At 59.6% G+C, this 57455-nt stretch carries 49 protein-coding genes, 1 tRNA gene and 1 pseudogene (1 of these 51 running past the window's edge); 28 read left to right on the top strand and 23 right to left on the bottom strand.

Going from position 1 to position 57455, the window contains the following annotated elements:
• The 3 genes in view from ACRZ95_RS20690 to comE are tightly spaced (at most 51 nt apart) and all read left to right on the top strand, a layout consistent with a single transcriptional unit that may run on beyond the window.
• On the top strand, positions 1-334 hold the 3' portion of the coding sequence (locus ACRZ95_RS20690) for a universal stress protein (RefSeq protein ID WP_170662747.1). It extends 74 nt beyond the left edge of the window; the window shows 334 of its 408 coding nt (coding positions 75-408); its start codon lies off the left edge, out of view; the stop codon is at positions 332-334.
• Positions 335-385: 51 nt separating this feature from the next.
• Positions 386-892: a sulfopyruvate decarboxylase subunit alpha gene (locus ACRZ95_RS20685; protein ID WP_170468582.1), complete on the top strand. Its 507-nt coding sequence runs from the start codon at positions 386-388 to the stop codon at positions 890-892.
• Positions 889-1443 carry a sulfopyruvate decarboxylase subunit beta gene (gene comE / locus ACRZ95_RS20680; protein ID WP_170494501.1) on the top strand — a complete coding sequence of 185 codons (555 nt, stop codon included), beginning with the start codon at positions 889-891 and terminating at the stop codon, positions 1441-1443. Before ACRZ95_RS20685 ends, comE begins: the two co-directional genes overlap by 4 nt.
• Before the next feature lie 69 nt (positions 1444-1512).
• On the opposite strand, the gene ACRZ95_RS20675 is transcribed toward comE, so the two are convergent.
• The gene (locus tag ACRZ95_RS20675) at positions 1513-2286 is read right to left on the bottom strand and encodes a FadR/GntR family transcriptional regulator (protein ID WP_170468578.1); all 774 of its coding nucleotides are present in this window, start codon (positions 2284-2286) and stop codon (positions 1513-1515) included.
• A gap of 313 nt (positions 2287-2599) precedes the next feature.
• On the opposite strand from ACRZ95_RS20675, the gene ACRZ95_RS20670 reads away from it, so the two are divergent.
• From ACRZ95_RS20670 to dld, 4 genes are all read left to right on the top strand, one after another.
• On the top strand, positions 2600-3649 hold the full coding sequence (locus tag ACRZ95_RS20670) for a TRAP transporter substrate-binding protein (RefSeq protein ID WP_170681393.1): 1050 nt from the start codon (positions 2600-2602) through the stop codon (positions 3647-3649).
• 115 nt (positions 3650-3764) lie between these two features.
• Positions 3765-5828 carry a TRAP transporter large permease subunit gene (locus tag ACRZ95_RS20665; RefSeq protein ID WP_170681395.1) on the top strand — a complete coding sequence of 688 codons (2064 nt, stop codon included), beginning with the start codon at positions 3765-3767 and terminating at the stop codon, positions 5826-5828.
• Positions 5829-5840: 12 nt separating this feature from the next.
• Entirely contained in the window at positions 5841-6992 is a 1152-nt protein-coding gene (locus ACRZ95_RS20660) for an alpha-hydroxy acid oxidase (protein WP_170681397.1), read from the top strand.
• A 16-nt stretch (positions 6993-7008) separates the two neighbouring features.
• On the top strand, positions 7009-8697 hold the full coding sequence (gene dld / locus ACRZ95_RS20655) for a D-lactate dehydrogenase (RefSeq protein WP_170681399.1): 1689 nt from the start codon (positions 7009-7011) through the stop codon (positions 8695-8697).
• 251 nt (positions 8698-8948) lie between these two features.
• On the opposite strand, the gene gph is transcribed toward dld, so the two are convergent.
• Positions 8949-9632: a phosphoglycolate phosphatase gene (gene gph / locus ACRZ95_RS20650; RefSeq protein ID WP_170681401.1), complete on the bottom strand. Its 684-nt coding sequence runs from the start codon at positions 9630-9632 to the stop codon at positions 8949-8951.
• Positions 9633-9851: 219 nt separating this feature from the next.
• On the opposite strand from gph, the gene hemP reads away from it, so the two are divergent.
• Both hemP and ACRZ95_RS20640 read left to right on the top strand, forming a co-directional pair.
• Entirely contained in the window at positions 9852-10019 is a 168-nt protein-coding gene (gene hemP / locus ACRZ95_RS20645) for a hemin uptake protein HemP (protein ID WP_170681403.1), read from the top strand.
• Positions 10016-10492 carry a hypothetical protein gene (locus ACRZ95_RS20640; RefSeq protein ID WP_170681405.1) on the top strand — a complete coding sequence of 159 codons (477 nt, stop codon included), beginning with the start codon at positions 10016-10018 and terminating at the stop codon, positions 10490-10492. Before hemP ends, ACRZ95_RS20640 begins: the two co-directional genes overlap by 4 nt.
• Before the next feature lie 40 nt (positions 10493-10532).
• On the opposite strand, the gene ACRZ95_RS20635 is transcribed toward ACRZ95_RS20640, so the two are convergent.
• From ACRZ95_RS20635 to ACRZ95_RS20615, 5 genes and pseudogenes are all read right to left on the bottom strand, one after another.
• Positions 10533-13598: an aminotransferase class III-fold pyridoxal phosphate-dependent enzyme gene (locus ACRZ95_RS20635; protein ID WP_170681407.1), complete on the bottom strand. Its 3066-nt coding sequence runs from the start codon at positions 13596-13598 to the stop codon at positions 10533-10535.
• A gap of 101 nt (positions 13599-13699) precedes the next feature.
• Positions 13700-14638: pseudogene (locus tag ACRZ95_RS20630) on the bottom strand (NAD(P)-dependent oxidoreductase); the annotation flags it as partial.
• 24 nt (positions 14639-14662) lie between these two features.
• Positions 14663-15052 carry a Cu(I)-responsive transcriptional regulator gene (cueR, locus tag ACRZ95_RS20625; RefSeq protein WP_170484511.1) on the bottom strand — a complete coding sequence of 130 codons (390 nt, stop codon included), beginning with the start codon at positions 15050-15052 and terminating at the stop codon, positions 14663-14665.
• Complete coding sequence (locus ACRZ95_RS20620; protein ID WP_480555511.1) at positions 15049-17529, bottom strand: heavy metal translocating P-type ATPase; 2481 nt, start codon at positions 17527-17529, stop codon at positions 15049-15051. Before ACRZ95_RS20620 ends, cueR begins: the two co-directional genes overlap by 4 nt.
• Before the next feature lie 69 nt (positions 17530-17598).
• A complete protein-coding gene (locus ACRZ95_RS20615) occupies positions 17599-17769 on the bottom strand; it encodes a hypothetical protein (protein WP_170681414.1) in 171 nt (56 codons plus the stop codon).
• A gap of 289 nt (positions 17770-18058) precedes the next feature.
• Between ACRZ95_RS20615 and ACRZ95_RS20610 the strand changes: the two genes are divergently transcribed.
• Both ACRZ95_RS20610 and ACRZ95_RS20605 read left to right on the top strand, forming a co-directional pair.
• Complete coding sequence (locus ACRZ95_RS20610) at positions 18059-18643, top strand: TetR/AcrR family transcriptional regulator (RefSeq protein WP_170681416.1); 585 nt, start codon at positions 18059-18061, stop codon at positions 18641-18643.
• A gap of 80 nt (positions 18644-18723) precedes the next feature.
• A complete protein-coding gene (locus tag ACRZ95_RS20605; protein ID WP_170681418.1) occupies positions 18724-19881 on the top strand; it encodes an acyl-CoA dehydrogenase family protein in 1158 nt (385 codons plus the stop codon).
• Positions 19882-20024: 143 nt separating this feature from the next.
• Here the strand turns inward: ACRZ95_RS20605 and ACRZ95_RS20600 are convergent, their stop codons facing one another.
• Complete coding sequence (locus ACRZ95_RS20600; RefSeq protein WP_170681420.1) at positions 20025-20921, bottom strand: LysR substrate-binding domain-containing protein; 897 nt, start codon at positions 20919-20921, stop codon at positions 20025-20027.
• A 144-nt stretch (positions 20922-21065) separates the two neighbouring features.
• Between ACRZ95_RS20600 and ACRZ95_RS20595 the strand changes: the two genes are divergently transcribed.
• Positions 21066-23258 carry a thiamine pyrophosphate-dependent enzyme gene (locus tag ACRZ95_RS20595; protein WP_170681422.1) on the top strand — a complete coding sequence of 731 codons (2193 nt, stop codon included), beginning with the start codon at positions 21066-21068 and terminating at the stop codon, positions 23256-23258.
• Positions 23255-24289: an ACP S-malonyltransferase gene (locus ACRZ95_RS20590; RefSeq protein ID WP_170681424.1), complete on the top strand. Its 1035-nt coding sequence runs from the start codon at positions 23255-23257 to the stop codon at positions 24287-24289. The genes ACRZ95_RS20595 and ACRZ95_RS20590 overlap by 4 nt, the downstream gene beginning before the upstream one ends.
• An 8-nt stretch (positions 24290-24297) precedes the next feature.
• On the opposite strand, the gene ACRZ95_RS20585 is transcribed toward ACRZ95_RS20590, so the two are convergent.
• Positions 24298-25206, bottom strand: a complete 909-nt coding sequence (locus tag ACRZ95_RS20585; protein ID WP_170681426.1) for a LysR family transcriptional regulator — start codon at positions 25204-25206, stop codon at positions 24298-24300.
• Between the two features lie 74 nt (positions 25207-25280).
• Between ACRZ95_RS20585 and ACRZ95_RS20580 the strand changes: the two genes are divergently transcribed.
• The 5 genes from ACRZ95_RS20580 (at position 25281) to ACRZ95_RS20560 (ending at position 32457) form a co-directional block, all read left to right on the top strand.
• Positions 25281-28493, top strand: a complete 3213-nt coding sequence (locus tag ACRZ95_RS20580; RefSeq protein WP_170681428.1) for a reductive dehalogenase — start codon at positions 25281-25283, stop codon at positions 28491-28493.
• Positions 28494-28621: 128 nt separating this feature from the next.
• Positions 28622-29488: an FAD binding domain-containing protein gene (locus tag ACRZ95_RS20575; RefSeq protein WP_170681430.1), complete on the top strand. Its 867-nt coding sequence runs from the start codon at positions 28622-28624 to the stop codon at positions 29486-29488.
• Complete coding sequence (locus tag ACRZ95_RS20570; RefSeq protein ID WP_170380550.1) at positions 29485-29964, top strand: (2Fe-2S)-binding protein; 480 nt, start codon at positions 29485-29487, stop codon at positions 29962-29964. The genes ACRZ95_RS20575 and ACRZ95_RS20570 overlap by 4 nt, the downstream gene beginning before the upstream one ends.
• Positions 29964-32219, top strand: coding sequence for a xanthine dehydrogenase family protein molybdopterin-binding subunit (locus ACRZ95_RS20565; protein WP_170681432.1), 2256 nt, complete (start codon positions 29964-29966; stop codon positions 32217-32219). The genes ACRZ95_RS20570 and ACRZ95_RS20565 overlap by 1 nt, the downstream gene beginning before the upstream one ends.
• A complete protein-coding gene (locus ACRZ95_RS20560; RefSeq protein ID WP_170681434.1) occupies positions 32212-32457 on the top strand; it encodes a MoaD/ThiS family protein in 246 nt (81 codons plus the stop codon). Before ACRZ95_RS20565 ends, ACRZ95_RS20560 begins: the two co-directional genes overlap by 8 nt.
• Positions 32458-32553: 96 nt before the next feature.
• On the opposite strand, the gene ACRZ95_RS20555 is transcribed toward ACRZ95_RS20560, so the two are convergent.
• Positions 32554-33261, bottom strand: a complete 708-nt coding sequence (locus ACRZ95_RS20555; RefSeq protein ID WP_170681436.1) for a DUF374 domain-containing protein — start codon at positions 33259-33261, stop codon at positions 32554-32556.
• A gap of 142 nt (positions 33262-33403) precedes the next feature.
• On the opposite strand from ACRZ95_RS20555, the gene ACRZ95_RS20550 reads away from it, so the two are divergent.
• The 3 genes from ACRZ95_RS20550 to lptF all read left to right on the top strand — a co-directional run bounded on the left by ACRZ95_RS20550 (position 33404) and on the right by lptF (position 36293).
• Positions 33404-33479: transfer RNA gene (locus ACRZ95_RS20550), tRNA-Trp, on the top strand.
• 744 nt (positions 33480-34223) lie between these two features.
• A complete protein-coding gene (locus ACRZ95_RS20545) occupies positions 34224-35069 on the top strand; it encodes an FkbM family methyltransferase (RefSeq protein WP_170681438.1) in 846 nt (281 codons plus the stop codon).
• Positions 35070-35168: 99 nt separating this feature from the next.
• Positions 35169-36293, top strand: coding sequence for an LPS export ABC transporter permease LptF (lptF, locus tag ACRZ95_RS20540; RefSeq protein ID WP_480555508.1), 1125 nt, complete (start codon positions 35169-35171; stop codon positions 36291-36293).
• Here lptF and ACRZ95_RS20535 read toward each other — a convergent pair.
• Positions 36290-37123 carry a LysR family transcriptional regulator gene (locus ACRZ95_RS20535; protein WP_170681442.1) on the bottom strand — a complete coding sequence of 278 codons (834 nt, stop codon included), beginning with the start codon at positions 37121-37123 and terminating at the stop codon, positions 36290-36292. The two genes, lptF and ACRZ95_RS20535, sit on opposite strands and share 4 nt — an antisense overlap.
• 97 nt (positions 37124-37220) lie before the next feature.
• Between ACRZ95_RS20535 and ACRZ95_RS20530 the strand changes: the two genes are divergently transcribed.
• Positions 37221-37811 (top strand): HD domain-containing protein, encoded by a 591-nt coding sequence (locus tag ACRZ95_RS20530; RefSeq protein WP_170668102.1) that lies wholly within the window; start codon positions 37221-37223, stop codon positions 37809-37811.
• On the opposite strand, the gene speB is transcribed toward ACRZ95_RS20530, so the two are convergent.
• From speB to ACRZ95_RS20480, 10 genes are all read right to left on the bottom strand, one after another.
• Positions 37808-38650, bottom strand: coding sequence for an agmatinase (speB, locus tag ACRZ95_RS20525; RefSeq protein ID WP_170681444.1), 843 nt, complete (start codon positions 38648-38650; stop codon positions 37808-37810). The two genes, ACRZ95_RS20530 and speB, sit on opposite strands and share 4 nt — an antisense overlap.
• Entirely contained in the window at positions 38647-39816 is a 1170-nt protein-coding gene (gene nspC / locus ACRZ95_RS20520; RefSeq protein WP_170681446.1) for a carboxynorspermidine decarboxylase, read from the bottom strand. The genes speB and nspC overlap by 4 nt, the downstream gene beginning before the upstream one ends.
• An 83-nt stretch (positions 39817-39899) precedes the next feature.
• On the bottom strand, positions 39900-41111 hold the full coding sequence (locus tag ACRZ95_RS20515) for a saccharopine dehydrogenase family protein (RefSeq protein ID WP_170681448.1): 1212 nt from the start codon (positions 41109-41111) through the stop codon (positions 39900-39902).
• A 14-nt stretch (positions 41112-41125) separates the two neighbouring features.
• Positions 41126-43015: a biosynthetic arginine decarboxylase gene (gene speA, locus ACRZ95_RS20510; protein ID WP_170681450.1), complete on the bottom strand. Its 1890-nt coding sequence runs from the start codon at positions 43013-43015 to the stop codon at positions 41126-41128.
• A gap of 101 nt (positions 43016-43116) precedes the next feature.
• Positions 43117-44202: a DUF1513 domain-containing protein gene (locus ACRZ95_RS20505; RefSeq protein WP_480555506.1), complete on the bottom strand. Its 1086-nt coding sequence runs from the start codon at positions 44200-44202 to the stop codon at positions 43117-43119.
• 3 nt (positions 44203-44205) lie between these two features.
• Positions 44206-45216, bottom strand: coding sequence for an imelysin family protein (locus tag ACRZ95_RS20500; protein WP_170681454.1), 1011 nt, complete (start codon positions 45214-45216; stop codon positions 44206-44208).
• 3 nt (positions 45217-45219) lie between these two features.
• On the bottom strand, positions 45220-46767 hold the full coding sequence (locus ACRZ95_RS20495) for a di-heme oxidoredictase family protein (RefSeq protein WP_170681456.1): 1548 nt from the start codon (positions 46765-46767) through the stop codon (positions 45220-45222).
• Positions 46727-47212: a bacterioferritin gene (gene bfr / locus ACRZ95_RS20490; protein ID WP_170556457.1), complete on the bottom strand. Its 486-nt coding sequence runs from the start codon at positions 47210-47212 to the stop codon at positions 46727-46729. The genes ACRZ95_RS20495 and bfr overlap by 41 nt, the downstream gene beginning before the upstream one ends.
• A complete protein-coding gene (locus ACRZ95_RS20485; RefSeq protein WP_170681458.1) occupies positions 47160-47453 on the bottom strand; it encodes a (2Fe-2S)-binding protein in 294 nt (97 codons plus the stop codon). The genes bfr and ACRZ95_RS20485 overlap by 53 nt, the downstream gene beginning before the upstream one ends.
• Positions 47454-47578: 125 nt before the next feature.
• Positions 47579-48850 (bottom strand): imelysin family protein, encoded by a 1272-nt coding sequence (locus tag ACRZ95_RS20480; protein ID WP_170681472.1) that lies wholly within the window; start codon positions 48848-48850, stop codon positions 47579-47581.
• A 237-nt stretch (positions 48851-49087) separates the two neighbouring features.
• Here ACRZ95_RS20480 and ACRZ95_RS20475 point away from each other — a divergent pair, with 237 nt between their 5' ends.
• Entirely contained in the window at positions 49088-49627 is a 540-nt protein-coding gene (locus ACRZ95_RS20475; RefSeq protein WP_170681459.1) for a ZrgA family zinc uptake protein, read from the top strand.
• A 378-nt stretch (positions 49628-50005) separates the two neighbouring features.
• Here the strand turns inward: ACRZ95_RS20475 and ACRZ95_RS20470 are convergent, their stop codons facing one another.
• On the bottom strand, positions 50006-50956 hold the full coding sequence (locus ACRZ95_RS20470; RefSeq protein ID WP_170681461.1) for a GlxA family transcriptional regulator: 951 nt from the start codon (positions 50954-50956) through the stop codon (positions 50006-50008).
• A gap of 163 nt (positions 50957-51119) precedes the next feature.
• Here ACRZ95_RS20470 and ACRZ95_RS20465 point away from each other — a divergent pair, with 163 nt between their 5' ends.
• Genes ACRZ95_RS20465 through ACRZ95_RS20450 form a run of 4 tightly spaced genes read left to right on the top strand, consistent with a single transcriptional unit; the run spans position 51120 to position 55604 of the window.
• Positions 51120-51830: a GntR family transcriptional regulator gene (locus ACRZ95_RS20465; protein WP_170681463.1), complete on the top strand. Its 711-nt coding sequence runs from the start codon at positions 51120-51122 to the stop codon at positions 51828-51830.
• A gap of 7 nt (positions 51831-51837) precedes the next feature.
• Complete coding sequence (locus ACRZ95_RS20460) at positions 51838-52767, top strand: dihydrodipicolinate synthase family protein (protein ID WP_170681465.1); 930 nt, start codon at positions 51838-51840, stop codon at positions 52765-52767.
• 3 nt (positions 52768-52770) lie between these two features.
• Positions 52771-54267 (top strand): aldehyde dehydrogenase, encoded by a 1497-nt coding sequence (locus ACRZ95_RS20455; RefSeq protein ID WP_170681467.1) that lies wholly within the window; start codon positions 52771-52773, stop codon positions 54265-54267.
• The gene (locus ACRZ95_RS20450) at positions 54264-55604 is read left to right on the top strand and encodes an NAD(P)/FAD-dependent oxidoreductase (RefSeq protein WP_170681470.1); all 1341 of its coding nucleotides are present in this window, start codon (positions 54264-54266) and stop codon (positions 55602-55604) included. Before ACRZ95_RS20455 ends, ACRZ95_RS20450 begins: the two co-directional genes overlap by 4 nt.
• 121 nt (positions 55605-55725) lie before the next feature.
• Here the strand turns inward: ACRZ95_RS20450 and ACRZ95_RS20445 are convergent, their stop codons facing one another.
• On the bottom strand, positions 55726-57273 hold the full coding sequence (locus ACRZ95_RS20445; RefSeq protein WP_425085706.1) for a trimethylamine methyltransferase family protein: 1548 nt from the start codon (positions 57271-57273) through the stop codon (positions 55726-55728).
• On the opposite strand from ACRZ95_RS20445, the gene ACRZ95_RS20440 reads away from it, so the two are divergent.
• Positions 57256-57455: hypothetical protein (locus tag ACRZ95_RS20440; RefSeq protein ID WP_480555503.1), on the top strand; the 200-nt coding region annotated here is incomplete at its 3' end. The two genes, ACRZ95_RS20445 and ACRZ95_RS20440, sit on opposite strands and share 18 nt — an antisense overlap.

Below are 57455 nucleotides of genomic sequence, written 5' to 3'. Positions count from 1 at the left end.
CTTGTCTCAGGGCGGCGGAGAGATCATTGCTCTGCATGTTTACGAAATGCCGCAGGGCTCGGTCAGTGCGTTTCTGGACAAGGATCTGGTGGCAGAAGGATATCGCCGCGCCCGACTGGAGCTGTCGCGCAAAGTCGAAGGGCTGGATGGGGTAAGTTCCGAACTCGTAAAGGGCCACACGGCGCGCACGATCATAGACTATGCGGCAGAGAACGGTGTCGATTGCATCGTCATCGGGTCTCACAAGCCCGACCTCAGCGACTATTTCCTGGGCTCCACAGCGTCGCGCGTTGTGCGTCATGCCCCTTGCGCGGTGCATGTGTACCGCAGGTGATAACCGTCAATCACGCCCTTGGGCGACAACAATAGGACTGACAGCCGGAAGATGAATATAGACAAGAAGATCACTGACGACCTGGTGGCGAACGACATTTCGTTCGTGACCACCGTCCCCTGCAAGCAATTGGCCGGTGTCATTGATGAGATCGACCAGCGCGAAGGCATCTATCACATCCCTTCGAACAAAGAGGACGAGGGGATGGGCCTGTGCGCGGGGGCATGGATGGGTGGTAAGCGCCCGGCCATTATCATGCAGAACACAGCGATCGGGGTGACGATCAACACATTGGCGACCCTGATCCAGTATTATCGGATGCCACTGCCGATGCTGATCTCGTACCGGGGTGAGCTGCGCGAGCCGATTGCCTGCCAGGTCGAGATGGCTGTTCACACCAAGGCGTTGTTGGCGCAGCTCAATATCCCGACTTACCATTTTCACCATCAGGCGGATGTGGCCGAGTTGGATGCGATCCTGAAATACACGTTCATGTGCAACAAGCCGGTTGCCATTCTGACCGACGCCAACTTCTGGGGAGGCTATGGCGACCAATGATCCGTTCTGAAATCCTGAAAGAAATCGCTCCGATCCTGCGGGATCAACTGGTGGTTTGCAACATCGGCATTCCCAGCCAAGAGCTGCACGCGATTGATGACCAGCCAACGAATTTCTACATGCTGGGCACGATGGGGTTGGCTTCATCCATAGGTCTGGGGTTGGCCCTGTCCCAGCCCAAGCCGGTGATCGTGATCGATGGGGACGGCTCCGTTCTGACCAATCTTGGAACGCTGCCGACCATCGCGAACAACGTGGCTGACAACTACATCCTCCTGATCGTCGACAATGGCTCATACGGGTCCACCGGGGATCAGCCGACCTATGCGGGGTTGAAGACGTCATTGGCGAAAATGGCGGCTGCGGCAGGATGTGAGCGTGTGATTGAATGTGCCGCCGAAGATACCGGTCGCGTGTTGCAAGAGGCACTGGACGCCCGGCAGATGACCATCATCGTTAGCAAATGCGAAAGCGGCAATGCCAAGATGCCGCCGATCACGATGGACCCTGTCGTGATCCGAGATCGGTTTATGAAGGCCGTACAGGCCTGAACACCTCTCCCGTTTTGCTGAATGCACTGATCAAAGCCGTCCGTTGCGGGCGGCTTTGGTACTAAATGTCTAGCGCGACAGAAGTCGCCGTTTCTCGGCCATGACCTCGCGGCGCTGCTGTTCGATCCCCGTCCGGAAGGAGCGCTCGACAAAGTCGATATGGTCCAGTGCGGCCTGCTCGGCGCGTTTTTCGTCTCCGTCAATCACGGCTTGGCCCAGGGCAAGGTGCTGATCCAGCAGCTGTTTGCCCGAACCGTCAATCGATTTCAGAAAACTGCGGTTGTAGAAAACACCTCGCTTGGTCAGTTCGTAGATCGAAGCCATCATATGGATCAAAGTGGCGTTCTGGCTGGCGTCGACGATTGCAGCATGCAGGGCGAAATCTGCTTCGCGTGAAGCTTGCGCATCGTTCGCCTCCCACGCCCGAACATTCTCGTCGAGGATTTCGGCGATCCTCTCCTTGTCGGCCTTGGTGGACCTGCGGGCGGCAAGGCGGGCGGCGAAGCCTTCTTGTTCTCGGCGGTACTCCAGGTGGTCGAAAAAGGCAGGCTCGTGCCGTTCGTAGAGCGCCAGAAGGGCCGGCAACATTGCTTGCCCGGTCAGGGCGGCGACAAAAGTCCCCTCACCATGCTGAGTGGTGACCAGCCCGCGTTCCTCCAACACGGCCAGTGCTTCGCGCAGCTTTGGCCGTGAGACCCGAAGCATTTCCGCCAGATCCCGCTCGGACGGTAGCTTGCGCCCCTGTTTCAGAATGCCCGACGCGATGAGGTCTTCGATCTGCGCCACCACGGCATCGGCCAGCGATTCGTGTCCGACCGGTTCAAAAATCGCCTTGGTGTTCATGGGATATACCTAAGTAAGATGCCGAGGTGAGATATATTGGTAAATAAATGTAACCATATTGGTGCGTTTTTCAAGCATTCAGTTCCAGCATGAAATTGCAACTTAACGCGTTCAATCAAATAAGAATTCCAGAAAATGTTTAGCAATCTATCGAAACTGAGTGTGCCCAGTCAGGGACATTCCTGCAGATCCAATGGTAAACAAAATTGTTGACTGAATAACATTGGTAAAGTTAATGAACCACTAATGCAAACCCGCAAGGGTCTGCGTTTGTGTTTGAGGCAGATGCCCGACCCACCCAGGAGGAGACATTATGAAAAAGACCCTGACGAGCCTTGCCGTAGCCGCCAGCCTGATGGCCGCACCTGCGGTTGCTAAAGATAAGCTGCTGTTGAAAACCCCGATTGCATTCTCGACCGAACTGCCTGGTCTTGGTTCGCCAATCCCGCGCGTTGCAGAGCAATTGGACCTGATGTCGGGCGGCACGCTGAAGATGAAGGTGTATGAGCCGGGCAAACTTGTTCCGCCGTTCGAAATTCTGGACGCGGTTTCGACTGGCAAGATCAACTCGGGCTACACCACCGCCGGTTACTGGGCGGGCAAAATCCCGGCTGCTCCGCTTTTCTCGGCCGTTCCTTTCGGCCCGGAGGCGGGCGAATACATGGCGTGGCTCTACTACGGCAACGGCATGACGCTGTACCAAGAGATGTATGATCAGGCGGGCTACAACGTCCACGTGATCCCTTGCGCTGTCATTGCCCCCGAGACCTCGGGCTGGTTCGCGACTGAAATCAACTCACCCGAAGACCTGAGCGGCCTGAAGATGCGTTTCTTTGGTCTGGGCGGCAAGGTGATGCAGAAGCTGGGTGTTGCAACTTCGCTGCTGCCCGGTGGTGAGATCTTCCCGGCGCTGGAAAAAGGTGCGATCGACGCGACCGAATTCTCGATGCCTGCGATCGATGCGCGCTTGGGCTTCCACAAGCTGGTCAAGTTCAACTACTTCCCCGGCTGGCACCAGCAAGCGACCGTTTTCGAGCTAATGATCAACAAGGACGTTTGGGCAGAGACCAGTGAGCAGCACAAAGCGATCATCGAAAACGCCTGTAAGGCTTCGATGGCCGACAGCTTTGCCGAAGGTGAAGCGATCCAGCACGCGGCTCTGATCGACAACGTTGAAAACAACGGCGTCACCCTCAAGCAGTGGTCGCCCGAGATGCTGGAGACCTTCCGCAGCACTTGGGAAGAGGTCGCCGCCGAAGAGGCCGCAAATGACGCCTTCTTTGCCAAGGTTCTGGCCGACATGACCGAGTTCCGCGACGGCTACAACCTCTGGAAGACCAACGCCTTCCTCCCACGTCAGTAACTTCCTCACTGACGTCTCTGGGGCAGCGGGCACTGCTGCCCCAGTCGATTTCTGATCTTCGGATTTTTCCAAACTTTCACCGCCCTTGCACAGGGCTGCCGGGCGAGGAATGACCATGAGCAATCCAAATACCACCAAAGATCCGGTTGAGGCCTATGAAGGCATCCTGGAGCATCCCGATACCGACCGCCAAAAGATCGCCGTAGCCATTGATACCAGCGTCAAGGCTGTTGGCCATGTCGTCATGTGGGCGAATGTTCTGCTGATGGCGGCAATCTTCTCGCAGGTCGCGTTGCGCTATCTACTCAGCCAGAACTACCCCAAGCTGGATGAGATCCAGTGGCACTTCTATGGCATCGTTACGATGATCGGCACCTCATATGCCTTGATCACGGACAGCCACGTACGCGTTGATGTGCTGCACATGCAATTGTCCCGCCGGGCGCAGCGGATCATTGAGGTGATCGGCATTCTAACCCTGCTGACCCCGTTCATCTATCTGATGATCGATCAGGGCTATGACTATTTCTACGAAAGCTTCCGCGTCAACGAACGCTCGGACAGCCCCACTGGTCTGCCTGCGCGTTGGGCTTTCAAGGCGGTCATTCCGATCAGCTTTGTTTTGTTGGCGCTGGCTGCTCTGGCGCGGCTGATCCACGACGGGCACGCACTGATGTACGGGCCGGCTTCGGAACGAGAGGGCGCTCCGCTGCGTCGTATCCTGCTGGTGCTGGCTGTGTTCGCCGCCGTCTGTGTGGGCCTGACCTTCCTGGTTGAAACGACCGAGGAAAAGCTGGTCATCGCGATGTTCCTGACCTTCATCGCGTTGCTCTTTACCGGCTATCCGGTGGCTTGGGTGCTGGCAGGTGTGGGCGTCGCCTACTGTGGTCTCGCATATCTGTTCGACAATGACCTGATGCTGTGGACCGGTTTGGAGAGCACATTTACCGGACTCGACTACCTGACCCTCGGCGCAGTTGTGAACCGGGTCTACGCGACCATGTCCAACGCGGTTCTGGTCGCGCTGCCGATGTTCATCTTCATGGGCCTGATGCTGGACGAATCCGGTGTGGCCGAGCGTCTGATGACCTCGATGCAGCGCCTGTTCGGCACCGTGCGGGGTGGTCTTGCCATCACCGTGACCCTGATCGGGATCATACTGGCGGCCTCGACCGGTATTATTGGGGCCTCCGTAGTGCTGCTGGGCGTGCTGTCTTTGCCGTCGATGATGCAGCAGAAATACCAGCCGACACTGGCGGCAGGTGTGGTCTCTGCTTCGGGAACGCTGGGTATCCTGATCCCACCCTCGATCATGCTGGTGATCATGGCCGACCAGATGGCTCTGTCCGTCGGCGACCTGTTCATGGCCGCTGTTTTTCCCGGTGTGATCATCGGGGGGCTATACCTGACCTATATCTTCATCCTCGCACAGGTGAAGCGCGACGCGGCCCCCGTGCCCGAAGGGGCAAAAGCGCCCGACTGGGACGCAGTCAAAGACGTTCTGATCGCGGTCATTCCAACGCTGCTGTTGATCCTCGCGGTTCTGGGCTCGATCTTCGGAGGTCTGACCACCCCGACCGAGGCCTCTGGCATCGGCGCCTTGGGCGCGACGATGCTGGCGCTGGGATATCGCAAGCTGACCTTCGCGAAAATGTGGAACGTGCTGGTTTCGACCTTCAACACCACCGCCTATATCTTCGCGATCTTCCTTGGCGCGACGGTATTCTCCTATGTTCTGCGGGAACTTGGCGGCGATGAACTGATCGAGCACGTGGTCCAATCCACCGGCTTCGGTGCCAATGGCACGGTCCTGTTCATCCTGTTCATCGTATTCCTGCTGGGCTTTGTTCTGGACTGGATCGAGATCACCCTGATCGTATTGCCCCTGATGCGACCGATCGTGAACGGCCTGGGCATCGACATTCCGGGCTTCGGAGTGCTGGATGAACCCGCACTGGTCTGGTTTGTGATCTTGGTGGCGGTGACGCTTCAAACCAGCTTCCTGACTCCGCCGGTTGGCTTCGCGCTTTTCTACCTGAAAGGTGTCTGCCCGCCCGAGATCAAGCTGATGCATATCTACAAAGGCATCATCCCTTTTGTGCTGCTACAACTGACCGGATTGGCGCTTGTCTTCCTATGGCCGACACTCGCCACCTGGCTGCCCTCTGTGGCGTACTAAGGAGATCACGTTATGCGTCTCAAGCATTGCCATAACTTTCATGACTTCCGGCAGCTGGCCAAGCGCCGCCTGCCGGGGCCGATCTTCAACTATATCGATGGCGGTGCGGATGATGAGGTGACCTATCGCCAGAACACCGCCGCTTTCGACCGCTGCGATCTGTTGCCGTCTGTACTGCGCGGGGTGAAGGACGTGGACATGTCAGTCACCGTGATGGGGCAAAAGCTGGACATGCCGTTCTACTGCTCGCCCACCGCTCTGCAGCGGCTGTTTCACCATCAGGGCGAACGGGCCGTGGCGGCAGCGGCCGAGAAATATGGCACCATGTTCGGGGTGTCTTCATTGGGCACTGTCTCGCTTGAAGAGCTACGCAAGAAGCACAAGAACCCGCAGGTCTATCAGTTCTATTTCCACAAGGATCGCGGCCTGAACGCAGCGATGATGCAGCGCGCGAAAGAGGCTGGGGTCGAGGTCATGATGCTGACTGTCGACAGCATCACCGGCGGCAATCGCGAGCGTGACCTGCGCACCGGTTTCTCGATCCCGTTCCGCCTGACACTGGGCGGTATGATCCAGTTTGCGATCAAGCCGATGTGGGGGATCAACTATGTCACCCACGAAAAATTCCGCCTGCCGCAATTGGAAGAGCATGTGGATATGGGTGGCGGTGCCAGCTCGATCGGCGGCTATTTCACCGAAATGCTGGACCCGTCGATGAATTGGGATGACGTCGCGCAGATGGTGCGCGATTGGGATGGTCAGTTCTGCCTCAAGGGGATCATGACCGTCGAAGATGCCAAACGCGCGGCCGAGATTGGCTGTACCGGGATCATTCTATCGAACCATGGCGGGCGGCAGCTGGATGGCTCACGCACGCCGTTTGATCAACTGGCCGAGATCGTAGATGCGGTTGGCGACAAGCTGGACGTGATCATGGACAGCGGCATTCAGCGCGGCACCCATGTGCTGAAGGCGCTTTCGATCGGCGCGAAAGCGGTCGGTGTTGGACGTCAGTACCTGTATCCTCTGGCCGCCGCTGGCCAGCCGGGTGTCGAACGCGCGCTCGGCCTCATGCGGGCCGAGATCGAACGCGACATGAAGCTGATGGGTGTGACCAGAATAGACCAACTGAGCCGCGAGAATATCCGTTTCCGCGCCGCATAAAGACACGAGGGATGCCATGACCAATGACGCGTTGATTGAACATTTCCGCTCTGTTGTTGGTGCGCGGCATGTCCTGACTGGTGAACGCGCGACGGAACGGTTCCGGCGTGGTTTCCGCTCGGGCGAGGGCGAGGCGTTGTGCGTCATCCAGCCCGGCAGCCTTCTTGAGCAGTGGAAGGTCCTGGAGGCCTGCGTTGCAGCCGACAAGATAGTCATCATGCAGGCGGCCAACACCGGCCTGACCGAAGGGTCGACCCCCTCGGGCCGCTATGACCGGGACGTGGTACTGATCAACACGCGCCGCATGGACACTCTGGTACCGCTGAACGATGGCAAGCAGATCGTCAGCTTTCCCGGCGCTACCCTGTTTGCGCTGGAAAAACTGTTGGCCCCACTGGGGCGAGAGCCGCATTCGGTGATCGGCTCCTCATGTATCGGCGCGTCGATTGTGGGTGGGGTTTGCAACAACTCGGGCGGGTCACTGGTGGAACGCGGCCCTGTTTACACGGAACTCTCCGTCCACGCGCGGATATCCGAGAAGGGCGAGCTGGAGCTGGTCAACCATCTGGGAATTGATCTGGGCGACACGCCGGAAGAGATTCTGGCAAATCTCGACGCAGGTACGTTCGACCGGAACCCGGGGGCCACGAACAAACGCGCCTCGGCCAGTGACTACGCGCAGATCGTGCGTGATGTCTACGCCGAAACGCCTGCGCGGTTCAACGCGGACAAGGCCAAGCTGTTCGAATCCGCTGGCTCGGCTGGCAAGCTGGCCGTCTTTGCCGTCCGGCTTGATACGTTCCCCAAGAACGAGGCCGAGCAAGTCTTTTACATCGGAACAAACAGCCCCGATGATCTGGCCGCGCTGCGCCGTCATATCCTGTCGGAATTCAAGTCGCTGCCGGTGTCCGCCGAATACATGCAGCGCGAGGTCTTCGATATTACGGCGCGATACGGCAAGGATACGGTCGTGATGATCGACAAACTAGGCACCGACCGGCTGCCGATGTTCTTTGCGCTCAAAGGCGCGGTGGATGCCCGCCTGCGCCGAATTCCCTTCCTGCGGAACTTTACCGACCGCTTCATGCAGATGGCGGTCTTACTCTGGCCGCGTATCTTGCCGAAACGGATGGTCGCGTTTCGCGACCGCTACGAGCACCATCTGATCCTGAAGATGAAGAACGAAGGGATTGCGGAGGCTGCCGAATGGCTACCCATATTCCTGAAAGATCGCGACGGCGATGCTTTTGAGTGCAACCCGCGCGAGGCCAAGATCGCGGGCTTGCACCGCTTTGCCGCAGCTGGGGCTGCCGTCAGGTACATGGCGCTGCACGGCAATGAGGTGGAAGACATCATTGCGCTCGACGTAGCTTTACGGCGAAACGATCAGGACTGGCTTGAGACGCTTCCGCCCGAGATTGAGGGCCAATTGGTCCACAAGCTCTACTACGGTCATTTCATGTGCCACGTGATGCATCAGGATTACGTGGTCAAAAAAGGCGCGGACCCAATGGCCTTGAAAGCCGCAATGTTGGAGTTGTTCGACACGCGCGGCGCGGAATACCCGGCTGAACATAATGTGGGGCATTTGTACAAGGCCAAGCCTGATCTGGCCGCCCATTACAAATGCTGTGATCCGACCAATTCCTTCAATCCGGGGATTGGCAAAATGTCTAAAGCTCGGAACTACGCGGAGCCCGAATAACTCGGACGCATGTTACGTTTGGTCAGGGCACTGATCGCCCCTCAAACCTGAGGTCAAGCGCAGGTTTCTCTGCTGCGTTGAGGCAAAAAAATCCAGCCCTACGGGAATCCCCCAATTTCGCCATCTGTCGCGTCTCGCTAAACAAGGGACAACAACTGGCCCCAAAAGGCCACACAGAGTTTCCCCGATGAGGGGCTGGTCCATACCCCCTCGGCCGGCCCCTCAATAACTTTCAGGGTATGCTCTGGCGCCTATTTCAGCTGAGCAGACATCTGCACCATCTGCACCATCTGCGCGACCAGGGGCGGAATCTCGTCCGCCTTGTCATAGGCGATGTCGTGCGGAATATCTGTCACGGGCGACTTTCGATAGCCTTGCGTGAACAGGAGAAAGGGGATCTCGGCGCGCTCGGCCGTTTCTGCGTCCACCTCGCTGTCGCCCACGAAAACACGCGACCCATGAGCTGGCAATGCGTCAAAGCTTGCAAATAGATGCTGAGGGTCGGGTTTCCTGGTGGTCAGGCTATCGCCACCCAGAACCGCATCGAAGTATTGCGACAGGTCCAGTACGTCGAGAATATGCCGGGCGGGTGCCTCGGGCTTGTTGGTGCAGACGCCCAGTATGTGCCCTTGCGATTGCAAGATGGCCAAAGCCTGAGGAATGCCGGGATAGGGCACCGTCGTCTTGCTGGCACCTGCCGTGTAGTGCGCGAGCGTCACTTTCGTCAGCTCTTCGTGACGGTCCAAGGGCAATTCGCAGTGCCGGATCATACGCTCGACCAGCTTGGGCAGACCATTGCCGACGAATCGCCCGATCACCTCGCGCGGCAGAGGGGGCAAGTCGAGATCGCTCAGCGTCTGGTTCGCGGCTGCAACGATGTCGCCCAGGCTGTCGACCAGAGTTCCGTCCAGATCAAATACAATTGCCGCGCCCATTGTGACCTCAGTGTTTTGCCTATGCGTTCAGGCCTAACCCGCCTGCCAGGAAGGCGCAACACGGCATCTTTCTGCATGCGCAAATGCGTGACTTGACAATTCTTACTAAAATAATCAGAATAAGCATAGAAGCCGACAGCCACCCCGGACTCGGGTCAGCTAGGTCATTGAGAAAGCGAACAGATCAGGCCCATGCCTGAGATACTCCGGAGTTGTCAAATGAACGCGCAGACCCCTATTGCCACCCAGTCCTTTGCCGTATCCGCGCTGCCTTCGCACAAGGCCGAAGAGCTGACCAAAGGCGGCAATCTCGCCCATATCGAACTGGGTGATCAGCTTTATACGCTGCGCATCACCCGTGCCGGCAAACTGATCCTGACAAAATGAGCAGCCCGTCGTCCCGGGGTGGCGCAGCGGTTGGCCGTCTGACAGACCTTGCCCCAATCGAAGCAGGCGCGGTGATGTATCTGCGCCTCTGGAGCGAAGGTGCCAGAGGCCGCGCAGATGCTGCCAGTGATTTCGACATCGCCTTGGGCGCAGATCAGGGGCGCGCCGCGATGCTGACCTTGGATCGTCTATGCTCGCTTTGCGCCAGCCACGGCCGCCGTCCATTGATCCGGCATGGATTAGGATGTGCCTGTCTGGGCGCGGATGAGAACTGTTTTGCCCAGATGATTGCGGCTGCATCGGAAGGCGCGCGAGAAGACGCAATGATGATGGCCTCACTAATAGTGCGTCCGGATTTTGCGCCGGCGCTTGCCTCTTTGTCAGAGGAGCTGGGGATGGCCTTGCGCCGCATGACAGCCGCCATTCCAATGCCGACAACCGGTCATCAGACCCCCTCGGCCGTGTTGCATTGATCGGCAAATGAAACCCCGGCGGTTGCGCCGGGGTTTCTACTTAGCAGCAGCCACATCCTGCGTGATGGTGGTCGTGGTCGCAAACCGGGGCAGGGGTATAGTCGCCGACACCTTTCAGGACATCGCGCAACGCCCATAGGATCATATTTACATCCTCGGCCTCAATGGTCAGAGGCGGGCGGATTTTCAGGATGTTGTCTTTCGGGCCTTCGCTTCCGATCAGGATGCGATGATCGCGCATCCGGTTCTTCACAAAACTGCAGATCTCGGTCCCTTCCGAGCCATCCGGATTGATCAGTTCGACCCCTAGAAACAGACCCATCCCGCGCACGTCACCGACGCAGCCGAACTCGGATTCGATTTGACGCAGGCCCTCCATCAGACGGTCGCCCATGACGCGGGCATTCTCCTGCAGGCCTTCGTCATCGACGATGTCCAGAACCTCTTTTCCGATGCGGCAGGACAAGGTCGAGCCGCCGAAGGTCGAGAAGAACTCGATCCCGTTGTCAAAGCTCTGGGCGATTTCCTTGGAAGTGACCAGCACGCCCAGCGGATGACCGTTGCCGATCGGTTTGCCCATGACAACGATATCGGGCAACGCGCCTTGGTGTTCGAAACCGAAATAGTACTCGCCCAGCCGTCCAAGCCCGGTCTGGACCTCATCCGCGATACAGACACCGCCAGCCGCGCGGATTTTCTCATACACTGCAGGTAGATAGCCTTTCGGCGGAATGATCTGCCCACCGACCGAGGGGAAGGTCTCGGCGATGAAACCGGCCACGCCCTGACCCTTTGCCTGCAGAGCAGCTATCGCCGGGTCCACGAGATCTGCGTATTTTTGCGCGCGGTCGGCGTCGTCACGTTTGAACGAGCCTCGGTAGTCATCCGCGACCTCAACCAACTCGACCCAATCAGCCTGACCGATTCCGCCGGGTTTGTTGAACTTGTAGGCCGAGATCGCCACAGCCGCGTTCGTGTTGCCGTGATAGCCGTGATCGGGGGTCACGATCCCCTTGGCGCCGGTATGGGCGCGGGCCAGACGCAGGGCCAATTCGTTGGCTTCGGTGCCTGAATTGACGAAAAAGCAGAACTCGAAATGATCCGGCAGTTTCGATAGAACCTTGTCTGCAAACGCGGTCTGCGCCGGGTGCAGGTATCGGGTGTTCGAGTTCATCCGCTTCAGCTGATCCGCCGCGACGGCTTGAATACGCGGGTGGGCATGGCCCACATGCGGGACGTTGTTATAGGCGTCCAGATAGGGGCGGCCCCACTCGTCGAACAGGTGGTGTTTCCAACCGCGCACCAACATGACCGGGTCATTGTAGGTCAGGCTCAGGTTGCCGCCAAAATGATCGTGACGCCCCTGCAGAACCGCCTGTTTGTCAGTCGGCTGATAGCAAACCTTGTCATCGGCCAGATTCAGCAAGGCCGCCGGGTTCGGACAGACCGCGTTCCACAGCTCCAGTTCATCGGGATCGGCGACGCCGGGCCAGTCAGCCTCCATGCCGTCGGTTGTCAGGGCGAGTTGGAAGTGCACATGCGGGGCCCAACCACCGTTTTGCGATGCATCCCCAAGCCGCACGAACGCAGCGCCCTGCGCCACCGGATCGCCCGGTTTCAGACGATCGCAAACCTCTGGGTCCAGATGACCGTAGAGCGTATAGAACGGATCCCCCTCGGGCGTTTCATGATGCAGGATCACCACCCCGCCATAGTCCAGATGGCTGTCGCGATTCTCGACCACTTCGACCCGACCGCTCATCGGGGCGTGCAAAACGGTGCCGGCGGGCGCAAAGACATCCACGGCCAGATGCACCGTGCGCCTGTCCGAGGCTTTCCACGGCCCCTTGCGGAACCCGGGCTCGGCGTAGATCAGGCGGGGTTCGTTGTAATAGCCCAGCCACAGGCCCTCACCAAATTCCTCACCCACCCGCGCGGCTTCTTCGAGCGGCATGTGAAACGGGTTCTGCGGCCAGGTGGAGTTCTCAACGGAGAGAGAGCCCATTGGCACATCGCTCAGGTCCTGGCCAAACATCTCGGCAAAGTGGCCGCGATGGTCGGAGAGGTAGGCGTGAATGCGCTCGGCCCCATCGACCACCGGCAAGCCGCAGGCGCTGCGCAAGCGTGCGGACATCAAGCGGCCATTGACGCTTTCGTTCTCAAGGAACCGCCAGGCCGGGGCCTGACTGATGGTCACATAAGGGTCGTCAGGGTTTTCCGCCGCCATCAGGGTCGAGTTCACCACGGACACCGCCAGCCGCATCCGCAAGAGGGGCCAAATCAGATCGACCTCCGCTGCGCTCAGCCGATTGGCGGCGTGATAGCCTCGGACCAGAGCGGCCAGCGCGCGTTCGGGTTTCGGATGATCCAGAACGATATAGGCCCCGGCAATGGCCAACTCGCATACGCGCGGCGCGGCGCACATGTCGCCCAGGTCGATCAGGCCGGATACGGTACGACGTTCGCTCAGCTCTCCTTCGACGAGAATGTTGTAGTCATTGGCGTCGTTGTGAATGGCTTGCGTGGGCAGGCTGTTCAGCGCATCTGAGATCGCAGTGAAACCCTGCACAATTTCGCCCAACAGCGCGCGGCGGGACGGGTCGCTGACCGCGCCCAGTTGATCCGCGATCCAATCGCCTTGCATCAGGTCCCATTTGAAACCGTCCCGCTGCAGGCTGTCATGCGCAAACCCGGCCAGAGCGCGATCAGTCGCGCCAAGAACGCGTCCGAGTTTCAGGATCAAGTCTTCGGATTTCGGCTCGACCTTGGCGTAGCACTGGCCCGGAAGGCGCTCCAACAACCAAGCCAGGCGCGGTTGGCCGTCCTGATCTTCGATCTCGGGCAGGACAGCACCATCCAGCGAGGGGAATACCTTGGGGAAGGGCAGCCCCGGCGCCCCAGCCGCGATATGTTCGAGCGCTTTGACTTGAAGGTCGACAAACTCTGGCTCGCACCCCGCGCGCATGACTTTCAGAACATAATCCTGACCGTTCTTTGCTTCGACCAGAAAGTTCAGGTCATACTCTCCGTCCAGCCGTGTCAGACGGGCATCCAGCCCCCAATACTTGCGCAGGGCATCTGCCCAGAAATCACTCATGTCTTTCATTCCCATCCCTATCCGCCGCGCAACGCGGATCTCTTCATCTGGCTAAAAATATCCTCGGGGGTGAATTGGCCCACAGGGCCAAGAGGGGGCAGACAGCCCCCTTAATCCAACGCCCGCAACCGCTTGATCAGCGACGAGGTATCCCACCGCCCACCACCAAGTTTTTGCACATCCTTGTAAAATTGATCCACCAGTGCCGTGACAGGCAAGGACGCGCCCGTCTCATTGGCTGTGTCGAGACAGATGCCCAGATCCTTGCGCATCCAGTCTACCGCAAAACCGTGGTCGAAATGGTCGTCAAGCATAGTCTCGTACCGGTTTGCCATCTGCCAGCTACCTGCCGCGCCTTGGCTGATCACCTCAACCACCGCGCGCCCGTCCAGACCGGCCTTTTCGGCGAAATGCAGCGCTTCGCTGAGGCCCTGAACCAGACCGGCAATCGCGATCTGGTTGCACATCTTGGTCATCTGACCGGCACCGCTGTCGCCAATCCGGCGGCAGATTTTCGAATAGACCTGCATGATCGGCTCTGCCGCATCAAACACCGCCTGATCGCCGCCGCACATGATCGACAGCACGCCATTCTCGGCCCCGGCTTGACCGCCGGAGATCGGCGCATCAACAAAAGAGATCCCTTGCCCTTTAGCCGCTTCGTAAAGCTCGCGCGTCACTTTGGCCGAGACGGTCGTGTGATCCACAAAGATCGCGCCATCCGACATCCCGGCGAAAGCACCATCCGCACCGGTGCAGACCATCCGCAGGTCGTCATCATTGCCAACGCAGGACATGACGAATTCGGCTCCCTCCGCAGCACCTTTGGGGGTCGTCGCCATTGCTCCGCCGTGCTCAGCCACCCAGGCCTCGGCCTTGGAAGCGGTCCGATTGTAAACGGTAACCTGATGACCTGCAGCCTGAAGGTGCCCAGCCATGGGATAACCCATGACACCCAAACCAAGAAAAGCGACTTTTGCCATGGGATGATCCTCTCCGCTGACCGGCATTGCTTGATTGCCGGAGTGTTTGGCACTGACAAAGCAAAGCCTGCGCGAAAGGGCAACCCCGTGTTAGCTGTTCCCGCCTAGATCCTTCAGGATCGGGCAGTCCGGTCGGTCGTCTCCGGCGCAGGCCTCGATCAAATGACTCAGCGTGTCGCGCATCGCCTTGAGGTCGGCGATTTTTGCGTCGATCTGCGCCAGATGATCCCGCGCAACTTGCTTAACATCTGCGCTCGCCCGGCTTTCATCTTCATAGAGCGCCAGCAGTGTGCGGCAGTCTTCGATGGTAAACCCCAAGGCGCGGGCGCGGCCTAGAAAAGTCAGCTTGTGGATGTCCTGTTCGCGAAACCGACGATAGCCGTTGTCATCGCGCAGAGGTTTGATCAGCGCGATATCCTCATAGTAGCGGATCGTTTTCGCAGGCAGTCCGGTGCGGGTTGAGACATCGCCAATATTCATGCGTGGGCCTCCTTCGCGGTTTTTTGCGCGCCTTCCGCGACGTTGGGGCGGACCCACCGCAGACGCAGCGCATTGGTTACGACAAAGACGCTGGACAGGGCCATCGCGCCCGCCGCAAGCACCGGGGACAGCAATGGCCCGCCAAAGGGGTACAACACTCCGGCGGCCACCGGGATCAGCAAGGTGTTATAGCCAAATGCCCATCCGAGGTTCTGGCGGATGTTGCGCATGGTCCGGTGGCTGATGTCGATTGCGTTCACGACGCCGCGCAGATCGCCGGACATCAGAACCACATCGGCGGCCTCGATCGCGACATCCGTTCCGGTACCAATCGCGACGCCGACATCTGCTGCCGCAAGTGCCGGTGCGTCGTTTATCCCATCGCCCACAAAGGCGAGCGCGCCGAATTCGCGGCCCAAGCCCTCTAGCGTTTTCTGTTTGTCACCGGGCAGCAGGTCGGCGGCCACGTGATCAAGGCCCAACCTGTCTGCCATCGCTTGCGCCGTTTGCGCGTTATCTCCGGTTACCATGGCAAGCGTCAGGCCCATATTGTGCAGTTTTGCCAGCGCCTCGGCCGTGCCCGGTTTCATAGGGTCCGATACAGCCAGACTCGCTGCCGCCACCCCATCAATGGCCAAGAATAGTGGGGTCGCGCCCTGCGCGGCCCTTGCATCGGCGTCTGGTTTCAGGTCCGAGATATCCACACCCTTCTGATGCATCAATTTGTATGAGCCAATCAGCAGGTCGTGCCCCTCTGCGCGGCCCTGAAGGCCAAGACCGGTGAGGGACTGAACCTGAGAAACCTCGGGCAGATCAGAAGGCCCGGCGCGGGTGATCGCAGTAGCAATAGGGTGTTCCGAGCGCGCCTCGATCGCGGCGGCCAGTCGTAGGACTTGATCCCGCTCAAAGCCGTTGGTGGTTGTCACGTGATCTAGTTCGGGGCGCCCGAGGGTCAGCGTACCGGTTTTGTCGAAGGCGATGACCTTGGTCTGCTGTAAGTGTTGCAGCGCATCTCCCTTGCGGAACAAAACACCCAACTCCGCCGCGCGGCCTGTTCCCACCATGATCGAGGTCGGCGTGGCTAGACCCATGGCGCAGGGGCAGGCGATGATCAGGACCGATACCCCGGCCACCAGTGCCAGCGGCAATGAGGGAGAAGGCCCGAAGATCAGCCAAGCAGTGATGGTCAAAGCCGCCACCAACATCACTGCAGGAACAAAGCGATAGGTCAGCCGGTCGACAAGGCTTTGGATGGGCAGTTTGGCCCCCTGCGCCTGTTCCACCATCGAGATGACTTGGGCCAGAACCGTGTCCGCCCCAACGCGAGTCGCCTGCACACGCAGCGCGCCGGTTCCGTTCACGGTGCCGCCCACCACCGGGTCGCCAGCGGATTTGCCAGCCGGCACCGGCTCTCCCGTAATCATGCTTTCATCGACGTAAGAGGTTCCGTCGAGGATATCTCCATCCACCGGAACGCGTTCTCCGGGACGGATTTGCAGCAGGTCACCCACCGCTATTTCGGCAATAGGGCGATCTTCTGCTGCTCCGTTTCGTTCGACGCGCGCGGTTTTGGGCTGAAGCCCGATCAGCGCTCGGATTGCCGCGCCGGTTTTGCCTTTGGCGCGCGCCTCCATCATGCGGCCCAGAAGGATCAGAACAATGATCACGGCTGCGGCCTCAAAATACACATTCGCTGTACCCTGCGGCAGCAGGCCGGGCGCGAAAGTCGAGATGATGGAGAACAGATAGGCTGCCCCCGTCCCCAAAGCGACCAGAGCATTCATGTCCGGCATCCCGCGCAACAGCGACGGAATGCCCTTGGCGTAGAACACACGTCCCGGGCCAATCAACAGTGCGGTGGTCAGGGCAAACTGGATCAGATAACTGTTCTGCTGTCCCAGGGTTGCGTGAACCCAATGGTGGAAGGCTGGAACCATGTGCCCGCCCATCTCGAGAACAAATACGGGCAGGGCCAAAATAGCGGCCAGCACTGTCGCACGCTTCAAGTTGCGCGCCTCATCCGGCGTATCATCGGATCGGGTTTCCGACCCCGGAGATGTCTTAAGCTGCGCGGGAAACCCAAGCTGAGTTGTGATCTGTGCCAGCGCCTGCGGCGTGGTCGCGCCCTCGATGTAGGTGACCGATGCGCTTTGGTTGGCAAGGTTCACACTCGCCTCAAGAACGCCAGGGCTTGCTTGCAGAGTACGTTCGATCTTGGCCACGCAGGACGCGCAATTCATCCCGGTGATCTGCAAAGCGGTCTGATGCGTTGCCGCCGGATAGCCAGCGGCCTGCAATGCATCGCTGAGGGCGGAGACCGGGCCGTCAAACGTGACCTGAGCCGTCTGGGTCGCAAAATTGACCGAGGCGTCCTGCACGCCGGGAACAGCCTGCAAGGCAGCCTCGGCGCGTCCAACGCATGAGGCACAGCTCATGCCCGTGATTTTCAATTGAGTGCCCTTTGTCATGCGACTCATCCCGACAGATATCTTGTTATCCACATGGGGGTTCCAGTGACAGGAAGGTCAAGAGGTGTTGCGTGATTTTTAGCGGCCCTCGCGCTGAAATAGGCTTTCAAGCAAGGATTGGCCATTGGCGTTCTCGGGGGTCGACCGCACCGCATCAGGTGAGGCAAAAAAGCCAAACAGTACCACAAGCAACAAAAAGGCAGACCCGATGATCAAGGCCGAGACGATCTGCAAAGCTGAGCGTATCATACTATCGCCTGTTCATGTGGCCACCGCCGCAGTCAGTAAAGCGAGCACCAAAATGATTGGGACATATTGCGTGGCAACAAAGCTTGAGTGGCGTTTCATCGTCAGATCCTTGGGTGTACTGATCAGTAACCCTTTAAAAAGTGTTCTCACTGGCTATTATTTGCAAGAGCTCACGTTGCAAAAAAGTGAAGTCGTTGTGATGCTTTGGGTTCACGACGTGCAGGGACGTGAAGAAACCGCAATGGAAGTGGGAAAAAATGTACAGGCCGGTACACTCAGGTGCTTTCTGATGCGTCCTAACAAACGCGATGAACTGGTGCGCAAAGCGATGGAGGTCTTCTACCGAGACGGGTTCCACGCGACCGGCATGGACAAGCTAGTGGTAGAAACCGGTGTGTCCAAAACCTCGATGTACAAACACTTCCGCACCAAAGAAGATCTGATCCTGGCCGTTCTGCGCCTACGGGATGAAAGTTTCCGCAATCGGATCCTGCGACGGGTTGAGCAGATTGCAGACACGCCAGCCGGGCAACTGATTGCCACTTTCGACGCTTTTAAAGAGTGGTTCGAAGAGGACGACTTTCGCGGATGCATGTTCCTAAAGGCCGCGGCCGAGTATCAGGACGCCAGCCATCCAATCCATGTGCAGGCAGCAGAACATAAACGGGTTATGTTGGAACACCTGACCTCATTGGCGCGCCAATCCGGCGCACATGCGCCAGAGCTTCTGGCCCGTCAGATTGTTTTGCTGCAAGAGGGCGCGATCGTTTCGGCGGTTTTGTTGAAGAACGGCAATCCGGCCGAAGACGCCAAGGTTGCGGCGCAATTGCTGCTGGATGCTGAGCTGACCCGAAAGAACGCTGCGTTGCATTGACGGAACGCGGCGTTACGTGGATTGGCCTATTTACGGCGCCGCGATAGCCTTTCAGGCAACACCTGATCGGAGAATACCAAATGTCGCTTTTTACCTCGACCGCAGCTTGGGTCACTGACGAACACCGGATGTTTGCCGAAATGGCGGGGCGGTTGCTGGATGATGAACTGGTCCCCAATGCGGAAACATGGGCCGAGAATGGAATCGTAGACCGGGCATTCTGGTACAAAGCCGGGGAAACCGGTCTGATGGCGGGTGCGATCCCGGAAGAATATGGCGGCGTCGGCGGGGACATGGGGTTTGACTCGGTCACTCTGTACGAGCAGACGGCGCGCGGGGATGCCGGATGGGGATATGGGATCCAGTCGATCGTGACGCACTATATCACCGCCTATGGCAGTGAAGACCAAAAGCAGCGCTGGTTGCCCAAACTGGCCTCGGGCGAGATGGTTGGGGCTTTGGCCATGACTGAGCCGGGCACAGGCTCGGATGTGCAGGCGGTGCGGACCTCGGCTGAAAAGGACGGCAATTCCTACCGCCTGAACGGGTCTAAGATCTTCATCACTAACGGTCAGAGCGCGGATCTGATCATCGTTGCCGCCAAGACGGACAAGACCTTGGGTGCCAAGGGTGTGTCTTTGATTGTGGTTGAGACGGATGGGGCCGAGGGTTTCCGGCGCGGGCGCAACCTCAAGAAGCTGGGCATGAAGGGCAATGACACCGCCGAGCTGTTCTTTGAAGATGTCAAAGTGCCGATGACCAATCTGCTCGGCCCGGATGAGGGGCAGGGGTTCTACCAGTTGATGAAACAGCTTCCGTGGGAGCGTTTGACCATCGGTATTATGGCGCTGGGCGCGATTGATTTCGCCATCTCTGAGACTGTGAAATACGTGCAGGAGCGCAAGGCCTTTGGTCAGCGCGTCATGGATTTCCAGAACACGCGGTTCAAACTGGCCGAGTGCAAAACCAAGGCGGAAGTGCTGCGCAGTTTCGTGAATGATTGTATTGGAAAACTGGAGGCGGGTGAATTGGATGCCGCCACCGCGTCTATGGTCAAATACTGGGGCTCTGAGGTCCAGAACGAGATCATGCATGAATGCCTGCAGCTTTTTGGCGGCTATGGCTTCATGATGGAATACCCGATCGCCCGCCTTTATGCCGATGCCCGTGTGCAGATGATCTATGGCGGCACTAATGAAGTCATGAAGGAACTCATCGCGCGCTCGATCGACGTCTGAGGTTCTCCCGCCCGTCGTTGAAGTTCATGTCGGAACATCTCCTCCCTTTGGGCCGGGCAGCCACGCCTGCCCGGTCCCCTGCCGTCCGCAAGACGCAAGGCCTTTGGCCGCGCAGTTTTTCGGTTGGCGGCTTGTTCGGATATCTATATGATTTCCGGGTCCAGTTGCCGTTCGAGCCATGCTCGAAATGACTTCAGCGGTTCGGACTCAATCCTGTTCTTGGGCCATACCAGATAGTACGCGCCCAAGCTGACCTCTGGCCCATCCCACGCCAAGGCAAGGCGGCCGGTTTTGAGGTGCTCTTCGACGAGATAGCTTGGGAACAAGCCAACGCCCAACCCATGGATCGTGGCCTGTATCATCGTTGAAAACTGATCGAACAGCATCCCACGCGACCCGCTTGCAGGATGGTCCTGAGCGGTAAACCAGCGCTCCCAGCCGTCGGGGCGGGTTTCCATGTGCAATAGGGGCGCCTTTTCCAGCCAGTCGATTTGATCACTCTGGTCGGGCAGAAGGTCAGGGGCGCAGACGGGTACGACATACTCTGTCATGATCTTTAGGTAGTTCACACCGCTCCAGTTCTGGCGACCAAAGTGAAAACCTGCGTCAAAGGCTTCGGTCTCGAAGTCGAAGGGTCGCAGCCTTGTGTTCAGGTTGACCGTCACCTCGGGATGATTGCGGGCGAAGTCCTGAAGGCGCGGGGCCAACCAATGCATCCCGAATGCCGGCAGGATGGACAGGTTGAGAGACCCTCCGGTTGGGTTGGCCTTCAGTTTCAGCGACGCCTGCGCCAATTGGTGCAGGGCCGTGCGGGCCGTCTGGACATATTCTTGCGCGGCCGGGGTCAGGTGCAACCGCATCTGGGCGCGTTGGATCAGTTCGATGCCCAACTGCTCCTCCATCGTTTTCAGCTGGCGACTGATGGCGCTTTGGGTCAGCGATAGCTCCTCGGCCGCAGCGGATGCGCTGCCCAGCCTGTCCACAGCCTCAAGCGCGAGCAGGGATGAAATCGACGGAAGAAAGCGTCGGGGCGCGATCATATTACATTTCCTCATACCTTTGGGTTTGATTATCACTGGCTTTTTGCGGACACCAGCCGGATATACTGGCCTGTGACGCGCGCGCCCGCGCCGTTCGAAAACAAGACCCGCGGACAGCCCCGCACTATTTGAAAAGGCCGAGCTATGGATCGCGCGCAGATCGTCCATGAGAATTTCTTGTCCCGCGTGGCAAACCGGGATTTTCCCGAAGGTGCGCCTCCGGTCGGCGGGCTGAGCCATGCAGATGCGGTGTCACTTTACCGCTCGCAGGTCCTCAGCCGGGCGCTGGATCGCACCAGCCGGGCGATGCAGAAGGCGGGGCAGGGGTTCTATACCATTGGCTCATCGGGTCATGAGGGCATGGCTGCCGTGGCCCACGCTTTGCGCCCGACGGATATCGCCTTTTTGCACTACCGCGATGCGGCGTTCCAGATTGCTCGTTCTGAGCAGGTTCCGGGCCAACAGATCGCCTGGGATATGCTGCTGAGCTTTGCCTGTTCGAAAGAGGATCCGACCTCGGGCGGGCGTCATAAGGTGCTTGGCTCCAAGGCTCTGATGATCCCGCCTCAGACCTCGACTATTGCCAGCCACCTGCCCAAAGCGGTTGGGGCGGCCTATGCGTTGGGGGCCGCGCGGCGGCATGACCCCGAGCATCGGGTGTTGCCCGAGGATGGCATCGCCATGTGTTCCTTCGGGGACGCCTCGGCCAACCACTCGACCGCGCAAGGGGCGATCAATACGGCGGGTTGGACCAGCGTGCAATCCACACCGCTGCCCTTGCTGTTCGTTTGCGAGGACAACGGCATCGGGATCTCGGTGAAAACGCCCAAGGGCTGGATCGAGGCGTCGATGGCGCATCGTCCGGGGATCAAGTATTTTCAGGCCAACGGGCTGGACATTTACGAGACCTACGCCGTGGCTCAAGAAGCCGCGCATTATGTCCGTTCGCGACGTAAGCCCGCCTTCCTGCACCTGCGGACCGTGCGCCTCTATGGCCATGCCGGGGCGGATGTGCCGACAACATATCTCAGCAAGTCCGAGGTTGAGGCGGATGAGGCAAATGATCCGCTTCTCCATTCCGTTCGCCTGTTGGATCAGGCGGGGGCGTTGGCTCCAGGTGAGGCGCTGAAAATCTACCAGAACAGCTGCGCCCGAACGGATCGTGTTGCCGCCGAGGCTGCCACGCGCCCGCATTTGTCGACCGCGCAGGATGTCATGGCCAGCCTGATCCCGCCCAAACGCACCTGCAAGCCGACGAACGGCCCCAGTGCGGATGCGCGGGCAAAGGCGTTCGGGGGCGACATGCGCGCGATGTCCGACCCGCAGCCCATGAGCCGCCTGATCAACTGGGCGCTGGCCGATCTGATGCTGGAACATGGCGAGATCGTCTGTATGGGCGAGGATGTGGGCCGCAAAGGCGGTGTCTACGGTGTGACGCAGAAGCTGCAGCAGCGGTTCGGACAGGACCGTGTGATCGACACTTTGCTAGACGAGCAGTCGATCCTCGGCCTCGCCATTGGCATGGGCCATAACGGGTTTGTGCCGATCCCCGAAATCCAGTTCCTCGCCTATCTGCACAATGCCGAGGATCAGATCCGCGGCGAGGCTGCCACCTTGCCCTTCTTCTCGAACGGGCAATTCACCAACCCGATGGTGCTGCGAATTGCTGGGCTTGGGTATCAGAAAGGCTTTGGAGGGCATTTCCACAACGACAACTCTCTGGCCGTATTGCGCGACATTCCGGGTGTGATCATTGCCTGCCCCTCGACCGGGGAAGACGCGGCGCAGATGCTGCGCGAATGCGTGCGACTGGCGCGGGAAGAGCAGCGGGTTGTTGTGTTCCTCGAGCCGATTGCGCTCTATCCCATGCGGGATCTGAATGCGGTGCAGGACGGGGGCTGGATGACGACCTACCCCTTGCCCGACCGCCGGATTGCATTGGGCGAGGTTGGGGTGCATGGCGACGGCACCGATCTGGCCATCGTGACCTATGGCAATGGTCACTACCTGTCGCGTCAGGCGCTGCCTGAGTTGCAGGCGGCCGGGGTGAACGCTCGTATCGTCGATTTACGCTGGCTGGCTCCGCTACCTGCTGAGGCGCTGCTGAAGGCGACCAGGGACTGCAAGCATGTTCTGATCGTGGATGAATGCCGCCGCACAGGCAGCCAATCCGAGGGGCTGATGACCCTCTTCCGCGAAGAAAGTGCCCAGTCGCGGGTCGCCCGCGTTGTGGCTGAGGATTGTTTTATCGCGACCGGCCCGGCCTATGCCGCGCCCCTGCCGTCCAGGGACGGTATCGTCGCTGCGGCCCTGAATCTTACCGGAGTGCGGAAATGACCCGAACAGCTGTCGTGATCTGCCCCGGTCGGGGCACCTATAACAAGCCCGAGCTGGGCTATCTGCACCGCCACCATGCGGACAAGATGCCGATGTTCCAGCGCTTTGATGCCCTGCGCGCCGATGCCGGGCAAGAGGGGGTAACCGCGCTGGACGGGGCCGCGCGCTTTGCGGTCAGTACCTATTCGCGCGGCGATGTGGCCTCGCCCCTGATCTATGCCGCGGCATTGGCGGATGCGCAGTCGCTGGCGGATGATATTGAGGTGGTGGCCGTGACGGGCAACTCGATGGGTTGGTATATCGCGCTGGCCGCCGCTGGCGCGCTGAGCGCTGAAAACGGGTTCCGTGTGGTGAACACCATGGGCACTCTGATGCAGGAACATCTGATCGGCGGGCAGTTGGTCTATCCCTTCACCGATGACAGCTGGGTCGACAGCGCGCACCAGAAACAGGCGTTGTTGCAGGACGTCTCTGACATCAACGCGGTCGAGGGACAGGATCTGGCGCTGTCGATTGATCTGGGCGGTATGCTGGTGCTGGCCGGGAATGAGGCTGGTCTGGCCGCATTTGAGGCATCTCATCCCACCGTTCACGACCGCTTTCCCATGCGGCTGCCAAACCATGCGGCGTTCCATACCTCTCCGCAGGCTCCGATTGCCGCCGAAGGTCGGGCGCGGCTGAAACCCGATATGTTCGGCCAGCCTCGCCACCCGATGATCGACGGGCGTGGCAAGATCTGGTGGCCGGGCGCCACCGATACCGAGGCGCTGTGGGACTATACGTTGGGCCATCAGGTGACTGAGCCCTACGATTTCACCCACGCCATTCAAACCGCCGCGCGAGAGTTCGCACCGGACCTGTTCATCGTGACGGGGCCGGGGGCGACACTGGGCGGCGCGGTGGCGCAGGCTCTGACCATGGCGGGGTGGAGCGGCATGACTGACAAGACCTCATTCACCGCGCGGCAAGAGGACACGCCGATTCTAGTGGCCATGGGACGCGAGGATCAAAGGGCGTTGGCGACAGGCTAGGCTCTGCTTCAGGTCTTGACCTGAATAGTACCGGCGAGGGTTTCGATCCGGTCGCGCAGCCAGCGATGGGCCGGGTCATTGGCCGAGCGCTGGTGCCAGACCATGTAGATCGAGACAGGTTCGCAGTCGAACGGCAAGGGCGCGCAATCCAGGGCGGCCAGTGGTCCGTTTCTCATCAACGCCGTGTCGGTGGAAATCAGCGGGCTGCCCGCGATGAAAGACGGGATGGCGTTGAAATGCGGCAGTACGACGGTTGGCGGACGGATCTGGCTTTGATCCACACCGCGCATCACCGCGCGCGCATTCCGGCCGTCGGGAAAGCGAACCTCGACATGCTCACTCTGACAGTAGGCCTCCCACGTCTCGGGCGCGGAGCGTTGGCATCGGTCAAAAAACACCATCAACGGGCTTGTGATCAGCCGCTTTTGAAAGATGTCCGGCCCGTCCGGAGGCAGCGGCGTCAGCATCAGCTGGCACCGGTCGCTGCGCAGCAGGTCCGGCCCCGGTACGCCGGATGAGATGAATTCCAACTGCAGCTTAATACCCTCGGCACGGGTCGCGCTTAGAAGGTCGGGAAAGATCAGCTCTCGCGGCATGTCGTTGGTGGCGATGCGGATTTCCATCTGCTCTGACAGGGGATCAAAGGGGCGTTCATCCGTCAGCGCGCGCATACCATCCAGCACGTTGCGGACCGGCTCTTGCAAGGCCAGCGCGCGTTCGGTCGGTGTCAGGCCCTGGCCAGATCGTACGAATAGCGGATCGCCGAGCACCTGCCGTAGCTTGGCCAATGTGTGGCTGATTGCCGACTGTGTGACCCCCAGCCGATCCGCCGCTTTCGAGACCGAGCTTTCCTCGAGTATCGTCAGAAAGATGCGCAGGACCTTGCCGTCCAGATCAGTGAAATCGATTTTGCTCATACAATCTATGATTAAGTATGAATGGTTTTGCTGTCGAGAGGGCGCTAGGTCAGGCGCAAACAAGGGGCACGCATATGGGACTTCGCTTTTTCTCGGACAAGAACCGACCGGTTCACATGGGGTCGTACCCGTTGGAGCGTCTGGCGCGTCAGCAGGCGATGCCCGACCTGTCCCAACTGCCCCCGATGCCCGAGCTTAGCTTTCACCGGCCTGACCGGCCCGAGAGCATCGTGAATGCGATGGGCGAGTTTCAGGCCATGCTGGACACGATCCGGGATGGGCTGGTGAACCCTGTCGCCTCGGACATCCCGCAGGACCCGCAGGCGCGGGCAGATCACCTCAAGGCGTTTGGATATTTCAACGATGCCTCGATGATGGGTTGCGGGCCTCTGCCGCCCGAGGCGCTGTTGGACCAGCCGCGCCGCAACCCTGATATTGACCGTCTGGCCCATGCGTTGAAAACCCGCCAGACCAAAACGCTGGCCTCGGGGATCGATGTCATCATGGCCGATCTCAAGGAAAGTATGGAGGCCGCACCGCGTCCGATGGCCTCGCACCGCCATGTTCTGGTGTTTCTCTATGAACATAACCGCGACCCTAACCCGGACGAGCCGGGGTCCGGGTGGATCATGGATGCGCAGGACCACCGGGCCTGCCTGCTGGCGACTGAGAATGCTGCTGTGATCGCCAACTACATCCGGTTGCTGGGATTCGATGCGCGGGCGCATACGGCAATGTCGACCGAAGTGGATCTGGGCAAGCTTGCGGTCGCGGCGGGTTTGGCCTCTGTCGAAGACGGCACGCTTGTTGCTCCATGGCTGGGGCGTCGCTTTGGACTGGCCGCCGTTACGACCGAAATGGAGATTGCCCACGATCGGCCCCTGCAACCGATGGCGCAACAACCGTGGTTCCGGACTCAAGGTCCTGCGTGGTGGCTGGGTACCGGGTTCGCCAAGAACGCTCTGAACCGAGACGCCTATGCCAAACGTCGCTATATGGATGGGGCGCATCCCTTTGAGCGGCTCAAGCGGGTCGAGACGCCCACCACTTATATTGATGAGGCCAACGTCGCGCGCGTTCCCAAGCGCGCCGACATGTTCGCGCGGGCGCAGTTTGGCGATATGGGCAAATACCTGCAGGACGCGGCCAAGGGCGGATATTACGTGCGCAAATCAGCCCCCAGTTTCGCGCAACGCCGGGCGCTGGGCGCGTTTGTTCTGTTGCAGGATGGCGAAAGTGCTGAGGTTTCGCCCCCGACCGATGCCGAGCGCAATGCCGCCAATATCAAGGCCGCCAGTTACTTCCTTGGGGTCGATGCGGTCGGCCTCAGCCGTTGTCCGGACTGGGCGTGGTATTCCCACGATGCGACGGGGGAAGAGATCTCGCCGCCGCATGATCAGGCCATCAGCATGATCATCGACCAGGGCTACGAGACCATGGAGGGCGCAAGTGGTGATGATTGGATCAGCGTCGCGCAATCCATGCGCGCCTATCTGCGGTTTTCACTGTTGGGTGGCGTGATCGCGCAGCAGATCCGCAACCTCGGCTACAAGGCCAAGGCCCATACGGTGATGGATGGCGAGGTGCTGCAACCTCCGCTGTTGCTATTGTCGGGGTTGGGCGAGGTCAGCCGCATCGGCGAAGTCATCCTGAACCCCTATCTCGGCCCGCGTCTGAAATCCGGGGCGGTGACGACTGATATGCCGATGTCGCATGACAAGCCGATTGATTTCGGCCTGCAGAGCTTCTGCGAAAGCTGCAACAAATGTGCCCGCGAATGCCCCTCGGGGGCGATCACCGCCGGGCCAAAGCTGATGTTCAACGGCTATGAAATCTGGAAATCCGACAGCCAGAAGTGCGCGACCTATCGCGTAACAACGCCCGGTGGATCGATGTGCGGGCGGTGCATGAAGACCTGCCCGTGGAACCTTGAAGGGATTTTCAAAGAACGTCCTTTCCGATGGGCGGCGATGAATATCCCTCAGGCCGCCCCGGCATTAGCGAAATTGGACGATGCGGTTGGCAATGGTGGCCTGAACGACGTTAAAAAATGGTGGTGGGATATCGAGCTGCAGTCGGATGGCGCCTATCGCCCCTCGGTGCATCCGCTGAACCGGCGCGACCTGCAGCCTGATCTGGATCTGGAATACAAAGATCAGACGCTGGCCGTTTACCCCGCCTATCTGGCCCCGCACCCGTGGCCCTATCCCTTTGCCATGGACCGTGAGGCCGGGATTGCCGCCTATGAGGCAATGGTGAGCGCCGAGGAATACAAGGCACGCAAAGCGGCTGGCGATATGTCGGTTGTCCATCGCTACGAGATCGCAGGTGATGCGCCGGTCATGCGGGTCGAATTGACCAAGGTCGACAAGATGACGGCTGATGTGACCAAGTATGAGTTCTCGACACTGGACGGCTCTCCTTTACCCGAATGGACAGCGGGCGCGCATCTGGACGTTTTGGTCGCGCCCGAGTTCCTGCGCCAGTATTCGATGTCCGGTGACCCTTCGGATCGAGCAACCTATCAGATCGGTGTTTTGCGTGAGGACGAGGGACGCGGTGGTTCGGCTCTGCTGCATCGCATCTTCAACGAAGGCCGCAAGGTTTTCATCTCGAAGCCGATCAATCATTTCGAGCTGGATGAGACCGCGACAAAAACCTTCCTGATGGGTGGCGGGATCGGCATCACTCCGATGATTGCATTTGCACACCGTCTGCATGCGCTGGGCAAACCGTTCGAGCTGCACTACTCGGCCAGTACCCGCGCCGGGGCAGGGTATCTGGAAGATCTGGCCGCGACGCCGTGGGCAGAAAAAGTGCATTACCATTTCTCGGATGAAGGCACGCGGGCCGATCTGGATGCGGTCCTGTCAGGCTATCAGGACGGCTGGCACGTCTATACCTGCGGGCCAGATCGCTTCATGGAGGGCGTCATGCAAGCGGCCGAGCGGCAGGGCTTCCCTGACGAAGCGCGGCATTTGGAGTATTTCTCGGTCCCCGAGCAACCGGAGTACGAAAACTACCCATTCACCTTGAAGCTGGCGAAATCAGGCTTCGAACTGCCTGTGCCAGAAGACAAGGACGCCGCGCAGGTGCTGAACGAGGCGGGTATTCACGTGGATGTGAAATGCGCAGATGGCATCTGCGGCGTCTGCAAATGCGGTGTTGTTTCAGGCGAAATCGAGCATCGCGATTTTGTCCTGTCCAACAAACAACGCGAGAGCGCTATCATTTTGTGCCAAAGCCGCGCCGCGCAACCCGATGGCGTGATCGAGATCGACCTCTGACCCGAGGTCGAAAAACGACATGAAGTTGTAGAAAAATTGGTCGCTCCGGCCATGGACGCCGGGGGACTGCTGCACTAACGTCCCCTCTGAACCCAGTGAATCCTGATTGACAGGTGCGAGGTATTTTCATGGATTATCACAGCCCCGCCAGCTTTGCCGAGGCGTCGGCTCTGGCTGCAAACGCGACGGGCACCACACGATTTCTGGCAGGCGGCACCGATGTGTTGGTGCAACTGCGCTCGGAATTGGTGACGCCCGATACGTTGATCGACATCAAGAAAATCAACGGTGTGGATCAGATCACGCAAAACACCGATGGCAGCTGGACACTTGGCGTCGCTGTCACCGGCGCCGAAATGAGCGAGCACCCCCAGCTGGGCCGCGACTGGCCCGGTGTGGTCGAGGCGATGGATCTGATCGGATCGACTCAGGTGCAGGGCCGCGCGACGTTGACGGGCAACCTGTGCAACGGCTCGCCGGCGGCGGATTCGGTGCCCGCGATGGTTGCTGCGGGCGTGACGGTTACTGTGACCGGCCTTGATGGCGCGCGCGAGGTTGCTGTTGAGGACATCCCCACCGGACCGGGCAAGACCGCGCTGGCGAAGGGTGAAGTGGTTTCAGCCGTCAACCTCCCCGCGCGGGGCGAGAATGGCGGTGACGCCTATCTGCGCTTTATCCCGCGCACCGAAATGGACATCGCCGTGGTCGGCGTGGGCGTCAGCCTGCGTCTGGACGGCGACATGATCACCGAGGCGCGCGTGTCATTGGGCGCGGTCGCCCCGACCGTTTTGCTGGTTGAAGACTGCGCCAAAGCCATCATCGGCAGCACGCTGGATGACGCCGCGCTGGACGCGTTGGCGGCTGCGGCCTCGGCGGCCTGCAACCCGATTGACGACAAACGCGGCACGATCGAGTTCCGCACCGAGGTCGCTGGTGTTCTGGCCAAGCGCGCCGCGAAAATCGCCTATGCACGCGCGAAGGGAGAAGACGCATGAGCAAGCTCCACGTATCCACCACCGTGAACGGGGACACGGTCGAATACCTGTGTGACCCGCGCGAAACGCTGCTGGACTGTCTGCGCGACAAGCTGAACCTGACCGGTGCGAAAGAGGGCTGCGGCACCGGCGATTGCGGCGCGTGTTCCGTCACCGTCGATGGCCGTCTGGTCTGTTCCTGCCTGATGCTGGGTGTTGAGGCCGAGGGTAAGACCATCGAAACCGTCGAAGGCATCGCGGATGGCGACGTTCTTCACCCGCTGCAGAAGAAGTTCATCGAACATGCGGCGCTTCAGTGCGGGATTTGCACCCCGGGCATTCTGGTGGCGGCCAAGTCGCTGCTTGAGAAGAACCCAAACCCGACCGAAGAGGAAACCCGGTATTGGCTGGCAGGCAATCTCTGCCGCTGCACCGGCTATGACAAGATCATTCGCGCCGTGATGGAAACGGCGGAAGAGCTGCGGGAGGCTTCGTAATGGCACTCGACGATCGCAAATCTGTATTCACTTTCGTTGGCACGCGCCCGGATCGCCCTGACGGGTTAGACAAGGTCACGGGCCGCGCCAAATTCGGGGCTGATGCCTATGCGCCCGGCATGTTGCACGGAGCGGTTCTGCGCTCGCCCCACGCACACGCGCGGATCGTGAAGATCGACACCTCGAAGGCCGAGGCGCATAAGGACGTCAAAGCCGTCGTCACCCGCGCGGATTTCGCCGATGTTCCGTTCAAACCCGGTCTCGAGGGCGAGTTCTGGAACGTGCTGGAAAACGTCATGGCGGGCGAAAAGGCGCTCTATGATGGCCACGCCGTTGCTGCGGTTGCAGCCACGTCGGCCCTGGCAGCGCGGGATGCACTCAAACTGATCGAGGTCGAATACGAAGTTCTTCCGCATGTGACCGACGTGGACAAAGCGATGGCCTCGGATGCGCCTGTTATTCGGGAAGGCGCGGCGGACTATTCGGTGCCCGAAGGGCTGCACCCGAACGTCGTACGTTACCACGAAAGCGGTCACGGAGATGTCGAGGCCGGCTTTGCCGAAGCGGATCTGGTCATCGAAGACAGCTTTGTTACCGAAGCGACCCATCAGGGCTATATCGAACCGCACGCCTGTCTGGGCATGCTGGGCAATGACGGCAAGGGTGAGCTGTGGTGCACTACGCAAGGCCACTGGATCGCGCAGAAGACCTGCGCCGCGCTGCTGGGGATCGAGACCTCGCAACTTCGCGTCACCGCGTCCGAGATTGGTGGTGGTTTCGGCGGCAAAACCACTGTCTTCATCGAACCCGTTGCGCTTGCACTGAGCCGCAAAGCCAACCGTCCGGTCAAGATCGTTATGACCCGGTCCGAGGTTTTCCGGGCGACTGGCCCGACGGCGTCGGCGTCGATGGACGTCAAGATCGGTATGAAGAAGGACGGGACCATCTCGGCAGCACAAGGCGTATTCCGCTTGCAGGGCGGGGCCTTCCCCGGTGCGCCGGGCGATATGACTGCCATGTGCGCCTTCGCGCCGTACAACCTGACCAACGTCAAGCAGATCGGCTATGACGTGATGTCGAACCGTCCGAAACAGGCCGCTTACCGCGCGCCGGGCGCTCCTATGGGCGCCTTCGCAGTCGAGTCGGTGATTGATGAGCTGTGCAATAAGCTGGGCCTCGACCCCGTTGATGTCCGCCTGAAAAACGCCGCTCATGAAGGGACCAAGGCCAGCTATGGCCCGACCTACGAACGTATTGGTCTGGTCGAAACGCTGGAGGCTGCCAAGGCGCACCCGCACTATTCGGCCCCGCTGAAGCCGGGGCAGGGGCGCGGGATTTCCTGTGGCTTCTGGTTCAACCACGGCGGTGAGACCTCGGTTTCGCTGGCCCTGTCCGAGGACGGCTCGGCTCAGCTGATGGTGGGAACGCCGGATATCGGCGGCTCACGCGCGTCGATGGCGCTGATGGCGGCCGAGGTTCTGGGCATTCCTTACGAGAATATCCGCGTCACCATCGCTGACACCGCGACGCTGGGCTATAACGACGTCTCACACGGCTCGCGCGTGACCTACGCGTCGGGTCTGGCGACCATCAAGGCGGCCAAACACGCAGTCGAAAAACTGTGCGAACGAGCGGCTGCCAAGTGGGGTATCCCGGTCGAGGCTGTGAAATGGGAGGACGGCTGCGCCGTGCCCTCAGGCCCCAACGCAGGCGATTTCGATCCGCTGGCGCTTTCCGACATCACGGCGGATATGGGGCGCACCGGCGGCCCGATCTCGGGCCATTTCGAGGCAACTCCGGAAGGTGCGGGCGTGTCCTTTGGCACTCACATCGTTGATGCCGAGGTTGACCCGGAAACCGGCAAGACCAGCGTGACACGCTACACGGTCATTCAGGACGCCGGAAAGGCGATCCACCCAACTTATGTGGAAGGCCAGTTCCAGGGCGGTGCCGCGCAAGGCATCGGCTGGGCGCTGAACGAGGAATATATCTACGGCGAGGACGGGCGGTTGCAGAACTCGATCTTCCTCGACTACCGGATCCCCGTTGCCAGTGACCTGCCGATGATCGACACGGTGATTGTCGAAGTGCCCAACCCCGGCCACCCGTTTGGGGTGCGCGGTGTGGGCGAGACTGGCATCGTGCCGCCGCTTGCCGCCATCGCCAACGCGGTTTCCAACGCGGCGGGTGTGCGGATGAAGCAACTGCCGATGTCGCCTCCGCGCATTCTGGCCGCGCTCAAGGGCAATGGTTGAGGTTCACCTCTGGTCCGGCCTCCGGTCTCTGACCGGGGGCTTGGCCGTCGTCGAGGTCGAGGCCAAAACAACCGGAGAGTTGCTGCGCGCCCTGGTGCGCGCGCATCCGCAATTGCAGGCCCCTATTGATGCGGGCGTCTCAATCGCGATCGACGGGCGCGTGATTGCAACGGGCCTGACGGAACCCATCCCGGCAGGCAGCGAAGTCTATCTGATGCAGAGGCTGCGCGGTGGTTAGATCGTTTTGCGTTTGATTTGAATCGAAATACGCTGCCTCTGCCTGTGGTCGAACGCGCATTTCGACGGTCTTGCTGCGCGCAAAGCGCAGAAAGCTTTAAGGTTTAGGCGACCACGGTTCGCGCCCGACCATCCGGTCGGCCTCGGCCGTAATGTCGTTCATGTGCTGCTCTAGGCTTTGGCGCAGGGTTTCGATTTCTTCTTCGCTGGCTTTGCGCGGGACTGTTTCGGTCCATTCGCGGCACAGAAACACACCTTCGTTGCGCCAGGGCCGGGGCATCAACAAGCGGTCCCATGTACCGGCCTCGCTGCCGTGACGGGCCGAGAAGGTGATTCCGAACACCCGTTTGCCGGATGTGCGCGCCCAGACCAAAGGCACGGTCGACAGAACCCGCTCCGGCCCGCGGGGTCCGTCGGCGGCAATGCCAATAGAAATCCCCTGTTTCATCTTGCCCAGAACCTCGCGCGACACCGCGACGTTGCTTTTGTGTTTGCTGGCCATGGCGATCGTGTCCATGCCGAACAGCTTTTGCACACGGCCCACCATGCTGCCCGCCCGCGCCGAGGACGTGATCGAGCAGATCTGCGCCTTGTCCAGCGGGAAGAAATAGGGTGACTGCGCCAGCCGCTGATGCCACAGAACAACGATGACCGGTTCGCCCTGTTCGGCAAGCTGGTCCAGTTCTTCATAGCCGATGCGCTGCCATTTGGTGTTGCGGTTGACCATCCGAATATAGCTCGCAATACGGCGCGCCGCCCAGTTTAACACGGCTTCGCTGTCGGCGATCTTTTTGCGGATACTCACGGATGGGTCCCTCATACTGGCCAAACCGTGTCTTATAGAACTCAACGCCGCGTGCAACTTGTTTGTCTTGTCGAGAAGTGGTCGAGAAACTGAAAAAGCCTCTTGAGTCCGCCGCGCGGCTGGCATATCTGAGGCTCAGCCTAGGGGTATAGCTCAGTTGGTAGAGCGACGGTCTCCAAAACCGTAGGTCGCGGGTTCGAACCCTGCTGCCCCTGCCATTCAAAACTTCCCAAAACTTGAATATTCGCTTTCGCGGCGGTGTCGAACCCCAGACTTGCCGAACGAAATTCCATTCGATGTTCCTCTGGGGCCTTTAAAGCGACGGCCATATTGTGCAGTGGGTCAGGATTTGACGTAGCGTCCCGAAATTTCTTCTGCCTCGTCGTAGTTGACGTAAACGTAAGCTTCGGCTCGCTTTTTTGTTTTGCATGCACAAAAGTGACGAAAACCGGCGTTTTCTTCCCCCTTACGTCTCAAAATGAAATCCCTAAATGCACCTCGTCGCTGCGGGGTGCCACTCACGGACTGTGATCCTTGAGCCTCGGCCAACCACTGAGGTTCGGATCGGCCCCGCAGTGACAAGGTTTGCACAGCTCATTGGGAGGGAAGGAATTTGATACAGAGTTTTTGGTCGATCTTTCGCGACCCTCGCGCGCAGGCGGCACGACTGACGCGGCCTCGGCCAGAAGAGACTTGTGCTGTGGATGAAGAAGCAAGTGAACCCACGGCGAAAGAGGCCGAATTCCGGAGCCTGTTTCAAACGACGTTGCTGGAAATGAATAAGCCGCAAACATGCGATGAAGGCATTGACACTTGCCGAATGTAAGCTTGCGGCGAACATGCCTACCCCGGTAGGGCGCAAATGCACCATGTTTCGTATCAATTCGATCCCAGTGTTGCGGCGCGGCCAACGCGGCGATATGCACCGTGAACAATATTTGTTTTGTATTCAAAGGTGTTGAATGGGATTGCGAAGCCTGATTGCCGAAAAGATTGCCTCACGTGTTCTGGGCAACGGTAAAACCCGGCGCGCCATCATGAATGAGCTGCTTGATCAGGATACTTTGTTGTTTCGGGACTTGGGCGATCATGCCTTTGCCTTCTTTCCAACGGATGCAATCGGACGTTCACTTTTCCAGAACGGTGAATTCGCCCGTGGCTCAGTCACGGATCTGCGGACGTTTCTTGAACAGAACAATGCCTATAGGCCCGGCATGTCCGTTCTGGAGATTGGGGCCAACATCGGCACCCAAACCGTCTATTTCTTCCTCGATCTCCAGTGTGACGCCGTCGTTGCGATCGAGCCAGACCCGGACAACATGAACCTGCTGCGTCACAATCTTGCGTTGAATGGGCTGACAGACAAAGTGAAGACTTTGGGTGTCGCGGCTTCGGACACGAGTGGAACGGCGGAGTTTACCCGAGATCTGTTCAACCGCGGCGGCTCACGTCTGGGGGCCAAACGCACAAGCGGCAAAACCCGAGAGAGTTTTTCAGTCGAGATTGTTCGGATTGACGATCTGGTGCAGTCGGACACCCTTCAGGCTGATCAAATTGGGCTGGTTTGGATGGATGTTGAGGGCCATGAGCTATCCGCCCTGAAGGGGATGAAGCAACTCATCGCAGACTACAGGCCACCGATATTTTTGGAATTCACCCCGGACGGACAGCACAGCGCCCAGCAAGAGCCGTGTGACCTGCTATTTGACAACTACCAGAGCGTTTATCGTCATGCTGGGGGCTTTCATCCCGTGTCACGTGAAGCGTTCGCGCAGATCAAACATCAGGTCGATCTTCTGGCCATCTGAAACCCCACCCGATCTCAAAGCAGGGCGGCGACCGTCTTTCCTCTGCCTGCGGGATGGCCTAAAGTCCCTGCAAATCGCAGACACCGGGAATGAGGGTACATGTCGCGTTTCGATGGTTACTTCCTGCGGCAGTTGCTGGTGCTGTTTGGCTTTTTCACTCTGGTTCTGGTCGGTGTTTTCTGGATCACGCGGTCCGTCAGCCTGTTTGACCGTGTTATCAGTGGCGGCCAGTCGGCGGTTGTTTTCCTCGAATTCACCGCTCTGACGCTTCCGACCCTGATCCGGACAGTAATGCCGATGGCTGTGTTCGCTGCGGCCGTTTACGCCACGAACCGCCTCAGCCGGGAAAGTGAGATGACGGTCATGCTGGCGACCGGCTCTAGCCCTTGGCGCCTCGCGCGGGCTGTGGTGCTGTTCGGTCTTGTCACAGGGATGATGATGGCGGCGATCAGCGTTTTCCTGCGCCCCGCCTCGGTCGAACAGCTCGAGATCCGGCAGGCCGAGGTTGCGGGTGATGTCACCGCCCAATTGCTGAACGAAGGTGAGTTTCTGCATCCCGCCGACGGTGTCACGGTCTATATCGGTCGGATTGATCTGGACGGGACTTTGCACGAGGTCTTTGTCTCAGACCGGCGAGACCCAGCGAATTCTGTCAGCTATTCAAGTTCAACGGCGTATCTGGTGAACAATGCGGCCGGCATCAACCTTGTCATGCTGGATGGGGTGGCGCTGCGTCTGGACAAGGACGGGCGCACCCTGTCATCGACCCTGTTTCAGGACGCCTCTTACGATATCTCGGCGCTGACCAGTACCGGCGGCGTGAATACCCGCAGCCTTGAAGCGATCCCCACGATGGAATTGATCCGGGACCGCGAGGCTATCGCCAACGCCGAAGGGTTCAGCCCGGGCGAACTGACGGATGAGTTGCACCAGCGATTTTCGTGGATCGCGATTTGCGTCGCCGTCGGGCTGGTCGGATATGCCACCCTGATGCTGGGCAGTTTCTCGAGGTTCGGGTTGTGGCCGCAGATTCTGGGGGCGTTTACCATTCTGGTTCTGCTGGAAGGAGTTCGGGGGTTTGTTTCTCCGATCGTGATAGATGAGCCGGGTCTTTGGATCGTTCTCTATGCACCGGCGGTCATTGGTATCCTGATCTCGTGCCTGTTCTTGGCGGTTGCCGGACGCCCAATTTGGCGCCGTTCCAGGGCCGAGGTCGCTGTCTAGGCAGGGTCTCGCAGAACCTGCAGGCAGTCTAGAATATCCTCGAACGCAGCGCTGTCTGGGCGGGTTACGAGATAGAGCGGCAACATCAGGTCCGGGCTTTGGTCAACCCGCACAAGCGCGCCAGAGCGAAGATGCTCGGCAGTCAAATAGGCTGGAAAAAAACCACGCCCCCCTCGTTTGAGGACATAGCGCAGGGCCATCATACAATTGCCCAGAAAGACCGTCTGCCCCTCTGCCTGGCGGGCCGTGGTCCGTACATGGTCCTGGTAGGCGGTTCCAAGTTCGAGATTGACGAAGACCGGGTTGTCGACCAATGCCTCAGCGGTTTCGACCAGGACCAATCGCTCTGGTGAAAGGGTTTCAAACATCACCCTCCGGTCTGAGGGTTTTTCGTGGGTCAGCGCGGCGTCCAACACATGTGTTGCGACTGCGTCCACCATATCCAGATCATGATCGTAGTTCAGCGTCAGCAGTAATTGGCCGAGATGCTGTTCGAAACGTATGGCTAGATCGACCAGCAAGGGATCCCAAACGCTGAGCTGCGCCCCCAGCCTGAGTGCCGGGCGATTCTGGTTTTGCGTGGGCAAATCAGTCGAAGCATAGGACCAGAGTGAGAGCATTTGCTCGGCGTAAGGGCGAAATTGGCGGCCGAAGTCCGTTAGTGACGTGCCTCCGGCCCCGCGGGTGAAAAGGGGCTTTCCGGTGGCGTCCTCGATCTGCCGTATGCGCGCGCTGACAGCCGTTTGGGTCACATTCAGCTTGCGCGCTGCTGCGTGAAACCCTCCGGTCTCGGCCACGCATAGAAACGTTTCAAAAGCTTTGATCTGCATAGCGGCAGTATTTTTTGATCGTTTTGATAAAATCAATTCATTTTTTTCAGCACGCAAGTTGAGATATCCTGTTCCCGATCAGGACAGAGGACATGCCATGCTGGACAAAAGCCACAAGCCGACCTGGACCAGTTTTGAAGAAGCCACAAAAGCCGACTGGGACGCCGTTATGGACTATGAAGAGGCCTATAATGCCGCCCTGCCAGACCGAATTCTGGACGCGATTCGTTCGTTGGATGAGGAATGGACGCCGTATCCGGTGAACCGCTATCAACACTCTCTGCAGGCTGCGACGCGGGCCTATGAGGATGGCGCGGATGAGGAACTTGTGGTCGCCGCGCTGATCCACGATACGGGCGATATCCTGTCCCCCTACAACCATGGTGAGCTGTCAGCGGCGATGATGAAGCCCTATGTCAGTGAGAAAACCCATTGGATTCTCAAGCATCACTGTGTGTTTCAGGGCTATTACTACAACCATCATCTTGGCGGAGACCGCAACGCGCGCGACAAGTATCGCGACAGCCCCTATTGGGAGGACTGCCGCTATTTCTGCCATGAATACGATCAGAAGGCGTTTGACCCGGACTATCCGACCAAACCGCTGGAGTTTTTCGAGCCCATGCTACGCCGCGTGCTGAACAAGGGCGAAGGGCACATGGAGCTGAACGAAACCTCAGAGAGTTAACAGGCCGCCATCAGGCGATAGACGATCTGAGCTGCAGTGAAATCCCAGGCGGCATTGCCGTCGGGGGCCAGTTCGACAACGTCGAAGCCCACGCATTTGCGGCCTTTGAGGGCGTGCTCGACCAGCCGCAGCGCCTGATAGTATCCCAAACCGCCCGGTACGGGTGTTCCTGTGGCGGGCATTTGGGACGGGTCCAGACCGTCCACGTCAAAGCTGACATAAACCAACTCAGGGAAGTCCTCGGGTAGGTCGACGGCGTGGATATTGCCGGTGACCAGTTCCTCGGCGTCGACGTGGAAGACTTGGTTTTTCAGACGGCTTTTGGCCTCTTCGGTTGAAAACGCGCGCACACCGAACTGGGTCAGTCGCACGCCTTCTTCGGCCAGTAGATGCATGACCGAGGCGTGGGAGTGTTTCTCGCCCTGATACGCGTTGCGCAGGTCGGCATGAGCGTCGATCTGAACGATGCCGATGGGTTGGTTCAGCGTCCGCGCCACACCCATCACCGCGCCGTAGCTGAGGGAATGTTCTCCGCCCAGTGTCACCGGTACTTTGCCCGCGCGAATGGCGGCCTCGGTGCGTTGGGCGAGGCGCTCCATCACCTCGGGCAAGGGACCGCCGCAATCCAGCGGTGCTTCGGTGAAGATACCTTCGACGCAAGGCTCGGTGTGGCCGGTGATGCGTTCGAGTTCGTTGCTGGCCTCGATGATGGCCTCGGGACCTTTGGCGGTGCCGGACCCATACGAAACCGTGCGTTCCAGCGGCACCGGGATCACGCGAAAGCGCGCTTCTTCCGAACGCTCAGCGGCGGTCAGTTCACTGTCGAGGAAAATGCTCATGAGAGGCGGTCCTTAAAGTCGTCATAGCCGAATTGTTTGATGATCTTCAGCTCGTCCGTTTCGCTGTTCCATAAGGCGATCGTCGGCAGGGGAACACCGTTGAAGGTATTTGTCTTGACCATTGAGTAATGCGCCTGATCGAGGAAGGCAAAGCGTTGCCCGATCTCCAGCGGCTTGTCCCACGTGTAATCGCCGATCACATCGCCTGCCAGGCATGACGGCCCGCCCAGACGGTAGGTATGGCCCGCTTCGGCCTCGTCCAACAGGGCGGGGCGATAGGGGGCCTCGATGACGTCGGGCATGTGGCAGGTGGCCGAGATATCGGTGATCGCAAGGGTCATGCCATTGGTGGGCAGGTCGAGGATTTCTCCGACCAGAATGCCCGCGTCCAACGCGACGGCCTCGCCGGGTTCGAGGTAGACGTCGACATCGTATTTCGCGCGGATGGATTTGATGAATTCGACCAGCCCGTCGCGGTCGTAATCGTCGCGGGTGATATGGTGACCGCCGCCGAAGTTCAGCCATTTGAGTTGGCCGAGGAAAGGTTTGAGTTTCGGCTCGACGGCAGCCCATGTGCGTTGCAGGGGTTCGAATCCCTGTTCGCAGAGCGTGTGCATGTGCAGGCCGTCTACTCCGATCAGAGTGTCTTCGGACAGTTGGCTTACGGGTGTCCCGAGGCGTGAACAGGGGGCGCAGGGATCGTATTTGGGAATCTCTCCTTCGGAATGTTCCGGATTGATGCGCAGGCCGATCTGCACATTGGCCGCTTGGGCTTTGGCGAGGAAACGGTCTTTTTGAGCGGGCGAGTTAAAGATGATGTGGTCGGACAGCGACAGGATCTCATCGATATCCGCATCCTTGTACCCGGCGCAGAAGGTTGCGACCTCGCCGCCATATTCCTCGCGGCCCAGACGTGCCTCATAAATGCCAGAGGCGCAGGTGCCGCCAAGGTGTTGGCGTACCAGCGGGGCGAGTGAGAACATGGAAAACGCCTTGAGCGCGCTGAGGATATGCGCGCCGGAGCGGGTGCCGATATCGGAGAGGAGGTTCAGGTTGCGTTCGACAGCTTTTTCGTCAACCACGAAGCAGGGTGTTGGGACGCGGCTGAGGTCGAAGTTGCGGAAGGCACCGGCGTCACCGGCTTGGGTTGTCATCATGTCGGACATGTCAGGCGTCTCCGATTGTGGAGAGGCCGGGGGCCAGCCCCCCGGACCCCCCGGGATATTTTTGGCCAGATGAAGTTCGAAAACTAAAACTCGACTGGGCCGTCGAGTTCGTGGACTTGCCAGGGCAGGCCGTGATTGTTCAGCATGTCCATGAAGTCATCTGGGTCGAGTTGTTCCATGTTCCAGACGCCCGGCTCGGTCCAGTTGCCTTTCAGCACCTGTGCCGCGCCGATCATGGCGGGGACGCCGGTGGTATAGCTGACGGCCTGGGAGCCGACCTCGGCGTAGCATTCTTCGTGGTCGCAGATGTTGTAGATGTAGAAGGTCTTCTCACCCGAGCCGTCCTTGGCCTGACCTGTGGCGATGTCGCCGATGCAGGCTTTGCCCTTGGTTTCCGCGCCCAGATCGCCGGGATCGGGCAGCAGGGTTTTCAGGAACTGGATCGGGATGATCTCATTGCCGTCATGCATCACCGGGTCGATGCGGGTCATGCCGACGTTTTCCAGCACTTTGGCATGGGTGATGTAGGCATCGCCGAAGGTCATCCAGAAGCGGGCGCGCTCGATCTCGGGGAAGTGGGTGCTGAGTGACTCCAGTTCCTCGTGATACATCAGGTACATGTTTTTGGGGCCGATGGCTGGGAAGTCGAACTCGACCTTGTGGGTCATGGCGGGGGAGTGTTGCCACGCGCCACCTTCCCAGTGGCGCACTTCGGCCAACACTTCGCGCAGGTTGATTTCCGGGTTGAAGTTGGTGGCGAACTCCTGGTCGTTGCTGCCGCCATTGGCGTCCAGCACGTCGATCTGGCGGATCGTGTCCAGCTTGTGCTTCTTCAGCCATTTCGCGAAGACGGATGTCACGCCCGGATCAAAGCCCGAGCCGAGGATGGCGGTCAGGCCGGCCTCTTTGAACCGTTCCTGATAGGCCCATTGCCAGTGGTATTCGAATTTAGCCTCATCTTCGGGTTCGTAATTCGCGGTGTCGAGGTAGTGGATACCAGCGTCAAGGCACGCATCCATCAACACAAGATCCTGATAGGGTAGGGCAAGGTTTACCAAAATCTCGGCACCGGTTTCTTTGATCAGCTTGACCGTGTCTTCGACCTTGTAGGCGTCCAGTTCGGCTGTCTTGATATCAACGCCGACACGCTCCTTCACAGCCTTGGCGATGGCATCGCATTTCGATTTCGTGCGGCTGGCCAGAGTGATCTCGGTGAAGATATCCGAGTTCATCGCCATCTTGTGCACGGCTGCGTGGGATACGCCGCCCGCGCCGACAACCAGTGTTTTGCCCATGGTCTGTCTCCTTTTTATTCGTAATAGGTGTAGCCGTTGATCGAGTCGCGATAGGCGCTCATCAGGGTTTTGCGGTCCTTGGCTTGCAGAGTACCGGTCGAGATCGCCTCGTCCACCATTTTGCGGAAGGCTGCGACGCAGTCTTGCGGGTCGAATTCAACGTAAGATAGGACCTGGCTGATCGTGTCGCCCTCTTGTTCATGGAGCAGGTCGAACCCGCCATCTGCCCGCAGGTCGATGGTGACGACGTTGGTGTCTCCGAACAGGTTGTGCAGGTCGCCCAGTGTTTCCTGGTAGGCACCGACAAAGAAGACGCCCATGAAGTACTCGCCCTCATCCGGCAGCGAATGCGCCGGCAGGCTGGGTGAGACACCGTCGGCCAGAATGAACTGGTCGATCTTGCCGTCGCTGTCGCAGGTGATGTCAGACAGCACTGCGCGCCGGTCGGGCGTTGTGTTCAAACCTTGCAGCGGCACGATCGGGTGCAGCTGGTCGATGGCCCAGACATCGGGCAGGGATTGGAACAGCGAGAAGTTGCAGTGATAGATATCGGCCACTTTCTCAAGCTGGTCGTCCACATCCGTTTCCAGATCATCACTGGCGGCCAGTGCCTTGAGGCGGGCCACTAGCGACAGGTAGATACGTTCAGCCCGGGCCATCTGGCGCAAGTCGACATAGCCACGGCGGAACAGGGCCCGCAACTCATTGCGATAAAAAGTAGCGTCGTTCCAGCATTCCTGCAGGCGGTCGCTGCTGAGGTATCCGTGTACGGCCGCAAGGTCCGAGACCAGATGGTGGTCATCAGGTTCCACATCCGGTGCCGTGGGCGCGTCATAGAGCGTGGTTTCCAGAACGTTGAACACCAGCATGGATGAGGTCGCCACCACGGCGCGGCCGCTTTCGGTGACCAATGTCGGGTGCGCAATCTCGGCCTCGTCCATCGCGTAGGCGACGGTTTCGACCACGTTGCTGCAATATTCCTCGACCGTGTAGTTGATCGAGTTTTCCGCGGCCTTCTTCTCGCCAGTATAGTCTACACCCATGCCGCCGCCGAGGTCCAGATGGGTCAACGGCACGCCTTCGCGGGTCAGTTCGGTGTAGTAGCGACATGCCTCACCTACGGCGCGGCGCACGTCGTTGACGTCCTGTACCTGAGACCCCAGATGCGAGTGCTGCAGTTTCAGGCAATGCAGCAGACCAGCTGCTTTCAGCTTGTCGACCGTGGCTACCAACTGGTCGGTGTTCATCCCGAAGGCCGAGCGATCGCCCGAGCTTTCTTCCCATTTGCCGCTGATCTGGTTGGTCAGCTTCACCCGCACGCCGATCAGAGGTTCGATACCGAGCTCCTTATAGACCTCGATCACCGTGTCCGCCTCTTTCGGGCTTTCCAGCACGATGACGGTGTTGAACCCGATCTTGCGGGACAGGATCGCCAGCTGGATGAACTCGGCATCCTTGACGCCGTTGCAGACGATCAGCGCCTCAGGGGCTAGCCGGTGGGCAAGAGCCACGACCAGTTCGGGCTTTGATCCGGCCTCGAGGCCATAGTTGTATTTCTTACCGAACTCGACGATGCGGTCCACCACCTGCGCCTGCTGGTTCACCTTGATCGGAAACACGCCGCGATAGGGGCCTTTGTAGCCCACCCGCGCGATGGCGTCGGCGAAGCTTTCATTCAGATGCTCGATCTCATGTTCCAGATACGAACTGACGCGCAGCAACATCGGTGCCTTGATCCCCCGGTCGTCCAGATCGCTGAGGATACCGGGCAGGCTGATCGCCGCTGTGTCCGGAGACATCGGGTTGCGCAGACCGATCTCGCCCTGCTCCGTCACCTCGATGAGGCCTTTGCCCCATTTCTCAACCCCGTAGATGGTATGCGGTGCGTCGGGCGTGTGTTTCAATCAAGTCAGTCCTTAACTCAGAGGTGCCGGTTTCGCGCCCGCCAATACGGCAGCATCTTGATTCGTCCAAGTGTAAACTATGTGACAGGGATTGCCGAATGTTACACGTTTGCGCGGATCGGGATCAGGTGGTTGTCCCATTGACAATCGGGGCGGGCCAGAACCCGCGCGCGCTGCCCGTCTACAGCGCCAAACGTGCCCGTGCCGGTGGTGAAGACCAGCCCGTCCGGACCTGCGCCCAGACCGCAGACATCCTCCAGTTCGAAAGCTCTTGTGAAGCTGCCACCTGCTACATCGAACAGATGCAGCGCATTTCCGCGTGGGCAGGTTATGGCGACCTCGGTTCCGCTGGCCGAGAAGGCGATGCTGCCAGCATAGCCTTGCAAGGTGTTTTGCAGGTCTTCCGGTGCGGACAGAAGCTGCGGAGCCGCGCCCCGACGGTGCAGGCCCAACAATGGCGGGTGCTTGGTCTGGCTGCCCTGCCACTGCATCGCGAACCCGACCAGCCCGTCGTTGCGCACGCTGAGATGGCGGATGGAGTTCTTGTGCAAGTCGCCCGGCAACTCGACCCTTTCAAGCAGGTTCCCGGACAGGTCCAGATAGGTCAGGTTCGGCTGCATGACGGGTAGGTTCAGCTTGGTCCGCCCGGTCTCGGGGTGGGTCTCAATGCCCCCGTTGGCGATCACAAGGCTCTTGCCGTCCGGCATCAGGCGCATGTCATGCGGGCCAACACCGCCTGACGGAAACTCTCCCAGACGTTCAAAGCTGTTGGCATCCCATAGGCTGATACGGCCTTCGCCAGCCTCATAGTCGTTTTCGGTGGCAAAGAACCGGGTGCCGTCTGTTGTGAACGTGCCGTGACCATAGAAATGCCGCCCCTCGGGGGCCTGTAGCCGAGTAAGCTCTTGCCCGGTTGCGCAGTCTATGACCAGCGCAAACGTGCCGGGGCGGCGGGCAAAGGCCACGGCCTGCGCCTTGCGGGGGTGCGCGGCGGCAGCGTGGCCCCTTGCGGGCAGGGGCAGCGAGAACAGGATGTCTCCGCCTTCATCCAGACCGGCCAGACGGAACGCGCCATCCGGAAACAGCCCGGCGGCCAGAAAAGCGGGCGCCCCAACCGAGGTCCACCCCGTTGCGGGCGCAAGGCTTGCAGCCGCGAGACCGGCCAGGAAATGGCGGCGGTTGGTCATGGTTCAATCCCCGTCGAGAGAGTTGAATCCGGCGCTGATGCCGAGGGTTGGGCCAAGCTCGGTCGTGGCAATGGTGCGGATGTCATTCACCGCCTGTTGCAGCGCTTCGATGCGGAACCGGCCTGCGGGATCGGCCACGCCAGCGAAGGCGGGGTCGTCGATGGAGCGGGCGTTTTTGATCGCGCGGTTGAACGCTATATCCAGATCCTGCGCAATCTCGGGATGGTCGGCGGACAGCCGCGCTGCAAGGTCCTGCAGCGCAATCAAGGACAGCTCGACATGGCGCAAGGCGCGTTCCGAGCGGTGGGCTTCGGCCCTGTTGGGGCGGGGACGGTCGAAAGTTCCAAGGGGGCGGCCCAATCGGGTCTCGGCGGTGAATTGCAGCCCGGTTGAGAGCGCTTTGAACAGCTCCTGCATCGCCTCATCCTGCGTGCGGTACGGGCTGTCGCCCCCCGGCTGTTCGAGGGTTTTCGCATATTCTTGCCACTCTTCAGTCATCGCATCGGCATTTGCGTCGATATCGGACGTGATGGCCCGGATCAGAGCGCATCGGTAGGCGGCACTGCCCTGATCAGCGAATTTGGGGTCGTACAGCATTTGCTCAAGCGCGAAGAACCCACGCCCCGCGACCGAGGTTTCGGCATAGGCGGCCGTGTCGTTCACCGCGGGGTCTTCGGCTGCGATATGCTGCGAAAGGGCCTTGGGCGTGAAACCTTTGGTGTCTGGCCAAAAGGCCATGGCAAAGGCGCGGTCGTCGGCCTCAGTAGGGCCAAAGCGCAAATGGCTAGCCGATATCCACGCGTCAAATGCGGTGCCATAGGCCGCGCGCAGAGCCTCAGACTGCGGCGCGCAATCGGATTGGGACGCGTCGGACAGAGCCTCGGTCGAATCGGCCAATTCAGCAAGGCGCGGCAGAATATGGGCGGCAGGCACATCCGTCAGGATCGCTTTACGGTCTTGGGCTGACGCCGCCAGAGGGACGACTAGGGCAATGGCAAAAGCAAATAGGCGCATGGGTCAAAGACTTTCGAGAAAACGGATAAGGGCGTCGCGGTCGACTTTGGGCATGGTCACGACAGTGTCACGGGCGGATTGCGCCTCGCCCCCGTGCCAAAGCACGGCCTCCAGCAGGTTGCGGGCACGCCCGTCATGCAGGAACTCGGTATGGCCGGACACGCGCTGGGTCAGACCGATCCCCCAAAGGGGCGGCGTGCGCCATTCGCGGCCTGTGGCACGGGCTTCGGGGCGATTGTCGGCCAGGCCGTCGCCCATGTCATGCAGCAGCAGGTCGGTATAGGGCCAGATCAGCTGAAAACTATGCTCGAGCCGGTCTTTCATGCGATGGGTGACATGGGCCGGAGTGTGACAGGCACCGCAACCTGCGGTGTGGAACACCTCTTTCCCGCGCAGCACTTGCGGGTCATCCGCATCCCGGCGGCCGGGGACGCCCAGATTGCGGCTGTAAAAGACCACAAGGTCCATACCGACCTGATCAACCTCGAAGACGCGCACATCACCGTCGCCATGCGGGGCTTTTACGCAATTGTCCTGCGCATCGGTGCAATCTCCGTACGGGGCCGGAAACAGCGGGGTCGAGATGCCGATATCACCTGCAAAAGCCGCCGCCGATTGCTCCATGACCGTGGGCATACCGGCTTTGTGGCCAAAGCGGCCCATCATCGGGGCGTCAAACTCGGTCGACCAGACAATGTTCGCCCGGCCCGAGATGCCATCGCCATCCATATCGTCCGGGTCGGCTTTGGCCAGCAGGTCCTCGACCGGGATCGCCTCAAGCAAGCCAAGGCCGATCATCTGAGGGGCAACGCGCGGGCTGAGCATGGCGTCGGGGTGCAATGGGCCATATCCCAGATCGGTAGCCGTGTAGGTGGGACGGCGGAGCGAGGCGGTTTCGCCATCTGACAGCGCAACTGGGATCTCTTCGTAAGTGATCTCCAACCGGTATTCTGCAGGGTGCCCGGCCAGAGCGAAATCTTGCATCTGGCCGCCGTAGTTCGGCTCGGGCAGGGTGGCGAGATAGTCTTCGATCCCTTCCGGCGCGTCCTGAGGGCCTCCGGGAATGGACGCGCGCAAGAACATCGAGACGGCGTTGTCATCCGGCCCGTTCGGTGTATGCCCACGCCCATCCTTGATATGACAGCGCTGGCACGACCGCGCGTTGTACAGCGGTCCAAGGCCATCCGATGCGAGGGTCGAAGACGGCGCAGAGACCCAGATTTTCTTGAACAACCCGTTGCCGACCTTGAAGTCCAGCTCTTGTTCAAAGCTCAGGTTCTTGGACGGTTGCGAGAACGCGTTAGCGTTGTTGCGCACACGCACGGTTGCGGCCCCGGCAGGCAACTCTTCGAACCTTTGCGGCGCGCTGAAATCCTGCGGCAGTGCGGTGACACCGGCAATACGGGCGCGTTCGTCTTCGGTGCGTGGGGTGAAGTTGAGGTGAAGGTCCTGCAGCTCGGCTGACAGGGAAGGGGTGGCCGCAGTTGCGACCACCAAGAGGGCGAGAATACTATTCTTCGGCGTCCATTTTCGCGGCGTTGAGTTGCGCATAATTGGCGTCGCCAATCCTTTCGTAAAGATCGAGCTGCGTCTCGAGGAAGTCGATATGACCTTCTTCATCGCTGATCAATTCCTCGAAGAGCGACATAGAGACATAGTCGCCCGCCTCGCGGCAATATTCCCGCGCTTCGACATACAATGTGCGGGCATCGTGTTCGGCGGCCAGATCGCATTCCAGCGTTTCCTTGGGGTTCTGCCCGATCCGCAGAGGGTCGAGCTTTTGCAGGTTCGGGTGGCCTTCCAGAAAGATGATCCGTTCGATCAGCTTGTCCGCATGGCCCATCTCTTCGATGCTTTCTTCGCGGCTTTTCTTGGCCATATGGGCCAGGCCCCAGTCTTCCTGAAGCCGGTAGTGCAGCCAATACTGGCTGACGGCCGTCAGCTCATGCCGCAGGGATTTGTTGAGATACTCTATGACCTTGGGATCGCCCTTCATCTGCCTTCTCCTGTGATAGGCCGCTGCGTAACGCACGCAGCTGCATGGGGACTTCCAGATTATCGTCGGTTCGCATCGTGTCTAGGAAAAGCGGCATGCACCCGCCACAGTCGGCAGATTTTCCAAGGGCGTGGTAGATTTTTCCAGGGGTAATGATCGCTTGCGCGTCAGCGGTTCGCATCCAGTCGATAGCGGCCCGGATGTCGTGGTCGGAGATGTTTGTGCAGTGGCAGACGATCATGGCGAATCGAGGCTCGTTGATTTTCTTACTTATTTAGTAAGGTAATGCCTTCAAGTCTAGTCACCTTGTGGTGGCCGGGTTGCCGGAGGCGTCGTCTTACCGACGCCCCCGGCCCTTTAAGGAGTTTAGTGGAAAACCGCGTCAGGGTTGTCCAAGCTGTCCGATCCTTCGAACGCGATGCCGTCGAGGTCGAGGGTCGATACGATACGCTCGATGGTCTTGGTCTGATCGACCAGACCGTTGACGCCGCCCATGATCAAGGCCTCGCCACCGGCATTGCCGCGTTCCAGCATCTGGTCATAGGCGAAACCGGCCTCAGCGGTCGATTTGATACGGCCCAGAGCTTGCATGGTGGTCGACAGTTTTGCCTTCATCTCGGTGTCCAGCGTCGGGTCAACAGCGATAACCAGATCCGAAAGAGACGCGCCCGAGATCGGGGTGCCGTCGATGCGGGTATAGCTGCCCAGATAGACGTTCTGGATGCCAAGGCCATCATAGTAGTGGCTGTTGTGCGTGTTGTCGGCAAAGCAATCATGCTCTTCTTCCGGGTCGTTCAGCATCAGGCCCAGGCGCATACGCTCACCAGCCTGTTCGCCGTAAGACAGCGAACCCATGCCAGTCAGAATGGCGCTGATGCCCGCGGATTCATTCTCAGTCAGGGCGGCGCGTGCATCACCACCTTCGGCCCATTGTGCGGTCATCCATTCCAGATCGCTGACCAGCAGGTCGGTTGCGGCGCTTAGGTATTGCGCGCGGCGGTCGCAGTTGCCGTTGGTGCAGTCGTCGCCTTTGGCATAGTCGGTTGCCGGGCGGTTGCCCGCGCCTGCGCCGTGGCCGTTCAGGTCCTGACCCCACAGCAGGAATTCAATGGCGTGGTAGCCGGTGGCGACGTTGGCCTCGATCCCGTCGGCTTCGTGCAGGGTGTCTGCCAGCAGTTCGGGGGTGATCTCGGTCGCGTCAATCGCGGTTCCCGAAAGCTCGAAACTCGGGTTTGCGATGACGTTGAGAACGGCGAATTCGTTCTCATCCGTGGCGCCGCCGTAGGAGGCGTCGACATAGTCGATCAGGCCTTCGTCCAGCGGCCACGCGTTCACTTTGCCTTCCCAATCATCGACGATGGCGTTGCCAAAGCGGTAGACCTCGGTCTGCTGATAAGGGACGCGGGCGGCAATCCAGGCCGCACGCGCGGCGTTCAACGTAGCGTCCGACGGGTCGGCGATCAGCGCGTTGACGGCGTTTTGCAGCGCTTTGGCGGCGATCAGACTGTCATCATATTTGGCTTCTGCAATATCGGCGTAAGTGTCCAGCACGTCCGCTTTTGCAGGGGCGTCACCGGCCGATGCGGCGGTGGCCACGCATAGGGTCAGAGGGCTGGCGGCAGCAAAGAATTTCGTCATTGGGTTCAGGTCTTTCATGTCAGAAATCTCGTACAGGTGCGTCCAAAAGGGGCTGCACTTGCACGCACATAGCTGAGTGAAATAGTCGACAATGTCAACCTGAGTTTTATTGTCGGATTTACTGCAGGGGCGCTACATCCCCATATCTGGTGGGTCTGATACACGCCGTCGCGATTGCGCCATGTTCGTATAAAGTTAAACTAATCCATGTGATTCTATTGCGAGTGGTGTGAGTTCATGAAGTGGTTGAGTGCTTCGATCGGTTTGTGTGCAGTAACCGTCCAGGCATGGGCAGGGGATCAGGTTCCCGCGCAGAGTGCTGTTGCGGGGTCATTGGATATTTCCTTTGAGGAAACTCAGTTCAGCGTGTCGTTAGCGGTTCCGAGCGAGGATATTTTGGGGTTCGACCATCGCGCAGCAGATGACGCGGATCGGTCCGCGATCGCGGATGCCATTTCGTCCTTGTCAAAGCCGTTAACCCTTTTTCTTGTCCCTGAACAGGCTGGGTGCGCCACGGCATCGGCCAATGTGTCTTTGACGGGCGAAGGGCTGGGGTCGGATGCAGACGCGGTGGGCGCGCCCGAGTTTCTGGCCGAGTATGTTATTCAGTGTTCGGACATGGCCGCTCTGGATATGATCGAATTCGCGTATTTTGAGCGTTTTGATCAAGTTTCGATGCTCGATATCACCGCATCGTCGCAGGGTGTTACGCGGCGCGTCCATGTTACCTCGCAGTCTCCGGTCCTTGATGTCTCGGCTTTGCAAGGCTCGGACTAATACTGCCTCCATGCTTAGTGAAAAGGGTTTCGGCAGGGTGGATCGACGAGCAAAGTAGACAAGCTCGAAAGTCGGACCGGAATCACCTGGGGTCTGAGCGGGTGCGTGGGTGCTTATGCGTGCACAAAACACTCAGCTCTGACCTGAATTCTGATCAAATTCCGCAAAATTAATGTTTGTGTCGGAAAGAAACCAAGATCTGACACGAATTGGCAATAGTTGTGCCAATATTCGTCGGTACCACCACACTATCCTACCGAGGTGTTGACTAGTCCGATTTTAATGAGGGGGTTCTCGAAGGGATCGGGGGATGAGCGTGGATGTGCCCAGTTTCGGGCAGATCAGGACGCTCTCCCCCAGTAGTGGGTTTGCTTGATTTCAGTCAATCTTGTTGCGCTGTGCGTGAGGCGTGACGCCAAAACTCAGACGAAACACGCGTGAGAAATGGCCGGGGTTCTCAAATCCGCATGCCATGGCGACCTCGGTCACAGAGGCCTCGGTTTGCAACAGTAGCTTTTGCGCGCGTTCCAGACGCATCTCCATAAAGTACTTTTTGGGCGAGGTATTCAGGTATTTGCCGAAAAGCCGTTCGAGCTGCCGTGTCGAAATACCGAGCTCATCTGCAATCGCAGAGGGCGAGACTGGCGTTTCGATGTTGTTTCGCATGACCTCAATCGCTTTGGCCAGATGGATGTTGCGCATGCCGTTGCGCGATTGCAGGGAAACGCGCTGTTTGGCCGTTGCGTTGCGCACGGCGTTGTAAACCATCTGATCGGCCACATCCATGGCCAGCTCGACCCCGTGGTCTCGTTCGATCAAGTGCAACATAAGGTCGGCTGTCGCCGTGCCGCCCGAGGCGGTGATGTGCTTCTCGTCGACCACAAACACGCTGCGCACCAGGTTCACATCGGGAAATGCCTCGGTGAAGGCGTCATGGTATTCCCAGTGAATGGCGGCCTGCATTTCGTTCAGAAAACCGGCCTCTGCCAAAAGCCAAGCGCCCGAACATAGTGCGCCGATCGCTGTCCCTCGTGCCCGTTCACGGCGCAGCAAAGCTAGCAGAGGTTTGGAGGCGTGGTTCCGCATGTGGATACCAGACAGCACGAAAATCTGATCAGATTTGGGCAGGCAATCGAATCCCCCATGGACCAGAGTCACCGAGCCGTTGGAGCAGACAGCGTGTTCGCCATGCTCAGACACAAAAGACCAGCTGTAGAGATCCTGCCCGCTGACGAGGTTGGCAATCCGTAAAGGCTCGACCGCGCAGGAAAACGCGAGGTGCGAGAACTCCTCGATCAGAATGAAGGTGATGTGGCTGGGATCGGGCATGGCGGTCTTTGCGCTTCCGGGCTGCTGGGTGGTTTCGACATTATTCGCAGGTTGCCTATGCTGCACGAAAATTAATTGTATACAAGTTGTATTTTAATCGCATACAACACCCTTGGCTGGGCGATCTAGATTCGCCAAGCGGCTGCGACAAAGGGATAGGCGGATGAAGGACGAAGCGCGTTCGCGCAAATCTGATCTTGCAGAACACCTCAAGGTCTCGATTCTGACCTTGCGGCTACAACCCGGTGCGGATCTGGATGAGGCGCATCTGTCCGAAGCTTTCGGCCTGTCGCGAACCCCGCTGCGCGAAGTGTTCCGGCAACTGGCCGGTGAGGGGTATCTGGATCAACGCGCCAATCGCAGCACGCGCGTATCTGAGATGTCGCATACCACGCTGCGGGATTTCTTTCTGGCGGCTCCGATGGTGTATGGCGCCATCCTTAGGCTGGCCGCGCGCAACGCTCTGCCAGATCAGATTGAGGACTTGAAGGATGCCCAGCGGTCCTTTTGTTCAGCTTTGCAGTCAGGCTCGGCCGAGGATCGCGCGCTGGCCAATAACCGGTTTCACGATGTCACGGGGCAGATGTCCGGCAATGTATATCTGTTGCCGTCGTTCAATCGCCTTTTGATCGACCATGCGCGGATCGGCATGACCTTTTACAGACCACGCAACGCGGGTCTGACCGAAAATCTGACTGAAGCCAGCCGTCAGCACGACGCCATCATCGCCGCCATCGAGGCGGGCGATGAGGCGGCTGCTGCGCAGCTGGCCGAGGACCACTGGAACCTGTCTCGCGATCAGATTGAGCTGTTCGTGATGCCTGATGCGCTGGATGTCCCGATGGGCATCCCGCCTCTTTCGAAACCTGCATGAGGACGGAATGAACCCGATTTTCAAGTTTGAGGGGATTTATACCCCTGTGGTCACGCCCTATCACGAGGATGGCAGCGTGAATTGGGACGCTTTGTCCGACGTGATCGAATACCTGATCGCCAGCGGCGTTCACGGGCTGATCTCGGGCGGCTCGACCGGCGAAAACTATGCCCAGACCGTGGAAGAGCGGCTGGAGCTGGCAAAGTTCACACATGCGCAGTTGAAAGGCCGCCTGCCTCTAGTCGTCGGTACCGGTGCGATGCTGACGCCGGATTCGATTACGCTGGCCGCTGGCGCGCGTGAGATCGGAGCAGATTCGATCCTGCTAGCAAGCCCGCCTTATTCGGTGCCCACCGATCGTGAGAATGCGCTGAACGCGCTGGCCATCGACAAGGCCGCTGACCTGCCGGTGATGCTGTACAACTACCCACACCGGACCGGGACGATGATGGGAGAAGAGTTCCTCGACCGTGTGGGCCGCAGCCATAATTTCTGCGGCATTAAGGAAAGCTCGGGCGATATCAACCGGGTCCATCTGCTGGCGCGCGACTACCCGCATATCCAGCTGGGATGCGGCATGGACGATCAGGCGCTGGAGTTCTTTGCCTGGGGCGCGCCGTTCTGGGTGTGCGGCGGGTCGAACTTCCTGCCGGAAGAGCATGTGGCGCTCTACAACGCCTGTGTGATCGAAGGAGACTTCGCCAAAGGCCGCCGGATCATGAGCGCGATGATGCCTTTGATGCGGGTGCTGGAGCAGGGCGGCAAGTTCATTCAGACCATTAAACATGGCGTCACAATGAACGGCATTGAGGCGGGGGCAATGCGGGCTCCGCTGAAGGGGCTGAACAAGGATGACAAGCGGGCGCTGGAACAGGTGACGCGCGTGTTGAAGAAAACAATCGCTGATATCGTAGCTGAAAAGAAGATTGGGGGCTAAGGCATGGAATTGCTGACACAGGACGAATACAAATCCATCGCCGCAGACCTGACTCTGCCGACCGGAGCATTCATTGATGGCGCGTACCGCCCGGCGATCTCGGGCGAGACGTTCGAGACGGTGAACCCCGCCACCGGTGAGAAGCTGGCCGATATTGCCTCTTGTGGTGCTGCGGACGTTGATTTCGCGGTCGAGAAAGCGCGCGAAGCCTTTGACGATGGGCGGTGGTCTAAACTGCACCCATCGGACCGCAAGGACGTGTTGATCCGGCTCTGCAAGCTGATGACCCGCAACGCCCGCGAACTGGCGGTGATGGAGAGCATCGACAGCGGCAAGACCATCTATGACTGTGAAACCGTAGACGTGCCTGAAACGATCCACTGTCTGAAATGGCACGCGGAAGCGATCGACAAGATCTACGATCAGGTCTCACCTGCCAGTGACGACCACATCGCCATGGTCGTACGTGAGCCGATTGGCGTTGTGGGTCTGGTACTGCCGTGGAACTTCCCGCTGCTCATGCTGGCCTGGAAAATCGGACCGGCTCTGGCGGCGGGTTGCTCGGTCGTTGTGAAGCCCGCAGCCGAGACCACGCTGACTGCGCTGCGTCTGGCCGAACTCGCAATGGAGGCGGGTCTGCCGCGTGGCGTTCTCAACATCGTGCCCGGCGGCGGTGCCGCTGTGGGTGAGCCGATCGGACGGCATATGGATGTCGACATGGTCTCGTTCACCGGTTCGACCGTGACCGGCAAGCGGTTCCTGACCTACTCGGCTGAAAGCAACGCCAAAGAGGTCGTGCTTGAGATGGGCGGCAAAAACCCTGCCATCGTTATGGATGATGCCGAAAACCTGGATCGCGTGGCCGCGCATATCGTGAATGGTGCGTTCTGGAACATGGGCGAAAACTGCTCGGCCTCGTCGCGGCTGATCGTGCACAAGGATGTAAAGGCCGAGTTGCTGGAGCGCATCGCCCATCACACCAAACAGTGGAACATTGGCGACCCGCTGGACCCGGAAACCCGCATGGGCGCGCTGGTCAGCGAAGGGCACTTTAACAAAGTGTGTGGCTATCTGGATCAGGCCGAGAACGTGGTGATCGGAGGCAAGGCCGAAAAAGGGTTTGTCGAAGCTACCGTCGTCGAAGTCTCGGGCAATGACGCCACTTTGGCGCGCGAGGAGATCTTTGGCCCCGTCCTGTCGGTGATTGAGGTCTCAGGCTTCGATGAGGCCATCAAAATCGCCAATGATACGGAGTATGGCCTCTGCGCCTCGATCTTCACGGCCAACGCGAAACGCGCGATCCGGGGCGCGCGGGCGATCCGGGCTGGCACTGTCACGGTGAACAGCTTTGGCGAAGGGGATATCACCACGCCCTTTGGCGGCTACAAGCAGTCCGGCTTCGGCGGGCGCGACAACTCCGTCCATGCGCATGATCAGTACACCCAGTTGAAGACCATCTGGATTGATCTGGCCGATGATGCGGATGAGGCTGTCGATTGAGCGCATACTCAGCACGCAAACTGCCAACCCATCGCGGCCCTGCGGCCTGGAGCGCCATCCTCGGCGCCCAGCCGCTCGCGGTGGATTTGTACAAGGACCTGACGGCTGATGTCGTGGTCGTCGGCGCCGGCTTTGCCGGTTTGTCGGCGGCGCGGCGTCTGACGCAATTGGACCCCAAGGCTCGTGTGATCGTGCTTGAAGCAGGTCGCGTGGCCGAAGGGGCCGCAGGGCGAAACTCGGGCTTCATGATCGATCTGCCGCACGACCTGGCATCGGACGACTATGCCGGTGCGGGGGATGACAAGATCATGATCGCGCTCAATCGGCAGGCCATCGCATTCGCTCGGTCCGCAGTTGAGCAATACCAGATCAACCGCAATTTTTTCGACGAAGTGGGCAAGGTCAACGGAGCGTTTGGCGACACGGGCCATGCGCACAATGTCAGCTATGCGCGGCATTTGGAAACTCTGGGCGAGACCAGCGAGATGCTGGACCCCGCGCAGATGCACGAGCTCACCGGATCACGGCACTATCAATCGGGCCTGTTCACGCCTGGAACCGTCATGCTGCAACCGGCGGGCTATGTTCGGGGGTTGGCAGCAGGGCTGGCCGGGGACGGGGTCGCCATTTTCGAAAACTCGCCCGTTCTTGGGTTTGAAAAACGCGGCAGCGATTGGATGGTGCGGACTGCGAAAGGCACCGTAAGCACCGGCAAGATCATCCTGACGGTTAACGGCCATCTGGAAAGCTTCGGGATCGAGCGTGACCGGTTGATGCAGCTGTTTCTCTTTGCCTCCATGACGCCCGAGTTGGACGCCGATGCGCTGGCGCGTCTGGGCGGGCAGCCGCGCTGGGGCGTGACACCCTCGGACCCGATGGGAACGACCATGCGTAGGATCGACACCGGCCAGGGCGGCAATCGCATTGTCACCCGGACCTGTGCGGCGTTGCGTCCGGGCATGAGTGCAACCTCCCGCGATCTGGCGCGTGCCGCCAAAGTGATGCAGCGCAAGTTCGATCAGCGATTCCCGCAACTGGCCGGGCTGAGGATGGAGCATCAATGGGCCGGTCACCTGTGCCTCAGCCTCAATAGCGTCTCGGTCGCCCGAGAGATCGAGCCGGGCGTTTATTCCGGTTGCGTTCAGAACGGGCTGGGCACTGCGCGCGGGACCCTGACCGGGATCGTCGCAGCCGAGAGGGCCTGCGGCCACACTTCTGACATCACGGGCTTTTTCGAGGCCGAAGAGGCCCCCAAACGCCTGCCGCCCCAGCCATTCCGGGAAATCGGGGCGAATGCCGTGTTGCGATGGAAAGAAAGGCGTGCGCGGGATGAATGAGTACGGCGGGCTCAACCGAGTCTGCCTACACCGAGCGGCCTGAGATACGCACATTCTTTCGCCTGTTTTGCAAAAAAAAGGCCCGCCCTGAATGGTGGGCGGGCCAGTAGGGGAGTTGGTATCAGTAGGTCTGGTTCAACTCATCCGCTGCCGGAATTTCCCGTTCCCGACGCGCGATATAGTCCAGAAGCTCTTCGTTCTTGGCCTCGTCCAGTTTTGGTTCCTGATACTCGGCCAGCAGTTTCTTAGCGTGTTTGAGGGCGCGTTCCGTGATCTCAACGCTGCCTTCGGCCTGCCACTGCTCGATCGAGTTGTTGTCGAACAACTCGGGCATAAAGAACGCCGTCTGGAAGTTGTCCTGCGTGTGCGGATGGCCCAGATAGTGGCCGCCCGGTCCGACATCCGGAACGGCGGCCAGTGCCTGATCGAAGTCGCCCCATTTGGGACCTTCAGCCATTCGATAGGCCATGGCGCATTGCTCCGAGTCGACAATGAACTTGGCGACCGAGCAATGCATACCGGCCTCATTCCAGCCCGCCGAATGCCAGATGTAGTTCGCCCCGGCATGCAAAACTGCACTGAGCGTCGTGGCAGATTCGTAGCCAGCCTGTGCATCAAACGTTTTAGCCCCACCCAACGTGTTCGAGGTGCGCCAGGGAACATCATAGAACCGCGCCATCTGACCGATCATGAAATTCATCAGGCTGATCTCGGGCGTACCCGCCATCGGCGCGCCGGATTTCATCGACACGGTCGACAGATAGTGACCCCAGATCGCGGGCGCCCCTTTGCGGACCACCTGGGTATAGGCCAGCGCAGAAAGTGCCTCGGCCGTCAATTGCGCCACGGTGGCAGGCACAGAGGCAGGCGTGTTTGCACCGCCCAGAACGAAGGGCGAGCAGAGGACCGGCTGATTGCGGCGGCAGAAAGCACGCATCGCGCCCAGCATCGTCTCATCCCAGACCAGAGGGCTGTTGCCGTTGCAGTTGCCGGTGGTCACGGGGTGAGTGTCGATGAACTCATCCCCGAACAGAATCGCGCACATATCCATCACGTCCTCGGCATTCTTGGGCGAGGTGGTCATACCCATGAACATCTTGTCCGAGTATTTCATCGACGAGTAGGTAATGCGCAGGTGGCGCTGGCTGATCGGGTGATCATAAGGCTCGACGATATGGTGGGCCGAACTGTGCAGCGCGGGCATCATATGGCTGAGCTTGTGGAACATCGCCAGATCTTCCAGCAGCGGGTTGCGGCGCACATCGTCCAGATCGCGCAGGAAAGGTGCGCCTGTCATCGGCACAAAGACTGAATGCTTGCCACCTAGTTTGACGTTATTGGCCGGGTTGCGCGCGTGATAGGTGAACTGTGCCGGAATGGTCGAGATCAGCTCGCGCACCATGTTGCGGTCCAGATAGACCAATTCGCCGTCAACTTTGGCGCCAGCTTTCTTCCAGTCTTCCAGCGCGATCGGGTCGCGAAACTGAACGCCGACATTTTCCAGAATGTCCATGGCGGCATTGTCGATCATCTCGACCTGGCTGCCGTCCATCACCTCGCATTCGGGGATGGCGCGGGTCAGGCCGGGCAGCATCTCAAAGTTCGGGGCTGTGCGTTGTGCACGCCGCGCCGCGCGGCCTCCGGAACGTGATTGGGTTCGAATATTCAAAGGGCAATCCTCCATCTTGGAACCAAAATGACGGATTCGCGGCGCGCTGACCTCTCTGATAGCGATATGTGCTTGCAGGATGCGACACGCGAAAGCGCCGCCCTTTTGGGCGGCGCTTGGATTGTTTGTGTTTTGATTGGTTTATTCTGCGGCCTGTGGTGCCTCGGCGTGTTTGTCACGCT

The organism is Ruegeria sp. AI3 (genome assembly GCF_056541245.1).
Note: the sequence above shows the minus strand (reverse complement) of the source record. Positions and strands in the feature narration are given on the sequence as shown.

Bases quoted from the DNA above. Each gene is read 5' to 3' on its own strand.
- ACRZ95_RS20685 (WP_170468582.1), top strand. From the start codon at position 386: ATGAATATAGACAAGAAGATCACTGACGACCTGGTGGCGAACGACATT.
- comE (WP_170494501.1), top strand. From the start codon at position 889: ATGATCCGTTCTGAAATCCTGAAAGAAATCGCTCCGATCCTGCGGGAT.
- ACRZ95_RS20675 (WP_170468578.1), bottom strand. From the start codon at position 2,286: ATGAACACCAAGGCGATTTTTGAACCGGTCGGACACGAATCGCTGGCC.
- ACRZ95_RS20670 (WP_170681393.1), top strand. From the start codon at position 2,600: ATGAAAAAGACCCTGACGAGCCTTGCCGTAGCCGCCAGCCTGATGGCC.
- ACRZ95_RS20665 (WP_170681395.1), top strand. From the start codon at position 3,765: ATGAGCAATCCAAATACCACCAAAGATCCGGTTGAGGCCTATGAAGGC.
- ACRZ95_RS20660 (WP_170681397.1), top strand. From the start codon at position 5,841: ATGCGTCTCAAGCATTGCCATAACTTTCATGACTTCCGGCAGCTGGCC.
- dld (WP_170681399.1), top strand. From the start codon at position 7,009: ATGACCAATGACGCGTTGATTGAACATTTCCGCTCTGTTGTTGGTGCG.
- gph (WP_170681401.1), bottom strand. From the start codon at position 9,632: ATGGGCGCGGCAATTGTATTTGATCTGGACGGAACTCTGGTCGACAGC.
- hemP (WP_170681403.1), top strand. From the start codon at position 9,852: ATGAACGCGCAGACCCCTATTGCCACCCAGTCCTTTGCCGTATCCGCG.
- ACRZ95_RS20640 (WP_170681405.1), top strand. From the start codon at position 10,016: ATGAGCAGCCCGTCGTCCCGGGGTGGCGCAGCGGTTGGCCGTCTGACA.
- ACRZ95_RS20635 (WP_170681407.1), bottom strand. From the start codon at position 13,598: ATGAAAGACATGAGTGATTTCTGGGCAGATGCCCTGCGCAAGTATTGG.
- cueR (WP_170484511.1), bottom strand. From the start codon at position 15,052: ATGAATATTGGCGATGTCTCAACCCGCACCGGACTGCCTGCGAAAACG.
- ACRZ95_RS20620 (WP_480555511.1), bottom strand. From the start codon at position 17,529: ATGAGTCGCATGACAAAGGGCACTCAATTGAAAATCACGGGCATGAGC.
- ACRZ95_RS20615 (WP_170681414.1), bottom strand. From the start codon at position 17,769: ATGATACGCTCAGCTTTGCAGATCGTCTCGGCCTTGATCATCGGGTCT.
- ACRZ95_RS20610 (WP_170681416.1), top strand. From the start codon at position 18,059: ATGCGTCCTAACAAACGCGATGAACTGGTGCGCAAAGCGATGGAGGTC.
- ACRZ95_RS20605 (WP_170681418.1), top strand. From the start codon at position 18,724: ATGTCGCTTTTTACCTCGACCGCAGCTTGGGTCACTGACGAACACCGG.
- ACRZ95_RS20600 (WP_170681420.1), bottom strand. From the start codon at position 20,921: ATGATCGCGCCCCGACGCTTTCTTCCGTCGATTTCATCCCTGCTCGCG.
- ACRZ95_RS20595 (WP_170681422.1), top strand. From the start codon at position 21,066: ATGGATCGCGCGCAGATCGTCCATGAGAATTTCTTGTCCCGCGTGGCA.
- ACRZ95_RS20590 (WP_170681424.1), top strand. From the start codon at position 23,255: ATGACCCGAACAGCTGTCGTGATCTGCCCCGGTCGGGGCACCTATAAC.
- ACRZ95_RS20585 (WP_170681426.1), bottom strand. From the start codon at position 25,206: ATGAGCAAAATCGATTTCACTGATCTGGACGGCAAGGTCCTGCGCATC.
- ACRZ95_RS20580 (WP_170681428.1), top strand. From the start codon at position 25,281: ATGGGACTTCGCTTTTTCTCGGACAAGAACCGACCGGTTCACATGGGG.
- ACRZ95_RS20575 (WP_170681430.1), top strand. From the start codon at position 28,622: ATGGATTATCACAGCCCCGCCAGCTTTGCCGAGGCGTCGGCTCTGGCT.
- ACRZ95_RS20570 (WP_170380550.1), top strand. From the start codon at position 29,485: ATGAGCAAGCTCCACGTATCCACCACCGTGAACGGGGACACGGTCGAA.
- ACRZ95_RS20565 (WP_170681432.1), top strand. From the start codon at position 29,964: ATGGCACTCGACGATCGCAAATCTGTATTCACTTTCGTTGGCACGCGC.
- ACRZ95_RS20560 (WP_170681434.1), top strand. From the start codon at position 32,212: ATGGTTGAGGTTCACCTCTGGTCCGGCCTCCGGTCTCTGACCGGGGGC.
- ACRZ95_RS20545 (WP_170681438.1), top strand. From the start codon at position 34,224: ATGGGATTGCGAAGCCTGATTGCCGAAAAGATTGCCTCACGTGTTCTG.
- lptF (WP_480555508.1), top strand. From the start codon at position 35,169: ATGTCGCGTTTCGATGGTTACTTCCTGCGGCAGTTGCTGGTGCTGTTT.
- ACRZ95_RS20535 (WP_170681442.1), bottom strand. From the start codon at position 37,123: ATGCAGATCAAAGCTTTTGAAACGTTTCTATGCGTGGCCGAGACCGGA.
- ACRZ95_RS20530 (WP_170668102.1), top strand. From the start codon at position 37,221: ATGCTGGACAAAAGCCACAAGCCGACCTGGACCAGTTTTGAAGAAGCC.
- speB (WP_170681444.1), bottom strand. From the start codon at position 38,650: ATGAGCATTTTCCTCGACAGTGAACTGACCGCCGCTGAGCGTTCGGAA.
- nspC (WP_170681446.1), bottom strand. From the start codon at position 39,816: ATGTCCGACATGATGACAACCCAAGCCGGTGACGCCGGTGCCTTCCGC.
- ACRZ95_RS20515 (WP_170681448.1), bottom strand. From the start codon at position 41,111: ATGGGCAAAACACTGGTTGTCGGCGCGGGCGGCGTATCCCACGCAGCC.
- ACRZ95_RS20505 (WP_480555506.1), bottom strand. From the start codon at position 44,202: ATGACCAACCGCCGCCATTTCCTGGCCGGTCTCGCGGCTGCAAGCCTT.
- ACRZ95_RS20500 (WP_170681454.1), bottom strand. From the start codon at position 45,216: ATGCGCCTATTTGCTTTTGCCATTGCCCTAGTCGTCCCTCTGGCGGCG.
- ACRZ95_RS20495 (WP_170681456.1), bottom strand. From the start codon at position 46,767: ATGCGCAACTCAACGCCGCGAAAATGGACGCCGAAGAATAGTATTCTC.
- bfr (WP_170556457.1), bottom strand. From the start codon at position 47,212: ATGAAGGGCGATCCCAAGGTCATAGAGTATCTCAACAAATCCCTGCGG.
- ACRZ95_RS20485 (WP_170681458.1), bottom strand. From the start codon at position 47,453: ATGATCGTCTGCCACTGCACAAACATCTCCGACCACGACATCCGGGCC.
- ACRZ95_RS20480 (WP_170681472.1), bottom strand. From the start codon at position 48,850: ATGACGAAATTCTTTGCTGCCGCCAGCCCTCTGACCCTATGCGTGGCC.
- ACRZ95_RS20475 (WP_170681459.1), top strand. From the start codon at position 49,088: ATGAAGTGGTTGAGTGCTTCGATCGGTTTGTGTGCAGTAACCGTCCAG.
- ACRZ95_RS20470 (WP_170681461.1), bottom strand. From the start codon at position 50,956: ATGCCCGATCCCAGCCACATCACCTTCATTCTGATCGAGGAGTTCTCG.
- ACRZ95_RS20465 (WP_170681463.1), top strand. From the start codon at position 51,120: ATGAAGGACGAAGCGCGTTCGCGCAAATCTGATCTTGCAGAACACCTC.
- ACRZ95_RS20460 (WP_170681465.1), top strand. From the start codon at position 51,838: ATGAACCCGATTTTCAAGTTTGAGGGGATTTATACCCCTGTGGTCACG.
- ACRZ95_RS20455 (WP_170681467.1), top strand. From the start codon at position 52,771: ATGGAATTGCTGACACAGGACGAATACAAATCCATCGCCGCAGACCTG.